The organism is Microbulbifer mixtoriginis (SeqCode) (assembly GCF_052466765.1).
Map to the genome: position 1 here is coordinate 2,118,015 of NZ_CP174289.1, position 57,671 is coordinate 2,175,685.

Sequence of the window (57,671 nt, forward strand, 5' to 3'; positions counted from 1 at the left end):
GGCCTCCTGGCAGCTGGAAACTTTCGACAACTTCTCCTCACCCTGCGAGCTAGGTATCTACACCCGCCCGCCTGTCTCGGTCTCCGACGCTGCAGAGCAGGTAATGGACAATATCGCCGCAGCAACTCAAGAAGTGTTGGCACTGGGTAAGATGCCAGTGGGCATCGGCGGCGAACACTCGGTGACCTGGGGCATTATCAAAGGCCTGCTGGATGCCGGTGAAACCGACTTCGGTGTGGTTCAGATCGACGCCCATGCCGACCTGCGCGACCGCTATGAAGGCCACAAGCACAGTCACGCCAGCGTGATGCGCCTGGTGGTAGAGGCCGGCGTGCCCTTGTTCCAGTTGGGGATTCGCGCCTACTGCGAAGAAGAGATGCAGGCGCGCAAGGATTACAACGTCGGCTATCTGGACGCCCATCAGCTAGTGCCCAACAACGTGCAGGAATTCCAGCTGCCGGAAAACTTCCCCAAGAAAGTTTTCTTTACTCTGGATGTAGATGGCATGGACCCTTCGGTGTTTCCCTCTACCGGCACTCCAGTACCCGGCGGTCTGGGCTGGTACCAGACCCTCAACCTGTTCGAATCCGTGGCGCGTCAACGCCAGATTATCGGTTTTGACGTACTGGAATTCGCGCCGATTGACGGCTTCCACGCCTATGATTTCGCCGCTGCCCAGCTGATGTACAAACTGATGGGGATTATTCAGCGCAACCGCTGAGGCAGCCTCGCTTTCCAGCACTTTGACAATTCTTAACCAATTAACCTGTCATTGCTGTCAGATTAAGGGTTAGTATGTCGATGTGAGTAATCACTTCGCTGGAGAGATCGTGAATAAGCTGAATATCGTTCTTGGCGCCAGTGCCTTCATTGCACTGGCGGCTTTTGCCTTTAGTCCATCTGCAGACGCCCGTGGCTACGATCGCTGGGGCGACCACCACCATCACCGAGGTGGTGGCTACTATCGCGGCCCCCATGTTTCTGTTGGGTTTATCGCACCCGTATTGCCCAGAGGCCATGTTCGTGTTGCCGTAGGCGGGCGCCCCTATTATTACCAAGGCGGACACTTCTATCGCCATGGCCCAAGGGGCTATGTCGTCGTTAGTGCACCGCTGGGCGCTTCAGTGGTAACACTGCCAAGCAGAGCCGTGCCGGTGCAAGTGGGCGGCGTAACCTACTACCAATACGCCGATGCCTATTACCAGTGGATGCCAGCTTCCCGTACTTATGTGGTTGTGGCGCCTCCCGCACCGGTGGCGGTTGTTCCAGCTCCGGTACCAGTGGTTACGGTTCCAGCACCAGTCGCTGCAACTCCGGCGCCTGCACAAGCTCCAACTGTGGCACCGGCAACAGTCCCCGCAACACCGGACCCAGGCCCAGAAGGCTTCCAGCCTGGTCAGGTGGTGGAGACGCTGCCCAAAGGCTACGCGGCTGAAGTGATCAATGGCATTCAGTACTACCGCTATGGCGGCAACTACTTTATGCCGACCCAGCGCGATGGCCAGGAAGTCTATGTGGTGGTCAAGCTGTAAGCGCCGCCGCACTTTCCAGCCCGTGAAAGCGGGCGAACTGACCCAAGGCCCGGTGAAAGCTCGCCTCCAGCGAGACACCGGGCTTTTCCAACCAATGCAGAGTCTCGATACGCAGTGCTCCCGCATCCCGATCGGCCTTCAAGTCCACCAACCCTACAAAACGATCGCCGTATAAAATCGGCAGACAGAAGTAGCCATAGCGGCGCTTGGCTGCAGGGACATAGCACTCCAACTGGTAATCAAATTCAAATAGCCGGCTCAGGCGCTTGCGCTGTAGTATCAGTGGATCGAAAGGCGATAACAGTCGCACCTTGCGCGCTGGCCGCGCCGGACTCTGCTCCAGCTGCTCTGTCAGCATCAACTCTTTGCCATGAGAAGTCAGCTCACCAGTGGCAAGCATATTTTCGATGGCCCGCTGAATCAGGGGCTTGTCTTCGCGACGTAGATAGGCGACTTCCTCAGGGCGGCCAATGCCCTGGCAGCCAAGAAAAGTGCGTACCAGGTGGCAGCCGTATTCCAGTTCGGTAGCGGCGCTGATCGGCGTATTTGTCGGCAATACCCGCCCTGGGAGATCAAAGACCTTTTGAAAACCCACTCGGTGGCTGACCATCAGCTCACCCTCGTGAAACAACTGCTCCAGCGCTTTCTTTTCATCGGACCATTCCCACCAACCGCTTTTGGTGCGTACGAAATCACTGGCCCGCAATGGTCCCTCAGCGCCTACCCGATCCAGCACATAGCGGCACAGTTTGGCATTCTTCTCATACCAGTGGCGCTGCCCAGCGCGGATACGATCCATACGCACCCGAGCATAGGGGTAGTGCTCCATCGACATATAGGCGGCGGCGTGGGACCAGTATTCGAAAATTTCGCGGCGCTGTTCTGCTTCGGCTAAGTCTGGCTCACGGTAACGGGGCAAACGGTTGTACAGCTGGTGGTGGTGTGCACGGGTAATGCGCTGAATGGCATCCAGTTGCAGCGCGCCGAGATGCGCTACTAAGGCGGGGAGCCCCTCCTTCCAGGGGCTGTAGATAAACTGACGCTCCAGCACCAGTGCGCGGACCTGTTGCTCTGACAGCATGGTGTCACCCTCCTTGTATTTGCTGAGCAGCAGTTACCAGCCAGGTTTCAGAGACTGGCACCTAGCGATCTACTCGCCCTGATAATATTCCGGTGCCAGGTTATCGAAGCGCGTATATTTACCGATAAATGCCGCGCGACAGGTGCCTATCTCACCGTTACGCTGTTTGCCAATAATCAGCTCTGCCAGCCCCTTGTCTGGGCTGTCCTCGTTGTAGTACTCATCGCGATAGATAAACAAAATCACGTCGGCATCCTGCTCGATCGCCCCGGATTCCCGCAGGTCCGAGTTCATCGGCCGCTTATTGGGGCGCTGCTCCACACCGCGGTTGAGCTGCGACAGGGCGACTACCGGGCAGTCGTACTCTTTCGCCAATGCCTTGAGAGAGCGCGAGATTTCGGAAATTTCCTGGGTGCGGCCCTCAGTAGAGCCCTTCACCTGCATCAGCTGCAGGTAGTCCACCATAATCATCGCCGGTAGGCTCTTGGCCTCGGCATCCTCGCGACTCATACGCGGATTTTCGCGCATCAACTTATTGGTGTGATCGCGCACGGTGCGCTTAGTGCGCGCGCGCACCTCACTGGGGCTGAGCGCAGGCGTATCGTCGATATACAGGGCTTTGCCCTTCATTTTTTGTACGGCGCTGGAGAGTTTGGGCCAATCCTCTTCCTGCAGCTTGCCGTTGCGGATACGACCCTGGTCGATACGACCGATTGAAGACAACATCCGCATTACCAGGCTGTCAGACGGCATTTCCATACTGAAGACCAGGGTCGGGCGCTCCTGGCTGAGCATGGCGCTCTCAATAAAATTCAGTGCCAAAGCGGTTTTGCCCATGGAAGGACGCGCGGCGAGGATTACCAGCTCGCCCGGCTGCCAGCCGGAGGTGCGCTGATCCAATTCGGTCAGGCCGGTACTGAGGCCGGTGATATCGCCTTCAGTTTTAAACAGCTCATCGATGCGCTCGACGGTTTTCTTCAGCAGGCTATCCACACCGACGAAACCGCCCTCTTTGGCGCGTCCCTCGGCAATTTCCGCCACACGGCGCTCAGCCATCTGCAGCAGATCGGCGGAGGCCAGGCCACCGGGATTGAAACTGGTGCGGCTGATTTCACCGGCGGCGGCAATCAGCTGGCGCAACATGGAGCGCTCGCGCACTATCTTGGCATAGGCGACAATATTCGCCGCGGAGGGAGTGTTCTCGGCCAGTTCCGCCAGATAGGCCGGACCGCCCACCTCGCCGAGGAGGTCGCGACTGGCGAGGCCTTCGGCGAGAGTAACGATATCCAGCGGCTGCTCACCATTGCTCAGCTCGCCCATTACCGCGAAGATCTTGCGGTGGCTGGCGGTAAAGAAGTCCTCTTCACTCAGCTGCTCGGCAACCGCATCGATGCGGCCCGGATCCAACATCAGGCCCCCCAGCACCGATTGTTCCGCCTCTACCGAATGCGGCAGCGGTGAACTCTCTTCACTGTGGATTTCTTCTTCGGGGGTAACGTATTCGTCGATCATGGGGCTTTACTGGATACCAGAAACAAAACAGGCGCTGACCCGGTAGGGTGCAGCGCCCGATTGTAGCGCGGCTGGCGCCTGTGGCACCAACTGCTTGTCGGCAAAACCTTACTCGGCTTCGATAACGACTTTAACTACAGCAGTCACGTCGGAGTGCAGCTGTACGTCTACTTCGTACTCGCCCACTTCGCGCAGAGCGCCTTCCGGCAGCTTCACTTCAGCCTTGGCTACTTCAACACCGCCAGCAGTGATTGCGTCTGCAATATCGCGAGTGCCGATAGAGCCGAACAGTTTGCCTTCGTCGCCAGCGTTGGCAGCGATGGTTACAGCCAGGTCGGCCAGCTTGGTAGCGCGGCTCTCAGCTTCTGCCATTTTGGCAGCTGCAGCGGCTTCCAGTTCAGCGCGCTTGGCTTCGAACTCAGCAACATTGGCTGCGGTAGCCGGAATTGCCTTACCAGTCGGCAGCAGGAAGTTGCGGCCGAAACCGGCTTTAACTTCAACGCGATCACCCACGTTGCCCAGTTTGCCTACTTTATCGAGCAGAATAACTTCCATCTCGGTTTCCTCAATTTCTGTATTGTGCAGAGCGCGCCTACTTTGCGGAGCGCCCGCGAATATCTATCCAGCTATCTACCAGAGCCAAACCACACAGGAATCCAGCCAGGGGCAAGCCACCAATCACCAGCATCACGTACATCGCCACCAGGGGACCAATCCCCCAACCGCGACTGGCGACCAGCCAGTGAATCAGGGCGATACCTGCAACCACCATGGGGAAGGCGATCACCGCGCCCCAGAAGGCGTAACCTGGGGTCACCAGGCTCACCACCCACAGCAGCATACTCAGTGCCGCCAGCCATACCGGCATACGCAACTGGTGAAACTCCTGGCGGAAACCGCCGGGGTTGTACAGCAGCGCCTGCCAGTAGCGCCCCAGAACCAAAGCCAGTGTGGCGCTCATCGCCGATATCAGGCTCAGATATCCAGTAATCTGCAACTCGCCTGAGAACACCTGCTTCAGTTCTTCCATCGGAACCGTATTGGGCTGCTCTGCCGCTCTTTCGAGCGCTTGCATAAAGCCCTGGAGCAAACCGCCGCTGAAGGCAGAAGTGAGCAAAATACCCACCGCCGAGGCCGCTGTTACAGTGAACAGTGGGGCGACCCATGAACGGCTACTGCGCAGTGCCACGGCGCCGCAGAACACTGCGGCAAAGTGGCCGGCGGAAATACCGGTCACCAGTGGTGGTACATGACCGCTCATGCCCATAACAACGATCGGCAACAGTGCCCAGGCCAAAACCATCAGGCCTTCACTGCTGCCGCGGCGCAAACTCACTAGAGCGAGGATTGCCGGGCTTATCAGCGGTATCCCCACCATAGTGAGGATCACCGCCCGCACGCGCCCGCGCATAATAAACTCAGCTACGGCGCGCATAGTTAGATAGCTTCTCTATTAATGAGTCTAAGCAAACTGCGGCTTAGGCTTCGTGGCTGTCCGTGTACGGCAGCAGGGCCAGGTAACGCGCGCGCTTGACCGCAGAGGCCAGCTGACGCTGATACTTGGCTTTGGTACCGGTGATACGGCTTGGAACAATCTTGCCAGTCTCAGAGATGTAGGCTTTCAGGGTATCGAGATCTTTGTAGTCGATACGCTTAACACCTTCGGCGGTGAAACGGCAGAACTTGCGACGACGGAAAAAACGTGCCATCTGATAATCCCCTTACTCTTCGCTTTCAGCGTTATCGGAAGAAGCTTCTGCGGCGTCAGAAGAGGACTGCTCTTCTTCAGCGCGCTCGCGACGCTCGGTGCGCTCTGCACGGGCAGCTTTGCGCTCACGGCTTTCTTTTTCCGCTTTCATGATCGGGCTCTCGTCGGTGATCGCCTCGTCTTCACGGATTACCAGATTACGGATAACCGCATCGTTGTAACGGAAGTTGGTGGTCAGCTCTTCCAGAGCTTCTTCGGTGCACTCAACATTCATCAGAATGTAGTGGGCTTTGTGGATCTTGTTGATCGGGTAAGCCAGACGGCGACGGCCCCAGTCTTCCAGACGGTGTACTTCACCGCCAGTGTCCTTGATGGCAGCGGTATAACGCTCCACCATGCCGGGTACCTGCTCACTCTGGTCCGGGTGAACCAGGAATACAATTTCGTAATGACGCATTTTAGCTCCTTACGGGTTAATCAGCCTTCCGGACAGTCCGGTAAGGCAAGGAGTACAACGGGCGCGGATAGACCGAGCCCATTGCGGGCGGCGTATTCTAGGCAGTTGCGGGATTGCTTGCAAGTTGATCAATTATTTGAGGGCAGTGTCCCCTCCAGCTCAGGGACAAATGAACTAATTATTCCAACTGCTCCCTCAGAGGCCACCCGCTCCATCATGGGCCTTAGTCCGGCGAAACCCTGTCTTTGTGTAGATTCAGCCACTGAACTGCGCGTTCTGGTCATGGGTTTGTGGCGGCGAGCTGGCATATAGTGCCTCCCTCTGTAGGGAGAAGTACCATGCCCCAAGAAACGCACAACCTTAGTTTTGGCGCCTTCCAGGTGCCCGTCACCACCGTTCGCAACGGCGAAGGCCCACTAGTCCTGGTGATTCCCGCCATGGGCGTTCCCGCCAATCGCTACCATCTTTTGTTGAAGGAATTACAGCGACTCGGCTACAGCACCGCCATCACCGAGCTGCCGGGAACCGGCGAAAGCCTGCCGAGACCCAACCGCAATGCCGACTACGGCTACGATGACCTGGTATTTGCCTTTATCCCGCAACTACTGGCACTGCTGGAAGAGTCCTTCCCCGCAGGCCCGGCCCTGATTCTCGGCCACAGTATCGGCGGCCAAACCAGTACTCTCGCAGCCCGTGCCGGCCTGACCGGCAATGCCAGGGTTGTCACCATCGCCTCCGGCCATGTAGACCACCGCAGCTGGAGCGGGCTGCACAGGTACGCCATTTTACTTTTTGCCTCAATAGTGAGTGTCACCTCGAGTCTGCTCGGCTATTTCCCTGGCGCACGCATGGGTTTTGGCTGGCGTGAAGCGCGCAAACTGATGAAAGACTGGGCCCGCTCTATTTTCAGTGGGCGCTTCGCTCCAGAAAAACGCTTTGGAAAACACAAGCCCAACAGCCAACCCACTCTTCATATCGCCCTGGCCGGCGATCCCTTTGCACCAGTAAAGGCTGCGCGCAAGCTCGCTGCTATCGTAGATGGCGAGACCCGTGAGATGGCCGCCACCTATCCGAAAGGCAACCCGCACCTAAGCTGGATCAAAAATCCACGCCCGATTATCGCCGAAGTGGACAGCTGGTTGACTCAACACCAAGCAGGCTCTTACTGAGGAAATACAGGTCTTGGCGCCATCCAAAGTGTGGCGCCGAGGCAGCTGAACTCTTCAGGTATTCAACCCCCAGCTTTTCTACTCCTGCTTATTTTCCAGCACAGCAATACCCCCACACACAGTAACACCTTCCCTATTCACTTCCGTTTTTGGCCAGAAGTTAGAAAAGGCTCGAAGTAATTTTCTACCCCAGTTACTCGATCAATAAGTCGTCGCATGGGGAAATTTAATGGCCATTAATTACTTCGAACAATTCAACGCTTTGCATGAAGGCAGCCAACTCTTAGTCCTTCCAAATATCTGGGATGCCGCTAGCGCACAGCTCTGCCAAGCAGCCGGCGCTCCCGCCTTAGCTACCAGTAGCGCCGCTGTGGCTTGGTCACTGGGTTATGCCGATGGCAGCAACATGCCAATATCGGAACACCTGAGCGCAGTTAAGCGCATTTTGCGGGTTTCCCGCGTCCCGATATCCATTGATATTGAGGATGGCTACAGCTCTGATCCCAGGCAAGTCGCCGAGCTAGTTAAAACTTTATGTGATCTTGGCATAGTCGGTATCAATATCGAAGATGGCAGGGAAAGCCCACAACTACTGCGTGAAAAAATTCTGGCTATTCGCTCCACGTTAAAGGCGCGACCCTTTTTTATTAATGCGCGAACCGATATTTACCTAAACAGTACGGAGAACAGCCAGGATTCACTGAAACAGGTGATGCAAAGGTTGTCCGATTACCGGGAGGCCGGTGCCAACGGAGGATTTATTCCTGGTTTAACCTCCCTGGCGGACGCACAAAAGCTAACACAAGAAATCAATATGCCACTCAATTTAATGCTGCTAGCCGGTATGGAAGAGCCCGCCCATTTCTGGAGAGCCGGAATTCGTAGGCTAAGCTGGGGACCTGCTTTATTTCAATCGAGTTATGCGCTTTATAGCAACATGGCCAATAAGTTATTCCAAGGAAAACATCCAAAACAAATCTTTGAACACAGTCTGGACTATAACTATCTAAATAACCTGGGCGCCAATATCCAATAAAAAAGATCAATAATCTCGAAAAGGAATAACTTAAACTTCTCAATACTCATTATAAATTTACAGATGCGCTTGGGGGAGCCATCCTTGCCCCCAAGCGATTTAATAGTTCAGCTATCAAAAACTATAACCAACCCCTAAACTATATTCACTTTTGTCGTAAGTATAGAATTCCCGATTCTCCTCATTTTCAATATATTGGTACTTCCCATTGATATGGAGATTAGGGGTAATACGAAGCTTTGCTCCCAACCAGGATCTCATTCGATCGGACTCCCTAAAATAGAGATCCACATCGCCTTGGCTATCGGTAATACGATTGCTTTCGTTATAGAGGCTACTGCGATACTCCACCCCTGTGGATATATTCCACCTTGGTGAAGGTATCCAAACCAGGGTGCCTCCAAGAGTATGACGAGCAGGTGAGTAGCTATAGTAATCCCCCTCTGCTTTCTCCTGCCCTTCACGATCGTTGTAATCGAATCGATAAAACAACTTCGCCTCGGTCGAAAATAGTGAGCGCTGCCAACTCAAGTCAAAGTACTGACGCCAGCCATCCAAATAAGCATATTCATCGCCACCAAAGTAGTAACCTGGGCTATAGGAAAAAACTATTCTGGAGCGACCCCAATTCCCCGAAACTTTACCCAACAGCCGTGCTTGCTGTGTGACAGGCTCCCCCCCCAAGGTCACCATTTCGACGGCAAATCCCATCTCCGCAGTCCAACCAAACAGTCGGCGATCATGGGATAATGCCGCCCTGGCACTGGCTAGATCGAGATTGTCATACTCCTTGTATTTACGCCCAAATCCGTAACCTTGCACCCGCCAGCCATTTCCATTAGTTCCCTTGAGGCGGTATTGACCCCAAGCAAACAACTCGGCGTAATTGTCATCCCCAATCGAGGCTTCTTCCAGTAGCTCATTTTGCAACGCATAGGCGTTGTCATCATTGCCCACCGTTAGGCTGACAGTGGCCAGCCAGGGTTTTTCACGCTCGCCGCGGTGATCCTCTGCCAATAAGCGCAGACGGCGCGCAGCCATGTCTCGCAGCTTTTCTGTAGCCGCCCCTGCTCGCACAATACGGTAATGTTTAAGTGCAACCAATTCTCGATCACTTCGCTCTGCGGCAATGGCCAAGTTATAACGGGCCAAGTCCTTCCAGCGGGCATTATTCAGGAGGCCGAGAAAATATATCGTGGCCTCCGAATAACGCTCTAGTTTCATCAAGGTAACGCCAATGTTATACCTGAGCTTTGCAGAGTTATTGCCAGATTCACGCTCAATTTCAAAGTACTTAAGCGCCCTACGGTATTTTCCCTGCTTGAAAGCCTCCGTAGCCTCACTGAAGAACTCTGCAGCTATTGATACTGGTGATATCAACACCAACAGCGTAATTAGCACTATTCCGATTCGCCCATTTCGCACTGTGGATTACCTCTAAACATTCCCTGTCATAAATTTTGCAATGCCAATTAATTAGGCATCTGGCCCGTCGGGTAAATTGTCCTGAGCCTGCTCAAACATTCCATCAAGCTCCATAGAAATCTGGTCGCGAATATCCGCAGGTAGACTAGAAAGAATATCCTGCATCACTTGCTCGATAACGCCTTGTATATCTGCACCGTTCATCGCACTCTTAACGGCCTCTTCGATACTTTCCCTGGCTACTTCAGCGGTGCGCAGAGCTTCCTCCCTGGCCGCTTCTGCTGAGAGACGCGCATTGGCAATCAACTCCTGGTGGCGTGTGAGGGCCTCACGCATCCTTGCTTCAATTTCCTCACTATGTTCAGCGCCCTGCCCAGTAGCCGCTACTGCTTCCATTACCGCCGCGATGGTTTCCTCAGCCACCTCCTGCATATCCGGCGGAAGCTCTATGTTGTTCACCACATCTTGCGCATCCTGCCCCTCCTCAACCACAGTGAGAGTGACATCCAGGTCTTCTGGTGCCTCCTGCGCCAATAAAGGGCCGCTATACATAACTGCTGCAGCGACACCCGCCGCCAATAATCCCTGTTTCCACATCGCTTGGTTACCTCTAGGTTGTGACAAAAATTGCTATCGAACCCTACATTGCGGCCGGCTTCACAAGTGCGTTAATCGTTGACGCAGTCGCTTGCTCACCCCACCGTATTCCACTTCGATCAATATCTCCCCCGTGCTATTTTCACCGAGGATTTTCACCGGCAACGACAAGCGATTACTTCCTGCAGCAATATCCGTTTGCCATTGCAACACCTGACTGCTCGCATAACCATCAAGTTGCATATTTTCCGGTAAGACGACCCTGATTAGTGCCCCCGGCATCCGGCGACTGCTGTGCAGTAAAAGGTGCACTGGCCGCCTGATAGTGCCTTCGACATCTTGCTGCGTATAACCAGCCCCAACATCCATCGGGGTATCTTTTAAGAATGTCAGTATCACTCCCAATGTCACGACCACGAAGAAACCCGCAGCTACAGCCAACTGTCCCACTCGCCGGTATTCGTCAAAAAATAATTTTGATAAAGAAGGCGATTGACTGCTTTCCTGCCCGGTGAAGACAGACTTTAAGATACGCTCTTCCAAGTCATCGCCAGGGTTCTCAACCGGCAGGGCGCGGAGCTGGTGACGTAACAACATCTCACTGGAAAAATCTTCAGAGTCATATTTCAGCATTGGCTTTTCCTCTGATTACTAACACGGATGACCCTCGCTAATAGTTCCCTCATTGAGCAATTTTTTTAATTTTTTATGGGCACGATGTAGGCGTGATTTCACCGTGCCCACACTTATGCCCAAAATATCTGCCACCTCTAGTAGGGAGTACCCCTCTACATCGTGCAGCAATACCGTATCGCGCCAGTTGACCTCTAGTTTCGATAGCGCCTGCAGTAAAATGCGCTGCATTTCCACCTGAGAAGAAAGTCCCTTCTCTGGCGTGCCGCTTGCCACCGTCTCCCAATCAACCTCTTCATCAATGGGGGAGCTTCGGCGTCGGCGGTAGAGATCCACATAGCGGTGATAGAGCACCTTGATTAACCAGGGACCTAAGCGCTGAATTTTTTCCAGTGCTACAGATCGCGTCAGCAGGCTTGCCAAAACATCCTGTACCAGGTCCTCAGCCTCCTCGCGATTCCCTGTCCAGCGAAAGGCCATACGATAAAGTTGGCGAATATGTGGATGTATCAACTCAGCAAAACGAGCATTACTCGATCGTCGTCGCAGTAATTTTTGGGGCCAGGCGTACAAACCGCTACTCCCGGAGATCAAAGGAAAGTTACCCGCAAATTTTTCACCCGCGGTATGAAATAGAAAACTGCACAGTAAAATTGCTGTGTGACAGTGGAAAAAATCTAGCAGTGAATAGTGGAAATAGAGGGGAAAAAGAGGTTTGCGTGTGAAGCGCTACGCCGAGATGCTGCAAGTCCCGGTATCAGTAATCACCAGGACTTACAGATCAAAAAAAAGGAATAAATCAGGCGCTGCGCTGGCGCACCGCTTCAAATAGACAAACACCGGTGGCAACAGACACATTCAGGCTGCTGACTTCACCGGCCATAGGAATTTTAATTAAATGATCACAGTACTCCCGGGTTAATCGGCGCAGGCCACTGCCTTCGGCACCCATCACTAAAGCCATAGGACCCGTCAACTGAGACTGGTAGACATCCTGAGTAGCCTCTCCTGCCGCACCAAAAATCCACACTCCAGCCTGCTGTAACTGCTGTAGGGTACGCGCGAGGTTGGTCACCGTAACAAAGGGTAAAACCTCAGCCGCACCACAGGCCACCTTGCGGGCTGTCGGGGTCAAACCTGCGGATTTATCCTTGGGCGCAATCACCGCGTGCACACCGGCAGCCTCCGCTGAGCGCAAGCAGGCACCCAAATTATGGGGATCGGTCACGCCATCCAGGACCAAGAGAAATGGCGCCTCACCTTTCTGGTCCAGCTTTTCGAGCATGCCAAACAGAAATTTCTCATCCAGAACCTGGGTTTTACTCGCACAAAGAGCGATTACCCCCTGGTGATTAGCGCCCTCTTCCACCTTATCATCCAAAGTGCGACGGTCAACAAAACGCAGTGCGATATCATTTTTTTCCGCCTGCTGAATAATTTTTTGTAAGCGCTGGTCTTTGCGCCCACGCAATAGCATCAACTCCTGTACATTTTGTGGGGAACCCTTTAACAAAGCCTGCACCGCGTGCAGGCCATATACCAATTCTTGGCTCAACTTATGCCTCGATCACTTTTTCTTTTTACTGGTAGAAGAAGCTTTCTTCTTCTTTTTAACTTTGCCGCTACGCGTTTTGGCCTTTTCTGCTTTCTGTGCAGCCTTGCGCGCAGCTACCGCTGGGCGTTTGCCGCCTTTGCGCGTGGGAGTGCGCTTGCTTCCGCGACGCTTTGCCGGCGCCTCAGTTTTTTGCTTGTCGGTATCCTCGCTTGATTTTTTCTTGCTCGTACTGGGCTTATCCTCCGTCAGCTCTCCCACAGGGACCGCCTCTTTGGAGCCGACCTTACGTTTGCGAATAGGCGCTACTTCCGCTGAGGTTTCTGCGCGCTTTCCCCAGGGGCTGGCATGTAATTTACGGCTGCTGTCTTTTTTCTGCTTGCTGCGCCGCTCCCGCTCCAATTGATGCTCTACAGCCATTTCCATCGCGCGGGCACTGACCTTAGTCGTTTCTTTCTTAGCACGGGAGGCCTTTTGACGCGGCACCAATTCCTCGAGAATAAAGTCTACTTTGCGCTCTTCAAGATCGACCCGCGCCACCTGAACGCTAACTGAGTCACCTAGATGGTAGCGTTTGCCACTGCGTTCGCCGATTAAACGCTGGTGCGCCTGCTCAAAGCGGTAATAATCTTTTGGCAGCGCGGTCACGTGGATCAACCCCTCAACAAAAAGATCATTGAGCTCGACAAATAAGCCGAACCCCGTTACCGCACTAATTACGCCGGAATAAACTTCACCCACATGATCCTGCAAATATTCGCACTTGAGCCAGCTAACTACATCGCGGGTAGCATCATCTGCACGGCGTTCAGTCATGGAACACTGTTCGCCGAGCTGTAACATCGCCGGCATATCGTAGGGCAGTATCTGCTGTCGATCGATGGGCCTGGCACCCGGCACGCTGTATACCTTCTGCACCACTGCCGCTTCATTGGCACTACCATTGCGAATTAGCCAGCGCAGAGCACGGTGCAACAGCAAATCGGGATAGCGGCGAATGGGTGAGGTGAAATGGGCATAGGCGCGATAATCCAAGCCAAAGTGGCCGCGATTTTCCGGTTGATAGACCGCCTGATTCATGGAACGCAGTAACATCACTTGAATTATATGGGCATCCGCACGGCCCTCGACCTGCTCCAGTAACGCCTGAAAATCCGCAGGCTGTGGCTCCGAGCCACCGGGCAGTCGCAATCCCAGCTCACCGAGGTACTCGCGCAAGTTGCTGAGTTTTTCTTCTTTCGGGGCATCGTGCACACGATAGAGAGCCGGTAATTCCGACAGCTCCATTAAATCCGCCGCACAGACATTGGCCGCCAACATGCACTCTTCGATCAGTTTGTGCGCATCGTTGCGCGTAACCGGCACTATGCGCTCAATCTTGCGTTCGCTGTCAAACAGAATACGGGTTTCGGTGGTTTCAAAATCTATCGCCCCACGCCGATCGCGGGCACTGCGCAACGCCAGGTACAAATCGTGCAAATTATCCAGATGTGGAACCAGTGCGGCAAACTGCTTACGCAGACCACTATCGCGATTGTCCCGCTCTTCTAATACCTGCCCTACCTGGGTATAAGTCAGACGCGAATGACTGCGCATCAAACCTTCAAAGAAACGGTAATCGGTAATTTCACCGCTGCGATCAATGTGCATCTCGCACACCATACACAAGCGGTCTACCTCCGGATTTAATGAGCAGAGCCCATTAGACAATTTCTCCGGCAGCATAGGCACGACAAAGTCGGGAAAATAAACCGAGTTGCCACGGCTGTGAGCCTCCTCATCGAGCACCGAGCCGGGGCGCACATAGTGAGACACATCGGCAATGGCTACCAGCAGCTTCCAACTGTTGTCAGGCAAAAGCTCACAGTAAACTGCATCATCAAAATCGCGGGCATCCTCACCATCAATAGTGACCAGGGGTAATTGGCGCAAGTCAACCCGCGCTTTTTTATCCTCTTCCCGCACTTCATCGGCAATGGCATCCACTTCCGCCTGTAAGGCCGCGGGCCAGATATGGGGGATGCCATAGTTGCGAATCGCGACATCGATTTCCATGCCCGGTGCCAAATGGTCGCCGAGCACTTCCAGCACTTCCCCCTGGGGTACGCGGTCACGCCCAGGTTGTGTGACAATTTTTACCACGACATATTGGCCGTGTTCGGCACCGGCAGCATCTTCTGCCGCTACCATCACATCGAGGTTCACGCGGGGGTTATCGGGCCGCACAAAGCAGATGCCATTTTCCCGGTAAAGGCGCCCAGCCAGCTGTTCGGTATTGTGCTTGATTACCCGAACCACGGCACCTTCACGCTTGCCGCGAAAGCCGCCGGGAGTCTCCCGCACCAGTACCTCATCGCCATCAAAGACTTTGCGCATTTGTCGATGGGACAAAAATAAATCGCCGTCACCATCCGTTGGCACAACGAAACCAAAACCGTCGCGGTGGCCAATCACGCGGCCACGAACCAGGCTCATTTTGTCCAGTACACCAAAATCACCGGAGCGATTGCTGGCAATCTGGCCATCTCGGGACATGGCGATTAGGCGCCGGCGCACCCCTTCACGCCGGTCCTCATCTTCTAATTCAAGAAGGTCGGCAACAAACTCCCAGGGCACCGGTTCCGCCTGCTGCTCCAAAAGTTGCAGCAAATATTCTCGGCTGGGGATAGGCTTTTCATATTTTTCCGCCTCTCGCTGGGCATGAGGGTCAGCGTTGAGGGGGCCTGAAGTATTTTTGTGTGTCAAAACAGCATCCGTTGTTGAGATAACCGCCCATTGAGGCGGCTTCCGGAGGTTATCCGGTCAAAGGCAGGCGGCGGAGGTAGAGAGTTTTTGTTCAATGTTTCGCCGCTGTTGAACGCATTATAAGCGATTTCAGCACATTTCCAGACCTTTGGGTAAAATGTTGAAATAAGCGCTAAGAAACCGTTGACACTCCCCCTGCAGATCTCTATAGTTCGCGTCCTCAACGGAGCACACGTTGATTTGCCCAGGTGGCGGAATTGGTAGACGCGCTAGCTTCAGGTGCTAGTGACCTAACGGTCGTGGAGGTTCAAGTCCTCTCCTGGGCACCAATTCCAAAAAGGCTGACTCGAAAGAGTCGGCCTTTTTTCGTTGTGGCCTATGTAAATCTTACCCACGAAAAGTCCCTGAGATATTTCCAATACAAACGCCCATAAAAAAACCGGCCACTGGGGCCGGTTCGGTATTTTAAAGTCTTCTAGGGACCATCAGCCCCCTGAATTAATGGAGGCCAAGGTCTCCTGCTCGCGGTAGTCGACAGTAACATCCTGGCTCTCTTCCAGCCTGGCATCGAATTCCGGATCTTCCTCATCGGTTCCGGAAAGTCCTGCTGCAGGTAACAACTCACCGGATCTCAAACGCATTTCCGGGGAATTCACCGCATCCACTCCACTACTGTAAGGTTTCACCGCACTGAAAATCGCTGGGTCAACCTGGGTGAAGTCCTCAACACCATTTTGGATTGCGGAACGCAATCCCTGGGATGCCTGGGCACCAGCGATAGACTGTAGTTCGTCACCCTTACTAGTGAAGTTCGGTACCTGCCCAATAAATTCCGGCTCGTAGTAGGAGACAGAAACAATGGCCACATTGGTAAGCGCATCCATACGCAACGGCACCAACTCGCTACCGATAATACTCCAGAGCTGAGTATCGGTACCCAGAGTGATATTGCCCGCTGTGATATGGGTATCGCCGTAGGTTTCAGCGGTGAGCATACCAAAGCCCTCACTCGCCAACTGAACGTTACCGCGACCCGCATTGATTTCATCAATCAGTAGGTTGTCTTTCGCCAGCACCGTAATATCAACATCCGGCCCGGATGTAGAGATAGCGAGGACATCCACATCGGACTCAATGTTGACATCGCCGCTGACCACCAAATCTGCACGCTTAGCTTTGAGGCTACCGCCAATAGTACCCGTGGCACTGCTAAGTACATTAATATCCCCTGATCCGTCGTAACCGAGACGCATACCACTGCCTACAAATCGCAAACCTACGCCGCTTTTGTTGAAGCTGCCGGAATTAACACCGCCATTTTCAAAATCAAAAGCAAAGTCTGTTTCTAAAGTGAGATTACTGGAAGTGTTATCAAGGAACTCAAAGTCAGAGAAGCTAAAGTTGCCTACTTTGTTGCCAGAGGATTTCACCTGCCAGGTATCACCAGCAAGGTTGTACTGGAAGGAATCACTTCCGCTGCCACCAGAGAGTGCTACTGTGTCAGAGCTATTCTCATTGACTTCCACGTAGTCATCCCCCTCTCCCAGGGAAATACTATCGATGGTGGTTGCAGAGAGTATGACCGTGTCATTACCTGCACCGGTATCTATTGAAGCAAGCTCACCGCCATTTAAATTAAAAGTATCCTGGCCACTACCCGCATTTATCGCTTCAATACCGCTAAACACAAGCTTTTTGTTATTGCCGCTTACGGTACTCTGCGCATCGTTGATATCCCAAACCGCATCAATATTGGCCCCCTGGATAGTATCGTTTGCACTACCCGCACTCAGGCTCTCCAGATCCGCAAAAGTGACCCCAGCAACTTCCATGCTGTTGAGGCTATCGAAGACATAGTTACTGCCGATGTCCTGGCCAATATATGTACCCACTCCCTGGACCATCTCAAGATTATCAAACAGAACAGTAAGGCCATTCACCCTGGCTTGAGCCGCTCCGTTTTCTAGGGAGCTGCCATTACTGGAAGATGTCCAGCTAGCGCCACTGCCGGCTGCATTAACTGTGTCCTCACCCTCACCAGTATCCACACTTTCAAGCCCGGTAAAAAGAATGCCCGCAGATGTGATATCCCCATTCGAGGCAAGTGTGAATGTATCATCGCCCGAGGTCCCCACGAGCTTATCAGCCCCACCCTCACTGTTCACTTTAGTGATGCCTGTAAATGCAATACCAGCTGTATCAATACCGGACTGGGTCAAGGTTAAGACATCACTGGCCTCGGTACCGTAAAGCTGGGCATTTTTCGTTTCTACTGCATCTATACCGCTGAACTCAACCCCATTGGCTTCGAGGGCATTCGCCGTGCCGGTTAGCTGCCAGCTGCCCGCATCACTCTCAATCTTATCTTCACCGCCGCTACCCGCAGCAACGCTGGCTACAGAGGAGAACTCTATTCCTCGGGCTTTTAGCGACGTGCCGATTTCGGCTAACTCAAAGGTATCGACCTGATCATTGGTTGCAGCATCCAATGCCACATCATCGGCAGTAACCTTCTCCACGCCCTCAAAATCTACCCCGGCAACAGCGAGACTACCGCTACCAGATCCCAGCACCCAGGCTTCCCCATCTATTCCACTAGTGGCCGTAATAGTGTCTGAGCCACCGCCAGCATTTACAGTGTTCACTTCAGTGAAGGTCATATCGTCAACTTGGACCGAAGTAGCGCCATTACTCGCGGCCAAGATGAATGTATCTACAAAATCCCCACCTTCCAAATTGCCAGAACCACCTCTGAACAACTCCCCACCAGTTATCACTGTATTGCCATGCTGCACTCTATTTGCAGTATCAGTAAGCACCCAGCCGTGGTTAGCACCGCCGCTGACACGGTCGGCGCTGCCGCTGGCGGCGATGCTGCTGAGGTTGGCAAAGACCATGCCGTCGACAGTGACCGTATCGGCGTCGGCATTGAAGGCGTAGTTGTCGCTCTCGCTGCTGCTCAGGCTGCCGTTGCCACCGCTCAGGGATTCGGCGCCGGTAATGGTGATGCCGTTATGCATCACTTGGTCCTCGACGTCGGTCAGGCTCCAGCCGTGGTTGGCACCGCCGCTGACACGGTCGACGCTGCCGCTGGCGGCGATGCTGCTGAGGTTGGCAAAGACCATGCCGTCGACGGTGACCGTATCGGCGTCGGCATTGAAGGCGTAGTTGTCGCTCTCGCTGCTGCTCAGGCTGCCGTTGCCACCGCTCAGGGATTCGGCGCCGGTAATGGTGATGCCGTTATGCATCACTTGGTCCTCGACGTCGGTCAGGCTCCAGCCGTGGTTGGCACCGCCGCTGACACGGTCGGCGCTGCCGCTGGCGGCGATGCTGCTGAGGTTGGCAAAGACCATGCCGTCGACGGTGACCGTATCGGCGTCGGCATTGAAGGCGTAGTTGTCGCTCTCGCTGCTGCTCAGGCTGCCGTTGCCACCACTCAGGGATTCGGCGCCGGTAATGGTGATGCCGTTATGCATCACTTGGTCCTCGACGCCGGTCAGGCTCCAGCCGTGGTTGGCACCGCCGCTGACACGGTCGGCGCTGCCGCTGGCGGCGATGCTGCTGAGGTTGGCAAAGACCATGCCGTCGACAGTGACCGTATCGGCGTCGGCATTGAAGGCGTAGTTGTCGCTCTCGCTGCTGCTCAGGCTGCCGTTGCCACCGCTCAGGGATTCGGCGCCGGTAATGGTGATGCCGTTATGCATCACTTGGTCCTCGACGTCGGTCAGGCTCCAGCCGTGGTTGGCACCGCCGCTGACACGGTCGGCGCTGCCGCTGGCGGCGATGCTGCTGAGGTTGGCAAAGACCATGCCGTCGACGGTGACCGTATCGGCGTCGGCATTGAAGGCGTAGTTGTCGCTCTCGCTGCTGCTCAGGCTGCCGTTGCCACCGCTCAGGGATTCGGCGCCGGTAATGGTGATGCCGTTATGCATCACTTGGTCCTCGACGTCGGTCAGGCTCCAGCCGTGGTTGGCACCGCCGCTGACACGGTCGGCGCTGCCGCTGGCGGCGATGCTGCTGAGGTTGGCAAAGACCATGCCGTCGACGGTGACCGTATCGGCGTCGGCATTGAAGGCGTAGTTGTCGCTCTCGCTGCTGCTTAGGCTGCCGTTGCCACCACTCAGGGATTCGGCGCCGGTAATGGTGATGCCGTTATGCAACACTTGGTCCTCGACGCCGGTCAGGCTCCAGCCGTGGTTGGCACCGCCGCTGACACGGTCGGCGCTGCCGCTGGCGGCGATGCTGCTGAGGTTGGCAAAGACCATGCCGTCGACGGTGACCGTATCGGCGTCGGCATTGAAGGCGTAGTTGTCGCTCTCGCTGCTGCTTAGGCTGCCGTTGCCACCACTCAGGGATTCGGCGCCGGTAATGGTGATGCCGTTATGCATCACTTGGTCCTCGACGTCGGTCAGGCTCCAGCCGTGGTTGGCACCGCCGCTGACACGGTCGGCGCTGCTGCTGGCGGCGATGCTGCTGAGGTTGGCAAAGACCATGCCGTCGACGGTGACCGTATCGGCGTCGGCATTGAAGGCGTAGTTGTCGCTCTCGCTGCTGCTCAGGCTGCCGTTGCCACCACTCAGGGATTCGGCGCCGGTAATGGTGATGCCGTTATGCATCACTTGGTCCTCGACGCCGGTCAGGCTCCAGCCGTGGTTGGCACCGCCGCTGACACGGTCGGCGCTGCCGCTGGCGGCGATGCTGCTGAGGTTGGCAAAGACCATGCCGTCGACAGTGACCGTATCGGCGTCGGCATTGAAGGCGTAGTTGTCGCTCTCGCTGCTGCTTAGGCTGCCGTTGCCACCACTCAGGGATTCGGCGCCGGTAATGGTGATGCCGTTATGCAACACTTGGTCCTCGACGCCGGTCAGGCTCCAGCCGTGGTTGGCACCGCCGCTGACACGGTCGGCGCTGCCGCTGGCGGCGATGCTGCTGAGGTTGGCAAAGACCATGCCGTCGACGGTGACCGTATCGGCGTCGGCATTGAAGGCGTAGTTGTCGCTCTCGCTGCTGCTTAGGCTGCCGTTGCCACCACTCAGGGATTCGGCGCCGGTAATGGTGATGCCGTTATGCATCACTTGGTCCTCGACGTCGGTCAGGCTCCAGCCGTGGTTGGCACCGCCGCTGACACGGTCGGCGCTGCCGCTGGCGGCGATGCTGCTGAGGTTGGCAAAGACCATGCCGTCGACGGTGACCGTATCGGCGTCGGCATTGAAGGCGTAGTTGTCGCTCTCGCTGCTGCTCAGGCTACCGTTGCCACCACTCAGGGATTCGGCGCCGGTAATGGTGATGCCGTTATGCATCACTTGGTCCTCGACGCCGGTCAGGCTCCAGCCGTGGTTGGCACCGCCGCTGACACGGTCGGCGCTGCCGCTGGCGGCGATGCTGCTGAGGTTGGCAAAGACCATGCCGTCGACAGTGACCGTATCGGCGTCGGCATTGAAGGCGTAGTTGTCGCTCTCGCTGCTGCTCAGGCTGCCGTTGCCACCGCTCAGGGATTCGGCGCCGGTAATGGTGATGCCGTTATGCAACACTTGGTCCTCGACGCCGGTCAGGCTCCAGCCCTGGTTGGCACCGCCGCTGACACGGTCGGCGCTGCCGCTGGCGGCGATGCTGCTGAGGTTGGCAAAGACCATGCCGTCGACGGTGACCGTATCGGCGTCGGCATTGAAGGCGTAGTTGTCGCTCTCGCTGCTGCTTAGACTGCCGTTGCCACCGCTCAGGGATTCGGCGCCGGTAATGGTGATGCCGTTATGCATCACTTGGTCCTCGACGTCGGTCAGGCTCCAGCCGTGGTTGGCACCGCCGCTGACACGGTCGGCGCTGCCGCTGGCGGCGATGCTGCTGAGGTTGGCAAAGACCATGCCGTCGACGGTGACCGTATCGGCGTCGGCATTGAAGGCGTAGTTGTCGCTCTCGCTGCTGCTTAGGCTGCCGTTGCCACCGCTCAGGGATTCGGCGCCGGTAATGGTGATGCCGTTATGCATCACTTGGTCCTCGACGTCGGTCAGGCTCCAGCCGTGGTTGGCACCGCCGCTGACACGGTCGGCGCTGCCGCTGGCGGCGATGCTGCTGAGGTTGGCAAAGACCATGCCGTCGACGGTGACCGTATCGGCGTCGGCATTGAAGGCGTAGTTGTCGCTCTCGCTGCTGCTCAGGCTGCCGTTGCCACCGCTCAGGGATTCGGCGCCGGTAATGGTGATGCCGTTATGCATCACTTGGTCCTCGACGTCGGTCAGGCTCCAGCCGTGGTTGGCACCGCCGCTGACACGGTCGGCGCTGCCGCTGGCGGCGATGCTGCTGAGGTTGGCAAAGACCATGCCGTCGACAGTGACCGTATCGGCGTCGGCATTGAAGGCGTAGTTGTCGCTCTCGCTGCTGCTCAGGCTGCCGTTGCCACCGCTCAGGGATTCGGCGCCGGTAATGGTGATGCCGTTATGCATCACTTGGTCCTCGACGTCGGTCAGGCTCCAGCCGTGGTTGGCACCGCCGCTGACACGGTCGGCGCTGCCACTGGCGGCGATGCTGCTGAGGTTGGCAAAGACCATGCCGTCGACGGTGACCGTATCGGCGTCGGCATTGAAGGCGTAGTTGTCGCTCTCGCTGCTGCTCAGGCTGCCGTTGCCACCGCTCAGGGATTCGGCGCCGGTAATGGTGATGCCGTTATGCATCACTTGGTCCTCGACGTCGGTCAGGCTCCAGCCGTGGTTGGCACCGCCGCTGACACGGTCGGCGCTGCCGCTGGCGGCGATGCTGCTGAGGTTGGCAAAGACCATGCCGTCGACAGTGACCGTATCGGCGTCGGCATTGAAGGCGTAGTTGTCGCTCTCGCTGCTGCTCAGGCTGCCGTTGCCACCGCTCAGGGATTCGGCGCCGGTAATGGTGATGCCGTTATGCATCACTTGGTCCTCGACGTCGGTCAGGCTCCAGCCGTGGTTGGCACCGCCGCTGACACGGTCGACGCTGCCGCTGGCGGCGATGCTGCTGAGGTTGGCAAAGACCATGCCGTCGACGGTGACCGTATCGGCGTCGGCATTGAAGGCGTAGTTGTCGCTCTCGCTGCTGCTCAGGCTGCCGTTGCCACCGCTCAGGGATTCGGCGCCGGTAATGGTGATGCCGTTATGCATCACTTGGTCCTCGACGTCGGTCAGGCTCCAGCCGTGGTTGGCACCGCCGCTGACACGGTCGGCGCTGCCGCTGGCGGCGATGCTGCTGAGGTTGGCAAAGACCATGCCGTCGACGGTGACCGTATCGGCGTCGGCATTGAAGGCGTAGTTGTCGCTCTCGCTGCTGCTCAGGCTGCCGTTGCCACCACTCAGGGATTCGGCGCCGGTAATGGTGATGCCGTTATGCATCACTTGGTCCTCGACGCCGGTCAGGCTCCAGCCGTGGTTGGCACCGCCGCTGACACGGTCGGCGCTGCCGCTGGCGGCGATGCTGCTGAGGTTGGCAAAGACCATGCCGTCGACAGTGACCGTATCGGCGTCGGCATTGAAGGCGTAGTTGTCGCTCTCGCTGCTGCTCAGGCTGCCGTTGCCACCGCTCAGGGATTCGGCGCCGGTAATGGTGATGCCGTTATGCATCACTTGGTCCTCGACGTCGGTCAGGCTCCAGCCGTGGTTGGCACCGCCGCTGACACGGTCGGCGCTGCCGCTGGCGGCGATGCTGCTGAGGTTGGCAAAGACCATGCCGTCGACGGTGACCGTATCGGCGTCGGCATTGAAGGCGTAGTTGTCGCTCTCGCTGCTGCTTAGGCTGCCGTTGCCACCACTCAGGGATTCGGCGCCGGTAATGGTGATGCCGTTATGCAACACTTGGTCCTCGACGCCGGTCAGGCTCCAGCCGTGGTTGGCACCGCCGCTGACACGGTCGGCGCTGCCGCTGGCGGCGATGCTGCTGAGGTTGGCAAAGACCATGCCGTCGACGGTGACCGTATCGGCGTCGGCATTGAAGGCGTAGTTGTCGCTCTCGCTGCTGCTTAGGCTGCCGTTGCCACCACTCAGGGATTCGGCGCCGGTAATGGTGATGCCGTTATGCATCACTTGGTCCTCGACGTCGGTCAGGCTCCAGCCGTGGTTGGCACCGCCGCTGACACGGTCGGCGCTGCCGCTGGCGGCGATGCTGCTGAGGTTGGCAAAGACCATGCCGTCGACAGTGACCGTATCGGCGTCGGCATTGAAGGCGTAGTTGTCGCTCTCGCTGCTGCTTAGGCTGCCGTTGCCACCACTCAGGGATTCGGCGCCGGTAATGGTGATGCCGTTATGCAACACTTGGTCCTCGACGCCGGTCAGGCTCCAGCCGTGGTTGGCACCGCCGCTGACACGGTCGGCGCTGCCGCTGGCGGCGATGCTGCTGAGGTTGGCAAAGACCATGCCGTCGACGGTGACCGTATCGGCGTCGGCATTGAAGGCGTAGTTGTCGCTCTCGCTGCTGCTTAGGCTGCCGTTGCCACCACTCAGGGATTCGGCGCCGGTAATGGTGATGCCGTTATGCATCACTTGGTCCTCGACGTCGGTCAGGCTCCAGCCGTGGTTGGCACCGCCGCTGACACGGTCGGCGCTGCCGCTGGCGGCGATGCTGCTGAGGTTGGCAAAGACCATGCCGTCGACGGTGACCGTATCGGCGTCGGCATTGAAGGCGTAGTTGTCGCTCTCGCTGCTGCTCAGGCTACCGTTGCCACCACTCAGGGATTCGGCGCCGGTAATGGTGATGCCGTTATGCATCACTTGGTCCTCGACGCCGGTCAGGCTCCAGCCGTGGTTGGCACCGCCGCTGACACGGTCGGCGCTGCCGCTGGCGGCGATGCTGCTGAGGTTGGCAAAGACCATGCCGTCGACAGTGACCGTATCGGCGTCGGCATTGAAGGCGTAGTTGTCGCTCTCGCTGCTGCTCAGGCTGCCGTTGCCACCGCTCAGGGATTCGGCGCCGGTAATGGTGATGCCGTTATGCAACACTTGGTCCTCGACGCCGGTCAGGCTCCAGCCCTGGTTGGCACCGCCGCTGACACGGTCGGCGCTGCCGCTGGCGGCGATGCTGCTGAGGTTGGCAAAGACCATGCCGTCGACGGTGACCGTATCGGCGTCGGCATTGAAGGCGTAGTTGTCGCTCTCGCTGCTGCTCAGGCTGCCGTTGCCACCGCTCAGGGATTCCACATTCTTGATAGTCAGGCCAGCGTGTACAACTTGGTTATCTGACTGTGTTAATTGCCAATTACTTGCAACACCACTAGTGACTGTATCATCAGCTACTTCACTTGCTGTCAAGTGAGATAGATTATGGAATGACATCTGTCTCACCGAGACAACAGTCTGACCGGACTCTGTGCCAATGGTATAGGCAGCGCCTGCAGACTCACCAATTAAGCCCCCGCCATTTTTCGCAATGAGGTTTGTTACGTCATAGAAACTAACACCATAATTCTTGGCCGATTTATCGCCAAGGACATACCAGTTCTCCCCCGAGTACCCCGTTACAGTGGTCGCAAATCCGTTGGTATCAACATGCTCAACCCCAGTGAACTTGTATTCATTACCACTGCCATGATCGCTATCCTGATCAGATATTACATAACCATCATAGATATAAAAATTGCCAGATTGATCACTGCTAATGGTGACTTTTTTAGAGGCAACATCACCTAAATTAATAAAAGTAATACCATTGATTTTGTCTCCATCAAGAACAGCATCATCAACCGTCAGGGTATCTTCACCCGCAAGACCATCAACACTGGACAGCCCAGAAAAATCGATTCCTGATGCCGTCAGGATGGGGTTATCTGAGTCACTATTTAGGGAAAAAAGATCGATATTATTGGTACCAAATAGCTTATCGACTTCGACCTCTTTTATTTTTTTGAAGACAAGTACATCGTTGAATAAGCTAACCTCGCCAGAATTTTCTGTCAGCGCTAAACCTGCCGTATAAGCTTTCGCATCTACAGAATTATCCCCAGTTCCTGCATCGACACTGGATAGATTTCTAAACTCCAAACCACTTATTAAAACATTTCCAGAGCTATCGACAGTAAACTCATCATCATTTGAACCCAAGCTAAGAAGTTCAGCAAAACTTCCTGAGAAGGACTCTACATTGGAGAATTGAATCCCGTCATGACTCACTAAGCCAGCGTTAATCTCGTACCCAATACCATTCCTACTTTCTACCGAATCAACTCCATCTCCAGCATCCAGACTTTTTATTCCAGAGATCGTCATTCCATAGATCGAGACAGCCCCACCGGTAGCTCCTACCCCAGGATCTTCCATTGTGAAATGATCAGCAGAGTTAGTACCAAACAGGCTCTCCGTCTCAACCTGCTCGAACCCTGAAAAATCGATAGCTGAAGCTGTGAATTCTTGAGATCTTCCAGCAAGGTATATATCTATCCCAAGAGCTATAACCTTATCACTCTCACCTTTGTCGCCAGTCGCGGCATCCGCTGCTACGACATCAACATTGGTGAAGGTAATACCTTCTACTGCTACCTGATTCGCAGCGGAGCCTACCGTAAATTCATCGGCCGCATCGGTGCCGGTCAAGGTAATGGCACTGTCGGAGTTCACCGTATTAAAACCGGAGAACAGCATCTTGCTGCTATCAAAGTCACCAGCGGTACTGGAGTTGTTCAGGCTGACATCGGCGGCAACTTTTAAGGTATTGCTGCCCCCACCGTTTACTTCTTCCAGACTGGTGAAATTAATACTGGCGATATCGAGGGCATTATCTCCAGCCACAATCGCAACATCACCGCTGGCGGAGACGTCCAAAATTTGGGTTTGCGCTTGGCCAATGCCGCTAAAGACAAAATTGGTGTCCGGCGTTGTCAACAGCTTCACTTCTTTGACGTTGCCAGTCAGCGCGAGGCCGGCGCTATACAAGGTTGCGTCGACAATATCGTCCAGGCCGGTGAGACCATCTGCATGCGCGCTGACACCACTGAGTGCGGCGAAGTTAACCCCGTTTACTTTGACACTACCATCACTCTGGACAGAGTAGGTTTCCTGTTGGGTGGTACCCACCAGTTGGCTACTACCTGTCGCAGTGACGTTTTCCAGGTTGACGAAGTCGATCGCGCTGTGACTAAAGCCACCGCTGTTATCGCTCAGGGTAAAGTCGGTGTCGGCCAGGCCGGTTAATGTGTCACTGTCATCGCCACCATCGACCTTGTTGACGCCATAAAAGTCGATATTTTGGCTCTGTACAACAACATCATCATTGAGTTTCACCACGGTGAAACTATCCGCTTCACTGGTGCCGGTAATCTCGCCGGTGTCGGTAACCTTTTCGATACCTTCAACGATAATCGTGCTGGTCGTGCCGTTAGTGACGGCAGCGCTAAACGATTGGCTGCCCAACAGGCTGATGCCGGATACACCGCTGGCCTCTACGGTATCGCTGCCGCCGGCGGCAACGATTTTCTCCATCGTGGCAAAGGTCATCCTGTCGACAGTGACATCGCCATTGCTGGCGAGGGTATAGCTATCCCCACTATCGCCATTAACAGCATCTACATGTCCGTTAAGCGTCTTCTTACCGCCACTGAGACTTTCTATTCCGGTAATAGTGATGCCGCTATGGGTTACCTGGTTATCGGTTGCAGTCAGGCTCCAGTCGCTGCTGCTCAAATTGCTGACCAGGCTATCTGCCGGGTCGGTATCTGATCCGTTGTCGGTAATACGGTCGATACCGGTAAAGGTCATTTCATTGACCGCTACCTCAATACCGCTGTTATCCTCCAGGGTAAATTCTTCTTTGCGACCGGCAACACCCACTAAGTTGGCATTTTGTGCGGCGAGAATGTCGGCGTTGGAGAAGGTAATACCGCTGCTAATTACCTGTTTATTTGTCGCGGTCAACTGCCAGTCGGCACCATCCACTCCGGTCACGCTACCGCCACCGGCGCCAAGGTCTAATTCACTAATCCCGATGAAGCCCATGGCATTAGCGGTAATCTCATTCGCAGCGAGAATAGTGATGCTGTCGCTTTTTGTCGCGGAGCCAAATAAGCGTTTATCAGTGACATTCCCGGTTTCAATTTCTTTGAAGAGCATGCCGTTGGTGGACAACTCTTTATCATTGCCGGTCAGATACACATCAATAGCCGTTGCGTTAACGATATCACTCTCACCTTTGTCACCAGTCGCGGCATCCGCTGCTACGACATCAACATTGGTGAAGGTAATACCTTCTACTGCTACCTGATTCGCAGCGGAGCCTACCGTAAATTCATCGGCCGCATCGGTGCCGGTCAAGGTAATGGCACTGTCGGAGTTCACCGTATTAAAACCGGAGAACAGCATCTTGCTGCTATCAAAGTCACCAGCGGTACTGGAGTTGTTCAGGCTGACATCGGCGGCAACTTTTAAGGTATTGCTGCCCCCACCGTTTACTTCTTCCAGACTGGTGAAATTAATACTGGCGATATCGAGGGCATTATCTCCAGCCACAATCGCAACATCACCGCTGGCGGAGACGTCCAAAATTTGGGTTTGCGCTTGGCCAATGCCGCTAAAGACAAAATTGGTGTCCGGCGTTGTCAACAGCTTCACTTCTTTGACGTTGCCAGTCAGCGCGAGGCCGGCGCTATACAAGGTTGCGTCGACAATATCGTCCAGGCCGGTGAGACCATCTGCATGCGCGCTGACACCACTGAGTGCGGCGAAGTTAACCCCGTTTACTTTGACACTACCATCACTCTGGACAGAGTAGGTTTCCTGTTGGGTGGTACCCACCAGTTGGCTACTACCTGTCGCAGTGACGTTTTCCAGGTTGACGAAGTCGATCGCGCTGTGACTAAAGCCACCGCTGTTATCGCTCAGGGTAAAGTCGGTGTCGGCCAGGCCGGTTAATGTGTCACTGTCATCGCCACCATCGACCTTGTTGACGCCATAAAAGTCGATATTTTGGCTCTGTACAACAACATCATCATTGAGTTTCACCACGGTGAAACTATCCGCTTCACTGGTGCCGGTAATCTCGCCGGTGTCGGTAACCTTTTCGATACCTTCAACGATAATCGTGCTGGTCGTGCCGTTAGTGACGGCAGCGCTAAACGATTGGCTGCCCAACAGGCTGATGCCGGATACACCGCTGGCCTCTACGGTATCGCTGCCGCCGGCGGCAACGATTTTCTCCATCGTGGCAAAGGTCATCCTGTCGACAGTGACATCGCCATTGCTGGCGAGGGTATAGCTATCCCCACTATCGCCATTAACAGCATCTACATGTCCGTTAAGCGTCTTCTTACCGCCACTGAGACTTTCTATTCCGGTAATAGTGATGCCGCTATGGGTTACCTGGTTATCGGTTGCAGTCAGGCTCCAGTCGCTGCTGCTCAAATTGCTGACCAGGCTATCTGCCGGGTCGGTATCTGATCCGTTGTCGGTAATACGGTCGATACCGGTAAAGGTCATTTCATTGACCGCTACCTCAATACCGCTGTTATCCTCCAGGGTAAATTCTTCTTTGCGACCGGCAACACCCACTAAGTTGGCATTTTGTGCGGCGAGAATGTCGGCGTTGGAGAAGGTAATACCGCTGCTAATTACCTGTTTATTTGTCGCGGTCAACTGCCAGTCGGCACCATCCACTCCGGTCACGCTACCGCCACCGGCGCCAAGGTCTAATTCACTAATCCCGATGAAGCCCATGGCATTAGCGGTAATCTCATTCGCAGCGAGAATAGTGATGCTGTCGCTTTTTGTCGCGGAGCCAAATAAGCGTTTATCAGTGACATTCCCGGTTTCAATTTCTTTGAAGAGCATGCCGTTGGTGGACAACTCTTTATCATTGCCGGTCAGATACACATCAATAGCCGTTGCGTTAACGATATCACTCTCACCTTTGTCACCAGTCGCGGCATCCGCTGCTACGACATCAACATTGGTGAAGGTAATACCTTCTACTGCTACCTGATTCGCAGCGGAGCCTACCGTAAATTCATCGGCCGCATCGGTGCCGGTCAAGGTAATGGCACTGTCGGAGTTCACCGTATTAAAACCGGAGAACAGCATCTTGCTGCTATCAAAGTCACCAGCGGTACTGGAGTTGTTCAGGCTGACATCGGCGGCAACTTTTAAGGTATTGCTGCCCCCACCGTTTACTTCTTCCAGACTGGTGAAATTAATACTGGCGATATCGAGGGCATTATCTCCAGCCACAATCGCAACATCACCGCTGGCGGAGACGTCCAAAATTTGGGTTTGCGCTTGGCCAATGCCGCTAAAGACAAAATTGGTGTCCGGCGTTGTCAACAGCTTCACTTCTTTGACGTTGCCAGTCAGCGCGAGGCCGGCGCTATACAGGGTTGCGTCGACAATATCGTCCAGGCCGGTGAGACCATCTGCATGCGCGCTGACACCACTGAGTGCGGCGAAGTTAACCCCGTTTACTTTGACACTACCATCACTCTGGACAGAGTAGGTTTCCTGTTGGGTGGTACCCACCAGTTGGCTACTACCTGTCGCAGTGACGTTTTCCAGGTTGACGAAGTCGATCGCGCTGTGACTAAAGCCACCGCTGTTATCGCTCAGGGTAAAGTCGGTGTCGGCCAGGCCGGTTAATGTGTCACTGTCATCGCCACCATCGACCTTGCTGACGCCATAAAAGTCGATATTTTGGCTCTGTACAACAACATCATCATTGAGTTTCACCACGGTGAAACTATCCGCTTCACTGGTGCCGGTAATCTCGCCGGTGTCGGTAACCTTTTCGATACCTTCAACGATAATCGTGCTGGTCGTGCCGTTAGTGACGGCAGCGCTAAACGATTGGCTGCCCAACAGGCTGATGCCGGATACACCGCTGGCCTCTACGGTATCGCTGCCGCCGGCGGCAACGATTTTCTCCATCGTGGCAAAGGTCATCCTGTCGACAGTGACATCGCCATTGCTGGCGAGGGTATAGCTATCCCCACTATCGCCATTAACAGCATCTACATGTCCGTTAAGCGTCTTCTTACCGCCACTGAGACTTTCTATTCCGGTAATAGTGATGCCGCTATGGGTTACCTGGTTATCGGTTGCAGTCAGGCTCCAGTCGCTGCTGCTCAAATTGCTGACCAGGCTATCTGCCGGGTCGGTATCTGATCCGTTGTCGGTAATACGGTCGATACCGGTAAAGGTCATTTCATTGACCGCTACCTCAATACCGCTGTTATCCTCCAGGGTAAATTCTTCTTTGCGACCGGCAACACCCACTAAGTTGGCATTTTGTGCGGCGAGAATGTCGGCGTTGGAGAAGGTAATACCGCTGCTAATTACCTGTTTATTTGTCGCGGTCAACTGCCAGTCGGCACCATCCACTCCGGTCACGCTACCGCCACCGGCGCCAAGGTCTAATTCACTAATCCCGATGAAGCCCATGGCATTAGCGGTAATCTCATTCGCAGCGAGAATAGTGATGCTGTCGCTTTTTGTCGCGGAGCCAAATAAGCGTTTATCAGTGACATTCCCGGTTTCAATTTCTTTGAAGAGCATGCCGTTGGTGGACAACTCTTTATCATTGCCGGTCAGATACACATCAATAGCCGTTGCGTTAACGATATCACTCTCACCTTTGTCACCAGTCGCGGCATCCGCTGCTACGACATCAACATTGGTGAAGGTAATACCTTCTACTGCTACCTGATTCGCAGCGGAGCCTACCGTAAATTCATCGGCCGCATCGGTGCCGGTCAAGGTAATGGCACTGTCGGAGTTCACCGTATTAAAACCGGAGAACAGCATCTTGCTGCTATCAAAGTCACCAGCGGTACTGGAGTTGTTCAGGCTGACATCGGCGGCAACTTTTAAGGTATTGCTGCCCCCACCGTTTACTTCTTCCAGACTGGTGAAATTAATACTGGCGATATCGAGGGCATTATCTCCAGCCACAATCGCAACATCACCGCTGGCGGAGACGTCCAAAATTTGGGTTTGCGCTTGGCCAATGCCGCTAAAGACAAAATTGGTGTCCGGCGTTGTCAACAGCTTCACTTCTTTGACGTTGCCAGTCAGCGCGAGGCCGGCGCTATACAGGGTTGCGTCGACAATATCGTCCAGGCCGGTGAGACCATCTGCATGCGCGCTGACACCACTGAGTGCGGCGAAGTTAACCCCGTTTACTTTGACACTACCATCACTCTGGACAGAGTAGGTTTCCTGTTGGGTGGTACCCACCAGTTGGCTACTACCTGTCGCAGTGACGTTTTCCAGGTTGACGAAGTCGATCGCGCTGTGACTAAAGCCACCGCTGTTATCGCTCAGGGTAAAGTCGGTGTCGGCCAGGCCGGTTAATGTGTCACTGTCATCGCCACCATCGACCTTGCTGACGCCATAAAAGTCGATATTTTGGCTCTGTACAACAACATCATCATTGAGTTTCACCACGGTGAAACTATCCGCTTCACTGGTGCCGGTAATCTCGCCGGTGTCGGTAACCTTTTCGATACCTTCAACGATAATCGTGCTGGTCGTGCCGTTAGTGACGGCAGCGCTAAACGATTGGCTGCCCAACAGGCTGATGCCGGATACACCGCTGGCCTCTACGGTATCGCTGCCGCCGGCGGCAACGATTTTCTCCATCGTGGCAAAGGTCATCCTGTCGACAGTGACATCGCCATTGCTGGCGAGGGTATAGCTATCCCCACTATCGCCATTAACAGCATCTACATGTCCGTTAAGCGTCTTCTTACCGCCACTGAGACTTTCTATTCCGGTAATAGTGATGCCGCTATGGGTTACCTGGTTATCGGTTGCAGTCAGGCTCCAGTCGCTGCTGCTCAAATTGCTGACCAGGCTATCTGCCGGGTCGGTATCTGATCCGTTGTCGGTAATACGGTCGATACCGGTAAAGGTCATTTCATTGACCGCTACCTCAATACCGCTGTTATCCTCCAGGGTAAATTCTTCTTTGCGACCGGCAACACCCACTAAGTTGGCATTTTGTGCGGCGAGAATGTCGGCGTTGGAGAAGGTAATACCGCTGCTAATTACCTGTTTATTTGTCGCGGTCAACTGCCAGTCGGCACCATCCACTCCGGTCACGCTACCGCCACCGGCGCCAAGGTCTAATTCACTAATCCCGATGAAGCCCATGGCATTAGCGGTAATCTCATTCGCAGCGAGAATAGTGATGCTGTCGCTTTTTGTCGCGGAGCCAAATAAGCGTTTATCAGTGACATTCCCGGTTTCAATTTCTTTGAAGAGCATGCCGTTGGTGGACAACTCTTTATCATTGCCGGTCAGATACACATCAATAGCCGTTGCGTTAACGATATCACTCTCACCTTTGTCACCAGTCGCGGCATCCGCTGCTACGACATCAACATTGGTGAAGGTAATACCTTCTACTGCTACCTGATTCGCAGCGGAGCCTACCGTAAATTCATCGGCCGCATCGGTGCCGGTCAAGGTAATGGCACTGTCGGAGTTCACCGTATTAAAACCGGAGAACAGCATCTTGCTGCTATCAAAGTCACCAGCGGTACTGGAGTTGTTCAGGCTGACATCGGCGGCAACTTTTAAGGTATTGCTGCCCCCACCGTTTACTTCTTCCAGACTGGTGAAATTAATACTGGCGATATCGAGGGCATTATCTCCAGCCACAATCGCAACATCACCGCTGGCGGAGACGTCCAAAATTTGGGTTTGCGCTTGGCCAATGCCGCTAAAGACAAAATTGGTGTCCGGCGTTGTCAACAGCTTCACTTCTTTGACGTTGCCAGTCAGCGCGAGGCCGGCGCTATACAAGGTTGCGTCGACAATATCGTCCAGGCCGGTGAGACCATCTGCATGCGCGCTGACACCACTGAGTGCGGCGAAGTTAACCCCGTTTACTTTGACACTACCATCACTCTGGACAGAGTAGGTTTCCTGTTGGGTGGTACCCACCAGTTGGCTACTACCTGTACCTGTCGCAGTGACGTTTTCCAGGTTGACGAAGTCGATCGCGCTGTGACTAAAGCCACCGCTGTTATCGCTCAGGGTAAAGTCGGTGTCGGCCAGGCCGGTTAATGTGTCACTGTCATCGCCACCATCGACCTTGTTGACGCCATAAAAGTCGATATTTTGGCTCTGTACAACAACATCATCATTGAGTTTCACCACGGTGAAACTATCCGCTTCACTGGTGCCGGTAATCTCGCCGGTGTCGGTAACCTTTTCGATACCTTCAACGATAATCGTGCTGGTCGTGCCGTTAGTGACGGCAGCGCTAAACGATTGGCTGCCCAACAGGCTGATGCCGGATACACCGCTGGCCTCTACGGTATCGCTGCCGCCGGCGGCAACGATTTTCTCCATCGTGGCAAAGGTCATCCTGTCGACAGTGACATCGCCATTGCTGGCGAGGGTATAGCTATCCCCACTATCGCCATTAACAGCATCTACATGTCCGTTAAGCGTCTTCTTACCGCCACTGAGACTTTCTATTCCGGTAATAGTGATGCCGCTATGGGTTACCTGGTTATCGGTTGCAGTCAGGCTCCAGTCGCTGCTGCTCAAATTGCTGACCAGGCTATCTGCCGGGTCGGTATCTGATCCGTTGTCGGTAATACGGTCGATACCGGTAAAGGTCATTTCATTGACCGCTACCTCAATACCGCTGTTATCCTCCAGGGTAAATTCTTCTTTGCGACCGGCAACACCCACTAAGTTGGCATTTTGTGCGGCGAGAATGTCGGCGTTGGAGAAGGTAATACCGCTGCTAATTACCTGTTTATTTGTCGCGGTCAACTGCCAGTCGGCACCATCCACTCCGGTCACGCTACCGCCACCGGCGCCAAGGTCTAATTCACTAATCCCGATGAAGCCCATGGCATTAGCGGTAATCTCATTCGCAGCGAGAATAGTGATGCTGTCGCTTTTTGTCGCGGAGCCAAATAAGCGTTTATCAGTGACATTCCCGGTTTCAATTTCTTTGAAGAGCATGCCGTTGGTGGACAACTCTTTATCATTGCCGGTCAGATACACATCAATAGCCGTTGCGTTAACGATATCACTCTCACCTTTGTCACCAGTCGCGGCATCCGCTGCTACGACATCAACATTGGTGAAGGTAATACCTTCTACTGCTACCTGATTCGCAGCGGAGCCTACCGTAAATTCATCGGCCGCATCGGTGCCGGTCAAGGTAATGGCACTGTCGGAGTTCACCGTATTAAAACCGGAGAACAGCATCTTGCTGCTATCAAAGTCACCAGCGGTACTGGAGTTGTTCAGGCTGACATCGGCGGCAACTTTTAAGGTATTGCTGCCCCCACCGTTTACTTCTTCCAGACTGGTGAAATTAATACTGGCGATATCGAGGGCATTATCTCCAGCCACAATCGCAACATCACCGCTGGCGGAGACGTCCAAAATTTGGGTTTGCGCTTGGCCAATGCCGCTAAAGACAAAATTGGTGTCCGGCGTTGTCAACAGCTTCACTTCTTTGACGTTGCCAGTCAGCGCGAGGCCGGCGCTATACAGGGTTGCGTCGACAATATCGTCCAGGCCGGTGAGACCATCTGCATGCGCGCTGACACCACTGAGTGCGGCGAAGTTAACCCCGTTTACTTTGACACTACCATCACTCTGGACAGAGTAGGTTTCCTGTTGGGTGGTACCCACCAGTTGGCTACTACCTGTCGCAGTGACGTTTTCCAGGTTGACGAAGTCGATCGCGCTGTGACTAAAGCCACCGCTGTTATCGCTCAGGGTAAAGTCGGTGTCGGCCAGGCCGGTTAATGTGTCACTGTCATCGCCACCATCGACCTTGCTGACGCCATAAAAGTCGATATTTTGGCTCTGTACAACAACATCATCATTGAGTTTCACCACGGTGAAACTATCCGCTTCACTGGTGCCGGTAATCTCGCCGGTGTCGGTAACCTTTTCGATACCTTCAACGATAATCGTGCTGGTCGTGCCGTTAGTGACGGCAGCGCTAAACGATTGGCTGCCCAACAGGCTGATGCCGGATACACCGCTGGCCTCTACGGTATCGCTGCCGCCGGCGGCAACGATTTTCTCCATCGTGGCAAAGGTCATCCTGTCGACAGTGACATCGCCATTGCTGGCGAGGGTATAGCTATCCCCACTATCGCCATTAACAGCATCTACATGTCCGTTAAGCGTCTTCTTACCGCCACTGAGACTTTCTATTCCGGTAATAGTGATGCCGCTATGGGTTACCTGGTTATCGGTTGCAGTCAGGCTCCAGTCGCTGCTGCTCAAATTGCTGACCAGGCTATCTGCCGGGTCGGTATCTGATCCGTTGTCGGTAATACGGTCGATACCGGTAAAGGTCATTTCATTGACCGCTACCTCAATACCGCTGTTATCCTCCAGGGTAAATTCTTCTTTGCGACCGGCAACACCCACTAAGTTGGCATTTTGTGCGGCGAGAATGTCGGCGTTGGAGAAGGTAATACCGCTGCTAATTACCTGTTTATTTGTCGCGGTCAACTGCCAGTCGGCACCATCCACTCCGGTCACGCTACCGCCACCGGCGCCAAGGTCTAATTCACTAATCCCGATGAAGCCCATGGCATTAGCGGTAATCTCATTCGCAGCGAGAATAGTGATGCTGTCGCTTTTTGTCGCGGAGCCAAATAAGCGTTTATCAGTGACATTCCCGGTTTCAATTTCTTTGAAGAGCATGCCGTTGGTGGACAACTCTTTATCATTGCCGGTCAGATACACATCAATAGCCGTTGCGTTAACGATATCACTCTCACCTTTGTCACCAGTCGCGGCATCCGCTGCTACGACATCAACATTGGTGAAGGTAATACCTTCTACTGCTACCTGATTCGCAGCGGAGCCTACCGTAAATTCATCGGCCGCATCGGTGCCGGTCAAGGTAATGGCACTGTCGGAGTTCACCGTATTAAAACCGGAGAACAGCATCTTGCTGCTATCAAAGTCACCAGCGGTACTGGAGTTGTTCAGGCTGACATCGGCGGCAACTTTTAAGGTATTGCTGCCCCCACCGTTTACTTCTTCCAGACTGGTGAAATTAATACTGGCGATATCGAGGGCATTATCTCCAGCCACAATCGCAACATCACCGCTGGCGGAGACGTCCAAAATTTGGGTTTGCGCTTGGCCAATGCCGCTAAAGACAAAATTGGTGTCCGGCGTTGTCAACAGCTTCACTTCTTTGACGTTGCCAGTCAGCGCGAGGCCGGCGCTATACAAGGTTGCGTCGACAATATCGTCCAGGCCGGTGAGACCATCTGCATGCGCGCTGACACCACTGAGTGCGGCGAAGTTAACCCCGTTTACTTTGACACTACCATCACTCTGGACAGAGTAGGTTTCCTGTTGGGTGGTACCCACCAGTTGGCTACTACCTGTCGCAGTGACGTTTTCCAGGTTGACGAAGTCGATCGCGCTGTGACTAAAGCCACCGCTGTTATCGCTCAGGGTAAAGTCGGTGTCGGCCAGGCCGGTTAATGTGTCACTGTCATCGCCACCATCGACCTTGTTGACGCCATAAAAGTCGATATTTTGGCTCTGTACAACAACATCATCATTGAGTTTCACCACGGTGAAACTATCCGCTTCACTGGTGCCGGTAATCTCGCCGGTGTCGGTAACCTTTTCGATACCTTCAACGATAATCGTGCTGGTCGTGCCGTTAGTGACGGCAGCGCTAAACGATTGGCTGCCCAACAGGCTGATGCCGGATACACCGCTGGCCTCTACGGTATCGCTGCCGCCGGCGGCAACGATTTTCTCCATCGTGGCAAAGGTCATCCTGTCGACAGTGACATCGCCATTGCTGGCGAGGGTATAGCTATCCCCACTATCGCCATTAACAGCATCTACATGTCCGTTAAGCGTCTTCTTACCGCCACTGAGACTTTCTATTCCGGTAATAGTGATGCCGCTATGGGTTACCTGGTTATCGGTTGCAGTCAGGCTCCAGTCGCTGCTGCTCAAATTGCTGACCAGGCTATCTGCCGGGTCGGTATCTGATCCGTTGTCGGTAATACGGTCGATACCGGTAAAAGTGATACCATCAACTACAACATCCGCATCAGCTTCGATAGTAAAACTTTCTGCTATATTCGCCTGTCCAGTAAGGCTACTATTACTACCGGCATCTACAACCTCAACCTCATTAAACGTAAAACTTAGGTTATCCCCTAGACCATCAGTTCCCAGTGAAAAAGATTTGCTGCCTTTTAGTGCAATGTCATAACTCGCAGCCGAAAAAGTAAACTTATCTGTCCCGGTAGAGCCTAAAACTGAGAAAATAACATCGTCAGAGGGAGCTGTGCCTGTATATTGTATATCACCTAATTTATTATCCGAACCATTATTCGCCTGACCAACTTGTAAGCTAAAGCTTTCTGAATTTATTACTCCAGGTGATTCTTCAATACCGCTAAAAGCTATGAAGCCATCATTAACAAATGATTTATCTGTTGAAATAAATATTTTCTGAGCAGAAATAGAGCCTAAGAAACCACTATCTTCATCAATTAGGTTTTTAAAATCCCCCTTTACCCTCGCATCAAATGTGGCCACATTGATATTGCCGTAGTTTGCAAAATCACCATAGCCATCGGAATTAATGCTAGAGATAATATTCAAAGTTCCGTATGCCGATGATATATTAACTCCACTCTGAACTTTTATCTCTCCAAGAGAATTAAGTGTCAGTGTATGTATTGGACCATCACTTACATCTGCCCATGTTATATCTTCTTCAACACGGATGCCTTTCGTAATATTGTCAGAGGCATCAACCTTTAACTCAAAATTATTTGTTAGTAGTGCAGTTTGAATTGTTGCAGCAGAGATACAGTTGCCCTGATTACAGCCAGTGTTCGAGCTACTTATCTTCATCCAATTAGGATCAAGCAACCACAGACCGGTATTTCCATTTTCATGGCTTAGGGTAGACACAAATAAACTATTTTCTCCAAGATTTAGAAAAGTCTTACCCGAGGTCTCTACGAAGCCCCCATCACCACCTTGCTCACCAGATTCGGCTAGAATGGTCCCGGCGAAATTCGTAGTATGATCAGCCCAAACAATAACCTCACCACCATCGCTTTCTCCTAAACCACTCGCATCAATAAGAGCATCTTCAGTGACTGTGGTTTTTTTAGCATTACGAATCTGGTCATTCTTTCCTTGATAATCACCACCGATTAATACTTCACCGCCATCAGCCGTACCACGTGCATCTATGGTGCCGCTGACCAGTACTTCATCGCCGAGAACCATGGCCTGACCGCCCCGGCCGGCGCTACCACGAACATCAATTTCACCTCTGTGTTCTGCAGTATCACCCTCGAGCACCACCTTACCGCCCGTGGAACCAGCGGCTTGTAACTCGCCACTATTGATGACACTGGAACCCGAACCAAATAAACGAATTTTGCCTCCGCTGGTGTCGATTCCCTGGGCCTTAATCGTGCCTTCGTTATTTACTGCAGCAGTAAATAAGTCGCCGGATACGCTCGCTTCCAGGAGAACCTGGGCACCATTGATATTACCTTCATTTAAAACGGCGCTATCAACACCGAGGTCGTTTTCCATCACCTCTTTAGTGACTTGTACACCGATCATGCCGTCGGCATCGAAGGTAAGGATCGCTTCATCTGCAGCGGCCAAACTGACTAGCTCTGCGCTAATCAGGCCTGAAGAGGCGTTGGTGACCTGTTTACCTACCAATACAGCACTGGCTGCATTGATAACACCTTTATTGACCACAAAGCCTGCGGAGCCATCTTCCCCCTTAAAAGTGAAGTCGCCATTCATAAAATCCTCGGGGCTCATATCGAGTCCAGAAGCGGTTATAGCGCCGACATTGATAGTGGCACTTTCGGTAAAAAGTACCCCGCGTGGGTTTACTAGAATAACGTGGCCATTGGCTTCAATAGCGCCATGAATCGTACTCGCACTTTGATCCAAAATTCGGTTGAGTACGACTGAGGAGGTATTTGGCTGGAGAAACTTTACAAGTTCTTCAGCACTCAGACTAAAAGAATCCCAATCTATAGAAAGCAGATCGGTATTTTGATCGATTGTTGTGGTCGTGCCATTCACATCGATTGTGCCACTACCGCCGGTTACCACACCGCCTTCCGGGCCAGCATTTGCCAGAGGGCTTAGTAAGCCTGCAAACATGCCAGCATACGCTAAGCGGGATACCTTGATTGCAGAAGTCAGTTTTTTCAGTTCAAGAGTATTTTTTTGGGCTTTCATACCGGTACCTTGCATAGAGCGGTCAGGTCAGCTTCAGCTATCGATGAATTCTGAATTATTAGTTATAAAAAATAGAAAAGTCTGCATAGACCATTGGTTGATCTATATCTTCCCCAGTACCTTCGATGGAAGAGTCTTTTTCAATAGGCCAGCCGACTGATACTTTGCTGGAGAAGAATTCATTCCAGCTGAACTTAAACAGAAGGCCGCCACCAGCAAGCCTTGCCCAGTCATCTTCTTTTCCATCTTTATAATTGTTTACAATGCCGTAACCCACATCGGCAAACAGTGCAATTTGCACAATATCGTTCAGGCGTTGACCAAACAGGAAAGGGTTAACCACTTCTGGGAAGCTGGGATACCACTCGGCAGATAAAAGCCCAGCTCTATCGGCGGAAAAGTCTCGTACATCAAAGGCTCTAACTCCGTTAGCGCCCCCTAATGACATCTGTTCAAATGCTGGCAGGGGGTTATCGCTGTGTTGTACTCGGCTTTTAATTATTAAGCGAGATTGATCTTCCGTGAACGGCATAGGCAGGAACAGCAGTGAACTGCTATTTAAAGAAATCTTGGCAAAGTGATCTCCACGTGCCGCTTGTAGGTCTTCCTCCAGCTCTCTCTGATGTTCACCATATTGAACACTGGTGCTTAATATATTGAGCATGGGAATAGAACCACTGGAGAGGTGATCCATATAAAAACCTAATTCACCCCCGTACACATGATCACCCGGCTCATCAAACTGGGTGATTGCGCGCAGATTTGACTTTTTCTCAGTAAGTCCAAATGAACCCGTTAAATTGAAATCCCTGGAGCGACGGAATTTATGATCTACTGTTAGCGCGTAGCTGGTATTATCCCCGTGGATATCAAGGACATTTAGAGGGTTATCTGGATCTTCAACATCACGCAATACAAAATCATTGTAATCTGCAGAAAGTTGGAGCCTGGTGCGCGGCCCAAATAATGGAAGGCTGTATCTTAACTGACCAAGGTCGGAGCCAAAGTTTGAATCAAAATCCGTAACATTAGTTGATTTCAAATAGCCTATAGTCAGGGCATCCCCAATACCCAAAGGGTTCAGCCAGTCCACAGTTGTATAAAACCTTTGATCGCCGGTATAAGCTGATCCGTGGTTATCGGCCCTGAAGGAGGTTTTCCAGCTGCTAGCATCACGAACTTTCAAATTCAGCTTGGTCTCACCCGGATTTTCTCCAGCACTAAAATAGCCGGTAACATTTAATCCAGGCAGATCATTTAGAAGGTAAAGTCCTTCTTCAATATTATCATGGTTGACCAGCTTACCTTTTTGTTCTTTAAAAGGCTTAGCCAGTTGTTCTAGAGCATATTTGTTATTGTCTTCTGCAGCGACCTGCCCCAACAACCCTTCTTGTACAGTTAGGGTTACAACACCATCTTCAACATCTTGAGCGGGTATTTGAACCTGAGCGAGAAAAAGGCCCTGACGACGATAAAAATTAGTTAGTTCGGCGGCAATTTCTTCCAGATCAGCGTAACTTAAACCGCGTTCTTTATTCTGCTTTTCTATTACACTGACAAGTTTTTTGAGTTCAGCTGGTCCCAAACCACCTGGATCAAATTGGGCTTGCATATTACCCAATAAAATTGCCAATTCCTCTAGGTTATCAACCGTATAACCACTAGCGAGGATTTTATCTTCTTTCATAAATTTAACACGAAGCTTTTCTGCCATTTCTTCAATAACTTCGCGTTCAATACCAAATTCTGGATACTCTTCCAGCCTGTGAAATTGAAATTCTTTAACCGTAATCCGTGGGCCCTGATTGCGCTGAGATATCTCTGGAATCTCAGTATTCAGATTTGGATCTTCAGCTTCATAGGTGCGCTGTAGAAAGTCTTTGGTTACGTCCGCCTCATTGACTGTTGGCGTATTTTGATCGAAAGCCTGCCTTACACGACTGCGGAAGCTGGAACCTTCGTCTTGAGCATAAACAGGCAAATTCGATAATAGAAAGCCTACGCCAATGAATAGCGCCAGCTTACTTTTTCCAAGCCCAAGCATAACTCCCCCAAATTACTCTTATTTAATTAGCCGATTTCAATCTTCACATGACTGGAGACGGCGTATTTTTATTAATTTACATCTCTAACAATGCGAAAGCCTGTTAATGCATCTGCAAGCCCTGCATGCAACCTTTTAGATGTAGCGAGACAGCGGCTCATGGGGTCTTGTCGATTACCGCCAAGCGCAAGTAACTCCCCGTCAGTACCTTTCGCCCACTCCTGAACATTGCCCACAGCATTCACTAGGCCAAACCTGTTTGTCGATCCGTCCTGAGCAGGCACTAACTCAGCCCCCTTTTCAATACCGCCATACTTTAAATGGCAGTTGCGGTCTGCAACTTCTTCCTCGCCATTAGCGCTGGCAGCTGCAAACCATTCCTGCTCTGATGGAAGGCGATAGCGGTACCCCGTCTCATCAGATAACCAGGTGATATACGCTTCTGCGTCTTGAAGAGTTAAGTTGTTGGCTGGCAGATCGCCCGCAGCGATATCAATGGCTGTACATTGTTTGGTTGCACTACAATAGTGCTCGAGATCTCGGTTACTTACTTCATACTTTCCAACTGCCAAGGGCCGACCACTCACACCTCGAACCACTACCATTGCAGGCCCCTTGGTACCATCCGCAAGACGATCGCGACAGCTGTAGCGGTCTCCCCTGCCACCGCTACCTGGGATTAGGTGACCACAAAAATCCAGCTTGAATTCTTTGAGGGGCTGATAACCGGGCAGGAGTGCCCTGAACTCATCGACTAGAGCCTCTGTCCTTAGTGGGTCTTCAGCACCCAATTTGGTGGCACAGTTATTAAGCTCTTCACCAACAACCGGACGAATCTGCCTGGCTTTAACACTATCTAGCCTTGCCAGCTGAGATAACTGCGCTCCCACAGCGGCGACATTCATATCAAAGCCACAGGTTAGTGTGGATTCCATATTGGCCAGAACAGTGTCGATTTGCCTGTTTTTAATAGAAGCTAAGCGTCGGCGTTCAGCGCGTTCTTCCGCAAGACGAATGCGCTCAGCCTCACGCTCTGCCTCTAGGCGCTCAGCCTCCAAGCGAGCTCGCAGATTCTCTCTATCCGTAGCCAGCTGGGATTTAATCGCAACAGCCTGGCTGGATACGCCATACCAGCTGGCAGCGCTTTCCAGCATGGAATCCGCTTGATCCAGATTACCCAGGTTTAACTGACCGGTAGCCGCGGCGAGAAACAGCTCCGAAATTTCACGGAGTTTATTATCGAGAAATTCTTCATCGCTGGGGTTGAGCTCAGAATACTCATGAAGTTCAAGGCGGAGGTCCTTCTCCCAGGCTGGAGTAAGGATACTCAGTGACACCAAACGATTAATCGCTTCTTTTTTATCACTGATTCGCCGCTGTAGTAACTCTTCCTGGAGCTTCTTTTCAAGCTCAATCTTTACTCTTTCTTGCTCAGCCGTATTCTGCTGTTCCAAGTGGCTATAGCCCACCCCAGCACCTACAAGCACCATGGTGAAAGCCCCACCTAATACCCACTTCCAGGTATTGCTGACAAAAAACGTCTGAACAAATTTTTCTACGGTGTCAGTACGATCTTCTCGTTTTAGCTGCAGAGCGGCTTCAAGAGCACGCCACTCCCGTCGATTTAACCCCCTAATACGTTTCGGGCGTAGCTTCTTTTCTAAGGCCTTATCAGCGGGAACCTTGTCATAAGGATGCCGTCCACAAAATAGCTCGTAGGCCACACACCCGAGGGCATAGACATCATCAGATGGAGCGGGCTCACCCCCTTTCAGCATCTCGTAACTGGCATAGGCGGGCGTCAAAGCTCCCAGACTGCCAGCATCAAAAACCGTAGTCTCGCCAGTTTTATTGGCGATCCCCCCTTCAGATACGGCTCGAGCAATACCGAAGTCAAAAACCTTCGCACCTTTCTTACTGGTAACAAAGATATTGCCAGGCTTAAAGTCGGAGTGGACGATCTTATGGGAATGAGCGTAAATGAGGGCCTGGGAAATATCAGAAAAAACAGAGCGCGCCTTTTCGGGTTCCAGTCCAACATCCGCATGCTCTCGCAGGAGTTTGTCAAGCGGTGCACCTTCGAGAAACTCCATGGTCATAAAGACCCGATCACCATCGCGGTCAAAATCGTAAACCGTTACGATGTTGGGGTGAGCCAGCGTTTGTGACTTACGCGCTTCCCGTTGTAAGGAAATAAAGGCATCAGGATGTTTCTGGAAATCATCATTTAACAGCTTGATTGCTACATAAGGCTCGCTGTCATTCGCTTCCAGCTTACGGCGATCAAGTGCCTTATAAACAGCTCCCATACCGCCAACCCCAAGGAGCTTATCTAGCTCAAATCGCCCCTTGATCACTGTTTTGGTTACAGCGCCAGATGGCAACGGCTCAAAAGAGTCAGAAGTATCAATAGGGTTTGCAGAAATTCCACCAGAAAGTTGGCCCGGCTCTTTCTTTTGGCCGGTATTCTTTCGAGGTGCAGGGCTAAAAACTGTTGCATCTGGATTAACCCCAGATGCAGCAGAGGGCAGTATTGCCTGCGCACCCCGCACCGGAGGGTGATCATTTTTCCCAGTGGAGTCCTGATTAACAACGACGGTTACGTCGCCATCATCTGTCAGTCCCTTTTTAGATTGATCCGGTCCGGGCAGATTGCCGTTCGGCCGAACAACACGTGTCTTATCGTTCAATTCCGCCTCCATGGGAAAGCTTTTCGACACATCCAAAGACCGTAACAAAATATTGCTACGGGCAGGTTGTCAAGCTAAATAAGGGGCAAAGTATATCGAACAGCCTTTTAGGCAACAATGAACAGGTAAGCAAATATATTTGACTATATACCGTTTTGAAAAAACAACTCGACAATTACAGACTCAGAAGAGAAACTGATACTGAAGACAAATAATTACACCTTCTTACAAGCTCACCTGACAAAAGAAAATCCTTAACTTAAAATATTTTATTAACGTGATTCCGTTAACAATTCTTAATATTTTTTCCTCAAATACTCATTTTTTTTGACATCAAGCATTTCTGTTCAATAGAAAATTAATTAGTGTCAGAGTCGAATAAGCGCAGACGGCATACTTCCGGCAATCAATATACTCCCCTGGATAATTAGTGCCAGAGTCGATTTTATAAGCTGAAATTTCGGTTTTTTTTTGCATTTCACTCTGTTTAAATCACCTCAGTTGTCATTGCGACACCATCTGAGTTACCGCACTAATGCGGTAGCAAGGAACTAACCACCAATATCTCAAGCCAACAAAGAGGGATTTCCCATGGCTATTTACATGAACTTCAACAGCCTCGCCACTAAGGGTAACGTTACTGCCAAGGGCTACGAAGACTGGATCGAAGTTGACAGCTTCAACTTTGGTGTTGGTCGCGGTATCACTATGGAAGCCGGCGCTACCTCCAACCGTGAAGCTTCTCGTCCGAGCCTGAGCGAAGTTACCTTCACCAAGCGTATTGACGCTGCATCTGGTGGCCTGTTTAAGGCTTCCGTAACTGGTGACGAAGGCGTACCTGTTGAGATCCACGTTGTACAAACTGGCGCTAACTCTGTAGAAAAGTACGCTGTGTATAAGCTGGAAAACGTACTGATCTCCTCTTACAGCATCGGCGCTTCTGCTGGCGGCGCACCTCAGGAATCCATCTCCCTTAGCTTTGCCAAGATTGAGGCTGACCTCAATCACGCTGACAAATCCAACAAGAACCCCAAAAACATGCGTGTTGGATACGACCTCACTACCGCTACTCCGCTGTAATAGGTCTATACCCTTTTGGGATAAGATGGCCTGCAGAATCTCTGCGGGCTGTCTACAGGTCTTTAGCTGAATACTCATTGAGTATTCAGCTAAAGATCTGCAAATCTGCTAGTTTCTCATTTCTTTCAGGCACCGTAGGGATAGTTGGGGCTGCCCATGGCTACACTCAATCAAGATAAAAGAATGATTACGGTCGATAGCCCGGTTGGCACAGATGCGCTAATTGCTACGACCCTGCAAGGCGAAGAGCATATATCTAAGCTTTTCCGCTATGAAGTGCAATTGCTTTCTGATGACCATGCTATTGAACAAAAGGATATTGTTGGCAAACCGGTAACAGTTTCCATTCACCACTCTGAAACACCTCGCCATATCAATGGTTATGTTACCCAGTTCTCTCTACATGATGTTAATGCTGAAGGTGTACGCAGTTATAGCGCCATTTTGCAACCGGGTCTGTGGTTTACCAGTTTGGCTGGTAGCAACCGAGTCTTTGAAAACAAATCTGCCAAGCAAATTCTAGAAGAGGTTCTGGGAGAATATAGCCGAGTAATAAAACTCACTCTAAAGCTAAATGCTGAGTATATTACTCGTGAATATTGTGTTCAGTTTGACGAGAGCGACTTTGATTTTATCAATCGCCTGATGGCTGAAGAAGGCATATCCTACTATTTCAAGCATTCCTCAGGACAGCACGAACTCGTTCTTTGCGATGATTCTCAAGATTTTTATGACTGCGAAAGCGCTGAAATTGAGTATGACGGAGGAGGCAGCCATCCAACCAAAAATACCGTAAGTAGCTGGAGAAGAAACTTCAACTATCACGGTGGTGGGTTTGAGCTTAAAGATTATAGCGAGTACACAGCAACTAAAGACAACAAGCAGCAGGTAAAAACAACCAGCCAGCTTAATGATGTTGCAAATTATATGCGTGGCCTCTATGGCTTAAACCATTTCCAGGTTGATGGTGAGCACAAGCACAAATTTACAGACAGCTATCACAAAGCACTTGCCGAACGGGCAATGGAAGCGCAAGAAGCACTTTTTGATGTAAGTCATGGTCGCAGTGATTGCCCTTCCTTTACTGCAGGCGGTCGTTTCAATTTCGATCACTCATTATCTTCTGAAAAGGGCAAGTATCTTATTACCTCAGTGCATACCTCTGCAGCAGATGGAAATGGTATTGATACCCACTTCCACAACACCTTTAGCTGTATACCTTCTACGGTAATGCCACGCCCGCAGCCCAATGTATGTGAGAAAAAAATCCATTCACCACAGGTAGCACGAGTTTTAGAGGTCAAGGCCACAGCTTCAGACAGCTCACAGGACCCCTATACACAGCTCAAAGTTAAATTCCCCTGGAATTCTCAACAGAACAGCTGTTGGGTGAGGGTAATGCAGTCCTTTGCCGGTAAGAACTGGGGCGCGAATTTTGTTCCAAGAGTTAACCAAGAAGTCGTTGTTACCTATATCAATGGCGATCCGGATCGGCCATTGATTACCGGGGCGGTTTATAACGGAGACAACCCTGGGCCCAACTACACAGCGACTCAAAGTGGTTGGAAAACTGAGTACGAAGGCAGCACTTTCAATGAGCTTAGGTTTGATGACAAGGGTGGCAATGAAGAAATTTATATGGAAGCTGGCAAGGATCATAACTTTGTGATCCATAACGATCAAATTGGAAAAATTGAAAACCAGCAAACATTAGAAATCAAACAGGATCGTAGTATTACCGTCACGGATGGTAGCGAAGTTGTCACCATTGCCAAAGGTGACCAAAAACTCAATGTCAATAAGGGCAACCAGGTTGTCACTATCGGTTCAGGCAACCATACCCTTAAAGTGAGTAAAGGCACCCAAACAACCGATGCCATGGGTGCTATCAAGATATCCTCCAAGGCTTCAATTGAGTTAAAGGTTGGTGGCAGCAGTATCAAGCTAACACCGGCAGGTATTACCATCAAAGGAACAATGCTCTCCTGCAAAGGAGATGCGACGGCTGAAGTTAAGGGCGGTGGTATGCTCACCTTAAAAGGTGGCGTTACCATGATCAATTGATGGGATTAAACAGCAGATGACCGACCTAATCAAAGTACAAGCGTTAACTGCAGCTGAGCTCCTTAAGAATTTTGAGGTTAGCGAGGAAGCGGAAGAGCATCTGGTGCCAGATACCGCACCTGAAGTTAGCATTAACCAATTGATAGAGGTTGGCCTCTACCCGGATGCAATAAAGCTACTAGCCCACGGTTTGCCAAAACGAGAAGCAGTATGGTGGGCCTGCCTTGCGGCACGCGATATTCAAAGTCCTGAGACTGACGAAGACAATGTTAGTGCACTGATCGCAGCAGAAACCTGGGCTAAAAAACCCAACGAGGAGTCGCGATTAAAGTGTAAAACACTGGGTGATAAAACCAAGCACAAGACGCCCGCAAGCTGGGCAGCAACCGCAGCCAGCTGGTGCCATGGCAGCCTCGCAGCCGAAGGCGAGCCTGTGGTTGAACCGCCAGAACACCTCTATGCGCACGCAGTGGCTGGCAGTATTACATTAGCAGCAGTCTTATCTGATCCAGTAGACCCCGCCAAACGCTTTGACCGCTATATGAAACAGGGTCTGGATCTGGCCCGTGGCGGCAATGGAAGAGTGAAGGATTAAATTATGGGCAAGCCAGCTTCACGTATCACCGATATGCATGTATGCCCCATGGTTACTGGTACCGTACCTCATGTAGGCGGCCCTATTCTCAGCCCAGGTGCTCCAACAGTAATCATCGGCGGCATGCCATCCGCCACTGTTGGCAGCACTTGTACTTGTGTTGGGCCACCGGATACTGTTGCTATGGGTAGCACTACCGTAATGCTACAAAAAAAGCCAGCTGCCCGTATGGGAGATACAACTGGGCATGGAGGAAAGATTGTTATTGGGTGCCCTACAGTATTAATTGGTGGTTAACCCTCACAGTGACCTTTGCTTAACTTAAATAAGAGCAAAAAAAGAATTTAAGGGACAATAAATTTATTTAATAACCCTCATAAGACAAACTCTGTTTGTCATGACGTGCCAATTAGCAGTATAAATTAAACAAATTAGAAAAGACCATAAAAGCCAAAAATATAATACAAACCAATTGAGTATGAGGTCTTTTATGTCTAACTTGTTCCGAAAATATCTCGATTGGTTTTTCGTATTTCTAATCTTTTACTTCGAAAAGAACTTCTTAGTCAACTACCAATACATACATTCATGCCCAAAAATGAAAATCTATTGGCTGCCAACAAATTTTCCTATTGAAGGGAATAAGAGCCAAAACTTTATGACAATCAACAACCATGAAAGGAGAGTTTTATGGGACTCTGTATTGATTCAACCAATGTAGCATTTATTAATCAAGTTAGAAACGCTTTAACTGTTCTTCTTGGGCAAGCCAATGCCCTAGCATATTCTGCAGAAAAATATCACTTCGGTGCTCGTACGGTTACTCGAATTACACGGGGTGTTGGTATGACCAATGCACTCTTACAGCTACCTCAAAGTGCAACCCTTGTTTCTCGGATTATTGCCAGCCCACATGATACAAGAATAACTGAAAGTGCCGGATTAGCGGCAGTTCCAGATAAGTGGTTAAAAGATAGGGTATGGAGTAACTTTAAGTATTACGTCCCACTAGTTAAACACGATCAAGGTTTCATGGGAAAAGTAATGAGCACAGGAGCCAGTGCATGTGTCCACTGGAATAACACAGTTCAGACTACCACAAATCTCAATCAAAATGGCACTGTAACTGATGGCGGTGCTTGCCCTATTTTTATCACCTTGGCACATGAGCTCGGCCACGCTGATCGAATAAATCGTGGAGTTTATTTAAGTGGCGCAACTGAAATTACTTGCTTAGTAGATGAGCGTCAAAACATGCTACATAATGTTCAAGTAACCCAACCATCACGATTCTTTAGGGCTCGCGTAAATACTGGCGGGGCAAGCATTAGAATTCCAGATCTCAATAGAACCGTCAACAACCCAAATAATGTTATTACTACGAGAACCCAAGGCTGGATTTGGGTAACAACTGAAAGAATTCTACTTGAAGAGCTAGCTAATGTAGGGGGCCTAAGCGATGACAACAATGTTCTACCTAATGACCCACTGACAATTTCAGAAAATACTATTCGTGTTGAACATGGTATAGCTAGACGAAGAAAATATGGCAGCATTGGACAGGTGAATTAAGCTATCGCACAAAGTAAAAAACCTTAGGCACTCCTTTAAACATAGAAAAATGTACTAAATCCCCCAGCAAGAAAATTATTTGAATAACCCATATAGCTTATGAAGCTTCATTTGTATATTTTCCAGGAATTATATCCAAACACAACACCAAAACAGATAAAAACCAATATAAATTAAATGAATTCACTTAGCGTTTTTTAATTAATGTATTGGATACATCATGAATAGCCCAGGAGTTTAGCACTACTGGGCTAATTTCCAGATTAGTCTACTTTATAGGCGAAATCACCCTCTTCAGTCGCAGACACTTTAATTGCCTTAACCTCTTCACCTTTCGCCATTTTATCTAAGCACTCACTGGCTAATTCTGGTAGTAAAGTTTTATTTAGAATTACCTCAATGTTGCGGGCACCAGTATCTGCTTCATGGCAACGCGCCACAATATTAACAAGTACATCCTCATCATATGAAAAAGAAGCGCCATAGTGCTCACGAACACGCTTCTCAATCTTACGCATATTGATTTTACAAATTTCAACCAGATTCTCATCATCCAACGGATAGTAGGCAACCACATTAGCACGGCCAAGAAACGCTGGTTTGAACTTCTGTAGTAATTGGGGACGTATATTATCTAGCAGTACATCTGGTTCTGGCTTTTCCTCTACCTGGCTGAATATAGCCCTAATAGCATCCTCACCAGCATTAGAGGTCATAATGATAACGGTATTCTTAAAGTCGATATCACGCCCTTCACCATCTTTGATGGTACCTTTATCGAACAGGTTGTAGAAAATATCCTGTACGCCGGGATGGGCCTTCTCCATCTCATCCAGTAGGATTACGGAGTAAGGTTTACGCCTAGCAGCTTCGGTAAGAACTCCTCCTTCCCCATACCCTACATATCCGGGAGGAGACCCTAGCAGCATAGATACTTTGTGTTCCTCTTTAAATTCAGCCATGTTTATCGTAGTGATATTTTGCTCACCACCAAATAACTCATCGGCTAAAGCCAATGCAGTCTCAGTTTTACCTACGCCACTAGTGCCGCAAAACATAAATACACCAACTGGCTTGCGTGGATCAGTCAATCCTGCCCGTGAAGTACGAATTGCCTGAGCAACAGCCTCGATTGCATGGGGTTGACCAATCACGCGCTTGTTCAGTCGCCCAGCCAGAGTTTTAACAGCTACGATTTCATTACTGACCATTTTTCCAACGGGAATACCCGTCCAGTTGGCAACCACCGCAGCGATAGCCTGCTCATCAACAGATGGCTGCATCAAAGGTGTTTCACCTTGTATTACTTCAAGTTCTGCAGACAAGCTTTTCAATTGTTGTTGATAATCAGATAAAAGCGCTGAATCGGGCTCCAGATTCTCACTCTTTCCTTTCATAAATTCGGAGTCAATTTGATCTCGAATTTTTTGTATCTGTTCAATCAGCTCATTTTCTTGAACAAGCTGTTGTTTTAACGAAGCTAATCGCTGCTCTTCACTCAGCTTGAATTCTTTTAATTCTGTCAGCTTTTCTTCATGCTCACCCATAGCTGCATTTTCACGCTCCAACTTGGCAAGCGTTGTGTTAGTTCGCTCAATATTAATTTGAGCATCTTCAATAGCGCCAGGAGTAGCTGATTGGCTCAGGGCCACGCGGGCACAGGCAGTATCCAACAAGCTTACAGATTTATCAGGTAGTTGGCGCCCAGGAATATAACGATGAGATAACTTAACCGAAGCGATAACTGCCTCGTCAAGGATGCGTACTTTATGGTGTGCTTCAAGAGTAGTGGCAATTCCACGCATCATATCAATGGCATTTACTTCACTGGGCTCTTCAACTTTTACAACCTGAAAACGCCGAGTCAGAGCAGGGTCCCGCTCAAAGTATTTCTTATATTCAGCCCAGGTCGTGGCTGCCAAAGTTCTCAGCTCACCTCGCGCTAAAGCGGGTTTAAGTAAATTGGCCGCATCCCCCTGCCCTTCCTTACCTCCTGCACCAATCATGGTGTGAGCTTCATCAATAAACAAAATAATAGGCGTTGGGGAGGATTTGACCTCTTGAATCACAGATTTAAGACGATTCTCAAACTCGCCCTTTACGCTAGCACCGGCCTGAAGTAAGCCCAGGTCCAGCGTCCGAACTGCTATACCACGTAGAGGCTCAGGTACATCTCCACTGGCAATTCGTAAAGCAAAGCCTTCAACTACGGCTGTCTTACCAACACCAGCCTCACCAGTGAGAATCGGGTTGTTTTGTCGACGACGAGTGAGGATATCAATACACTGCCGAATCTCTTCATCTCTGCCTAGAACTGGGTCAATCTCCCCCTTCTTCGCTCTTTCAGTCAGGTTGACGGTATACTTATCGAGAGCTGGCGCTTTACTAGCGGCGGCGGCTACGGCAGCAGCGCCATCATCAGTTGCGCTGGCAGCACCAATATGACTCGACTCACCACTTTGTCCAAACATCGCCCGGGCAGTTTCACGAATAGACTCAGGCGCTATATTTTTAAGCTCTGGACAAGATTCTTGAATTTGTCGACGTGAAGTCTCTTCCAACAGCAGAGCTGCGAGGAAGTGTCCAGAACTGATTGCACGGTGCCCATAGTCGATAGACGCCAGCATCCAAGCATTCTTTGCCGCTTCGACAATTGTCGGAGATAGTGCAGGAGGTCGGCTACTTCCCGAGCGGAATCCAGCTATAGAGGAGGCAAGCTGTTTAGCAAAATTTGCCGGATTACAGTCATGTTTTTCCAGTAGGTGATAAAGGTCTGTATCTGATTGATCTAATAATTTAAGCAGCCAGTGCTCAAGTTCAACATTGTATTGATTTTGAGATAAACAAAGGCCGGCTGCGCCTTCAAGAGAATCACGCATATGCGGTGTCATGGTATCAACAAGCCGCTTCAAATCGATATTTATCACAGTAAAAAGATCCTTTTAAAAATTATTGTTAATGAACAATTATGCTGCTGGCAAGGCTTCATCAGGCGACATATTTTCAGCACTTAAGGTAATCTGTATGAGTTCTGCTGATTCCTGTTCACTGGCCATATGTGTATTCCACCCTAAAAGAGGTTCATGATCAGATTTTTTGTTTAACTGAACAGGCGAAACTTGTTGCGCAGGTAAAGATACTGATAGCTCGAAGTCCAACTCAATCCCTGCACTTAGTTTGATAAAGGCTTTAAGGGATTCCAGTTTCTGAGTTCCCGGGGCAATAGTCATAAATTGTTCATAAGCCATTGGTTCGATGACTATTCGAAATTTATTTTGAGCTTGGAAACAGTGCGTACCCAGAATTGTGTTTACCCCTAGACAGTTATTTACTCCACCGGGAGCTTCATCACAAGGCAGGCGACAGAGAATGTCTTTCGGTAATTCATCCCACTGCCCCTGAAATTGCTCTATAGCGACATCCAAACCAAAGAAATGCTTAATCATGCTGGTCAGCGCAGCTGCAGAGCAACGTCCCTGCCCCAAATGGCCTGCCATACCCAAAAGAGCTTCATCGGGAATTGGCAATCGATAGCGCATCTCGCTAGTACCCAGGCCCGCCAAAGAGGCAATCGCCTGTGTAAAAATATCTGGAACCCTTTCATTGCGTAAACGCTGGCGTTCATAGTTCACAGGCAATTGGTATTTATGCCATGCTTTATAAAGTAGCGAAGTATGACGGTGATTAAACATATCGAGAAAATCCCGCAGAGCGGTATTATTTTCTCTGAGCTCTTTTTGAACTATTTCCGTCAGGTAGTAGGGCATTACACCCTGACTCCCTATAAGACCAGTAAAGCCAACCTCCATATGCCATTGACTAACTTCTTTGTCTTGTATTTCTACATTATTACTGATCTTTTTTTCCAGACGTAAAACGTCTGAGCCAATAAAAGATAAACCGGTCTGGGCGCTGAAGCGAACCATTTCCTTCGCTGGTGGAGCCGCACTGGCAATAGGTTCATCGCAAAATCCGCCATCCGCCAAAGACACAGCACGCTCCAGGATACGCACCGCCTGATAGAATTCGAAATGATAGGGCTCTCGACGCAGCCGCTCTATTACAGTAAAGCTTTTTCGCCGGCGCGAGGTGGCCATCTTTTAAGTTCTCCATCTCTGCCACTCATGGTAGCAATCAATTTAGTAAATGAATTAATAGAACAATATAAGCCAAGAAAACGTTCAATGATGCTGGCAAATAATAAAGGGCTAGTGCCAGTGAGCATCATCGAGTCGAGTTCAATTTCTACCTCAGTTCCCCGACAAAGAACGACACTTTGATCAATCTGGATAGGAGCAGTAATGGGTTTTGTATTCAGCTTTAATAAAGATTCAATCAAATTACGAGTACTGGCTGAATCCCTAAAATCATACAGTCTGAAAATTTCTTTGAGGGCATCACATCCCTGACTTCCAGATAAGGAGAGATGATTCAAGTTCAGGTGTGATATCAGCTTCCAGTAGCCTCGCTCTCTTCTCGGAGGCCTCAATGTCGCTGTTGGTGCCACAACACAGCTAATTCGTTTCGCTGGGACATCACCATCAACTACTTCAAGATAAGGTTGAGAGTTGCCACTGGGTAACTTCTTAGGCAGATTCCGATTACAGCAAGTTAATTTAATATCGAGTGTTTGATCATTAATCCTGTGCGGATTGAAATCTAAATCAACGAGACTCAAATCAACTTCGGAAGCCTGCTCATTGCGATGCTCCCCTTCTATAACTTCACGACGCCGACTGAACCAAAATGCTGACTGTTCCGCGTGGTGTTGGCTATGCTTAATCCCGTAGAAAGGCCTATATTTAGTGGTTTCGCCATCACCGTCTGTGGCTGCCACCTCATCAATGGAATATATTTCCAGTCCATCGCTACGACGAGCATCTGCTATAACATGATATTCATACTGGGTATAGGTGAGAGGTATAGGATCTGCACTCTGCTTGAATAAATTAATAACTGGCGTACAGCCGAGTGCAAACATACTTGGAACCAATTGTTTTTCCAGTTCCTCATGCGTCTCTGAAAGATAAAAATACAGGTTCAATGTATCTGCATAACTATCATTCAAAGCACCCTGTAAATTTTCAATATCCAAGAAGAGAAATTTTTCTGGGAAAGCAAAATATTCGGTAAGCAACCTGTAACCGATGAATGCTGTATCTGGATAGGGTAATAAACCTTCTTCTACATTCATCCCGACCTGGCAAATATCCTCTGGGGATAGAAAAGTCGGTTTTGGATCACTCTCTCCATTTGCCACAACCAGCTTTACACATTTGGTTAAAAGCAGATCATAGAGGCTATACACATGTGTCGCTTGACCACGCAAGAAGAATCTTATTTTTTCGGGATTCATCTCCGCAAAGCTCAGATCAGGACTCAAAGCTTTAAGGGAGAGCTTAAGAACGGCGTTTGCTCCCTGAATCTCATTACAACCAGGAGCAATAAACGGGCGTGGCATTAAGCTTGCGCTGACCGGTTGAAACGGATTAATTTCCACCGGATAACAAGTTGTAAACCTGCAGGTTTGTCCTTGAAAGCTATCACTTTCCAATAACGTTTTTGCATCAACCTGCGTTATTGCATCAAGGTCTGAATCCGGTTCAAATTGAACGATCGCACATGATGGAATGGGTCGTAAATAATGTGGATACAATGTTTCCAGCATTGCATCTGTAAGTTCAGGGAAATCATCACTAAGTTTTTGTTGAACCCTGGCATTCATATATGCAAAACCAGACAACAAACGCCCCACAAGCGGATCATCTACGGTATCTGCATCTAACTGCAGACGTGATGCAGCTGCAGGGTGCATACGGGCAAACTCAGCGGATGTTTGCTGAATAAATGCGAGCTCACGCTCATAGAGATCTATTAATTTTTCACTCATTACATAATCTCAGACACGTCTACCATTTGTGTTACCGGGTTTAAGGCAGAGTCAAATACGATAACCTCAGATGCAGGATTAACATGCAATACTGCTTCTACACGAAAACGTATGCTGGGATCTTCCACATCTACCTTATCTTGAGTGGTAACTTTTACAGAGCGAATTCTTGGTTCAAAATGTAAAATTGTCTTCTCAATATCCCGGCAGAATTGTTTTCGACTGTCTAATGAGGATAAATTGACAGTAGACAGATCTGGCAGACCATAATTGATATTTGACTCGTCCAAGTGCCGCAGTTCAGATGGTGGTGAAATACAGCGATAACGTGTATTAAATAAATATTCGAGATCGCGCCTAACCCCCTCACGTAGCTGGCGTAAAATCTGATGGGATTGGTGAACATTTACTTTACTAGATGATTCAAGTAGTCGATCTAGCACTGGAGCTAACAGTCTTTTTTCTCTTGCCATAATTCTATGAAGCCCCAACACCTATCGTTGCCAGAGCCGTAGTGAGCTTGAGCTCGGATACCAAGTGATCCACGGTATAATGGCTTTTAAGATGAATTACGCTTTGATAACTACCTACTTTGCCAGGCTCATCCGCCACACGAACTCGAGCTTCACGCAGGGGGTAACGTGCCAACATTTCCCAGGATAAATCATCTCGCCCAGTAGTATACTGGTCCAACCAATGCTGAAGCTGGCGCTCACAATCAGCAGCATTCATATAGGCACCCACCTTATCCCTAATCATCACCTTGATATAGTGAGCAAAGCGTGAGGCGCAAAGAATTTGTTGCAGCATAGAACTAATACGCGCATTCGCCGTAGCCGCTTTCGATGTATATTGCTTAGCTTTCTGAAGAGAGGGCACACTATTAAAAGCACTATATGGCGTGTCATAACAGTGGCTTAAGCATGCAAAACCCAGTTCTGATAGGTCCCTTTCTACAAAATCTGTAACCAGAATCGAAGTGGTCATCTTAACCATACCAGGGCGGCTGTCCGGCTTATAGGCCAGGGTGGGCAACTGAGTCACCAATCCACCGCCAAGATGATCCCGTGCAACACCGCGAATATGGGAAAACCAACCAACTTCACTGAATTCGCGTAACAGTACTGCCCCCATAGCAAAGCAGGAATTCCCCCAAAGATATCGCCGGTTGTGAGATCCGCTAACCTGCTCCTCAAATCTCAACCCACGATATTCTGAAAATTCTAGGCTATAGGGCTCGCGCATAAGCACTTGAGGTAAAGTAATGGCTATAAAGCGACTATCTTCTAAATCTCTCAAGCTATTCCAGCGTATATATTCTTTTTGACGAAAAACCTCAGAAAAGCGAATTGGCTTGGCCAAATCATCAAAATGATCAACACCAAAAAGTTGAGGTGTTGCAGCACAGATAAATGGCGCGAAAGCGGCGGCGGCCGTATGGGCTATGCCCTGCAGGGTAAAAATATCATCGTAAGGGTGATCTGCCATCGGCCGATGCGAGATATAATAATCTCCCATTAACAAACCAAAGGGCTCTCCACCTGGAGTACCAAATTCTTCGTTATAAACTAAATGAAAAAGTCCAGACTGATCGAAATCTGGGGCCCTCTCCATATCTTTGCTCAAGTCTTTCCAGTTGGCATCTAGCAGTTTTATCTTAATATTGTCTGAATGTGGTGTATCAAATACCAGCATTGATAGACCACGCCAACTTGCCTCTAGACGCTGAAAACGAGGGTTATGAAGAATCCGATTAACTTGATCGCATATAAGCTCATCAAGCTCAACAATAATACGACTCAAATATTGGCGAACAGAAAAATTCTCCTTTTTTGGACAAGGACATATTTCTGTTAACCAGTATTCAAAAGAGAATAGTTCGTCTGGTTCGCGTAAAAAACGCTTTAATTCACCCTGATCTCCACTCGCTATATTTTCCGGCAAAATATCTAAATAATCTTCTCTAAATTCTTTTTTTGTTGCGCAGGGCACCGGAAAACTCCCATTAGCATTTCTTACAGTTTCAAGTAATTTAAAGCTTTGATGAAGACTTTGCAAAAAATTGCCCGCCCCTTATTCCGAGGCGGGCACAGGTTTTTAT

The 57,671-nt window shown here is 51.1% G+C and carries 30 protein-coding genes and 1 tRNA gene (2 of these 31 cut by a window edge); 10 read left to right on the plus strand and 21 right to left on the minus strand.

What is annotated here, in order from left to right:
- Nucleotides 1-721, plus strand: the 3' portion of a protein-coding gene (gene speB, locus ACJJIV_RS09430; RefSeq protein WP_444891520.1) for an agmatinase. It extends 152 nt beyond the left edge of the window; only the last 721 of its 873 coding nucleotides appear in the window; its start codon lies beyond the left edge, outside the window; it ends in the stop codon at nt 719-721.
- 109 nt (nt 722-830) lie between these two features.
- Nucleotides 831-1,532 carry a DUF6515 family protein gene (locus tag ACJJIV_RS09435; RefSeq protein ID WP_444891521.1) on the plus strand — a complete coding sequence of 234 codons (702 nt, stop codon included), beginning with the start codon at nt 831-833 and terminating at the stop codon, nt 1,530-1,532.
- Here ACJJIV_RS09435 and ACJJIV_RS09440 read toward each other — a convergent pair.
- The 6 genes from ACJJIV_RS09440 to rpsF form a co-directional block, all read right to left on the minus strand.
- Complete coding sequence (locus ACJJIV_RS09440) at nt 1,522-2,613, minus strand: winged helix-turn-helix domain-containing protein (RefSeq protein WP_444891522.1); 1,092 nt, start codon at nt 2,611-2,613, stop codon at nt 1,522-1,524. The genes ACJJIV_RS09435 and ACJJIV_RS09440 overlap by 11 nt on opposite strands.
- Nucleotides 2,614-2,682: 69 nt before the next feature.
- Nucleotides 2,683-4,125: a replicative DNA helicase gene (dnaB, locus tag ACJJIV_RS09445; RefSeq protein ID WP_444891523.1), complete on the minus strand. Its 1,443-nt coding sequence runs from the start codon at nt 4,123-4,125 to the stop codon at nt 2,683-2,685.
- A gap of 108 nt (nt 4,126-4,233) precedes the next feature.
- Nucleotides 4,234-4,680 carry a 50S ribosomal protein L9 gene (rplI, locus tag ACJJIV_RS09450; RefSeq protein ID WP_444883547.1) on the minus strand — a complete coding sequence of 149 codons (447 nt, stop codon included), beginning with the start codon at nt 4,678-4,680 and terminating at the stop codon, nt 4,234-4,236.
- Nucleotides 4,681-4,717: 37 nt separating this feature from the next.
- Entirely contained in the window at nt 4,718-5,560 is an 843-nt protein-coding gene (locus tag ACJJIV_RS09455; protein WP_444891524.1) for a hypothetical protein, read from the minus strand.
- 43 nt (nt 5,561-5,603) lie between these two features.
- Complete coding sequence (gene rpsR, locus ACJJIV_RS09460; RefSeq protein WP_108731487.1) at nt 5,604-5,834, minus strand: 30S ribosomal protein S18; 231 nt, start codon at nt 5,832-5,834, stop codon at nt 5,604-5,606.
- Between the two features lie 12 nt (nt 5,835-5,846).
- The gene (gene rpsF, locus ACJJIV_RS09465) at nt 5,847-6,290 is read right to left on the minus strand and encodes a 30S ribosomal protein S6 (RefSeq protein WP_252084250.1); all 444 of its coding nucleotides are present in this window, start codon (nt 6,288-6,290) and stop codon (nt 5,847-5,849) included.
- A gap of 338 nt (nt 6,291-6,628) precedes the next feature.
- Between rpsF and ACJJIV_RS09470 the strand changes: the two genes are divergently transcribed.
- Together ACJJIV_RS09470 and ACJJIV_RS09475 are read left to right on the plus strand one after the other, a co-directional pair.
- Nucleotides 6,629-7,459 (plus strand): alpha/beta fold hydrolase, encoded by an 831-nt coding sequence (locus tag ACJJIV_RS09470; RefSeq protein WP_444891525.1) that lies wholly within the window; start codon nt 6,629-6,631, stop codon nt 7,457-7,459.
- 229 nt (nt 7,460-7,688) lie between these two features.
- On the plus strand, nt 7,689-8,495 hold the full coding sequence (locus ACJJIV_RS09475) for an isocitrate lyase/PEP mutase family protein (protein ID WP_444891526.1): 807 nt from the start codon (nt 7,689-7,691) through the stop codon (nt 8,493-8,495).
- Between the two features lie 114 nt (nt 8,496-8,609).
- On the opposite strand, the gene ACJJIV_RS09480 is transcribed toward ACJJIV_RS09475, so the two are convergent.
- The 6 genes from ACJJIV_RS09480 to rnr all read right to left on the minus strand — a co-directional run bounded on the left by ACJJIV_RS09480 (nt 8,610) and on the right by rnr (nt 15,447).
- Nucleotides 8,610-9,920 carry a tetratricopeptide repeat protein gene (locus tag ACJJIV_RS09480; RefSeq protein ID WP_444891527.1) on the minus strand — a complete coding sequence of 437 codons (1,311 nt, stop codon included), beginning with the start codon at nt 9,918-9,920 and terminating at the stop codon, nt 8,610-8,612.
- A 51-nt stretch (nt 9,921-9,971) separates the two neighbouring features.
- Nucleotides 9,972-10,517: a hypothetical protein gene (locus ACJJIV_RS09485; RefSeq protein WP_444891528.1), complete on the minus strand. Its 546-nt coding sequence runs from the start codon at nt 10,515-10,517 to the stop codon at nt 9,972-9,974.
- Between the two features lie 60 nt (nt 10,518-10,577).
- On the minus strand, nt 10,578-11,150 hold the full coding sequence (locus tag ACJJIV_RS09490; RefSeq protein WP_444891529.1) for a hypothetical protein: 573 nt from the start codon (nt 11,148-11,150) through the stop codon (nt 10,578-10,580).
- A gap of 18 nt (nt 11,151-11,168) precedes the next feature.
- A complete protein-coding gene (locus ACJJIV_RS09495) occupies nt 11,169-11,723 on the minus strand; it encodes an RNA polymerase sigma factor (RefSeq protein ID WP_444891530.1) in 555 nt (184 codons plus the stop codon).
- A 226-nt stretch (nt 11,724-11,949) separates the two neighbouring features.
- Nucleotides 11,950-12,705: a 23S rRNA (guanosine(2251)-2'-O)-methyltransferase RlmB gene (gene rlmB, locus ACJJIV_RS09500; RefSeq protein WP_444891531.1), complete on the minus strand. Its 756-nt coding sequence runs from the start codon at nt 12,703-12,705 to the stop codon at nt 11,950-11,952.
- A 12-nt stretch (nt 12,706-12,717) separates the two neighbouring features.
- On the minus strand, nt 12,718-15,447 hold the full coding sequence (gene rnr, locus ACJJIV_RS09505; RefSeq protein WP_444891532.1) for a ribonuclease R: 2,730 nt from the start codon (nt 15,445-15,447) through the stop codon (nt 12,718-12,720).
- Nucleotides 15,448-15,689: 242 nt separating this feature from the next.
- Here rnr and ACJJIV_RS09510 point away from each other — a divergent pair.
- A tRNA-Leu gene (locus ACJJIV_RS09510) sits at nt 15,690-15,776 on the plus strand.
- A gap of 156 nt (nt 15,777-15,932) precedes the next feature.
- Here ACJJIV_RS09510 and ACJJIV_RS09515 read toward each other — a convergent pair.
- The 3 genes from ACJJIV_RS09515 to ACJJIV_RS09525 all read right to left on the minus strand — a co-directional run bounded on the left by ACJJIV_RS09515 (nt 15,933) and on the right by ACJJIV_RS09525 (nt 44,369).
- Nucleotides 15,933-39,635, minus strand: coding sequence for a filamentous hemagglutinin N-terminal domain-containing protein (locus ACJJIV_RS09515; protein WP_444891533.1), 23,703 nt, complete (start codon nt 39,633-39,635; stop codon nt 15,933-15,935).
- A 58-nt stretch (nt 39,636-39,693) separates the two neighbouring features.
- Complete coding sequence (locus ACJJIV_RS09520; protein ID WP_444891534.1) at nt 39,694-41,679, minus strand: ShlB/FhaC/HecB family hemolysin secretion/activation protein; 1,986 nt, start codon at nt 41,677-41,679, stop codon at nt 39,694-39,696.
- A 71-nt stretch (nt 41,680-41,750) separates the two neighbouring features.
- Nucleotides 41,751-44,369 (minus strand): bifunctional serine/threonine-protein kinase/formylglycine-generating enzyme family protein, encoded by a 2,619-nt coding sequence (locus ACJJIV_RS09525; protein ID WP_444891535.1) that lies wholly within the window; start codon nt 44,367-44,369, stop codon nt 41,751-41,753.
- 591 nt (nt 44,370-44,960) lie between these two features.
- On the opposite strand from ACJJIV_RS09525, the gene ACJJIV_RS09530 reads away from it, so the two are divergent.
- From ACJJIV_RS09530 to ACJJIV_RS09550, 5 genes are all read left to right on the plus strand, one after another.
- Entirely contained in the window at nt 44,961-45,449 is a 489-nt protein-coding gene (locus tag ACJJIV_RS09530; RefSeq protein ID WP_252084237.1) for an Hcp family type VI secretion system effector, read from the plus strand.
- A gap of 156 nt (nt 45,450-45,605) precedes the next feature.
- Nucleotides 45,606-47,513 (plus strand): type VI secretion system Vgr family protein, encoded by a 1,908-nt coding sequence (locus ACJJIV_RS09535; protein ID WP_444891536.1) that lies wholly within the window; start codon nt 45,606-45,608, stop codon nt 47,511-47,513.
- Between the two features lie 16 nt (nt 47,514-47,529).
- On the plus strand, nt 47,530-48,108 hold the full coding sequence (locus ACJJIV_RS09540; protein WP_444891537.1) for a DUF6931 family protein: 579 nt from the start codon (nt 47,530-47,532) through the stop codon (nt 48,106-48,108).
- Between the two features lie 3 nt (nt 48,109-48,111).
- Nucleotides 48,112-48,405: a PAAR domain-containing contractile injection system baseplate protein gene (locus tag ACJJIV_RS09545; RefSeq protein WP_152450772.1), complete on the plus strand. Its 294-nt coding sequence runs from the start codon at nt 48,112-48,114 to the stop codon at nt 48,403-48,405.
- A 393-nt stretch (nt 48,406-48,798) separates the two neighbouring features.
- The gene (locus ACJJIV_RS09550; RefSeq protein ID WP_252084234.1) at nt 48,799-49,680 is read left to right on the plus strand and encodes a M91 family zinc metallopeptidase; all 882 of its coding nucleotides are present in this window, start codon (nt 48,799-48,801) and stop codon (nt 49,678-49,680) included.
- A gap of 263 nt (nt 49,681-49,943) precedes the next feature.
- Here the strand turns inward: ACJJIV_RS09550 and tssH are convergent, their stop codons facing one another.
- The 6 genes from tssH to tssC (ACJJIV_RS09580) all read right to left on the minus strand — a co-directional run.
- Entirely contained in the window at nt 49,944-52,607 is a 2,664-nt protein-coding gene (gene tssH, locus ACJJIV_RS09555; RefSeq protein ID WP_444891538.1) for a type VI secretion system ATPase TssH, read from the minus strand.
- 39 nt (nt 52,608-52,646) lie between these two features.
- Nucleotides 52,647-53,777: a type VI secretion system baseplate subunit TssG gene (tssG, locus tag ACJJIV_RS09560; protein WP_444891539.1), complete on the minus strand. Its 1,131-nt coding sequence runs from the start codon at nt 53,775-53,777 to the stop codon at nt 52,647-52,649.
- On the minus strand, nt 53,741-55,570 hold the full coding sequence (gene tssF, locus ACJJIV_RS09565) for a type VI secretion system baseplate subunit TssF (RefSeq protein ID WP_444891540.1): 1,830 nt from the start codon (nt 55,568-55,570) through the stop codon (nt 53,741-53,743). The genes tssG and tssF overlap by 37 nt, the downstream gene beginning before the upstream one ends.
- A complete protein-coding gene (gene tssE, locus ACJJIV_RS09570; protein ID WP_252084230.1) occupies nt 55,570-56,043 on the minus strand; it encodes a type VI secretion system baseplate subunit TssE in 474 nt (157 codons plus the stop codon). Before tssE ends, tssF begins: the two co-directional genes overlap by 1 nt.
- 4 nt (nt 56,044-56,047) lie before the next feature.
- Complete coding sequence (gene tssC, locus ACJJIV_RS09575) at nt 56,048-57,562, minus strand: type VI secretion system contractile sheath large subunit (protein WP_444891541.1); 1,515 nt, start codon at nt 57,560-57,562, stop codon at nt 56,048-56,050.
- Nucleotides 57,563-57,667: 105 nt separating this feature from the next.
- On the minus strand, nt 57,668-57,671 hold the 3' portion of the coding sequence (gene tssC, locus ACJJIV_RS09580; protein WP_252084228.1) for a type VI secretion system contractile sheath large subunit. Its footprint extends 1,484 nt past the window's final position; the window shows 4 of its 1,488 coding nt (coding positions 1,485-1,488); the start codon falls outside the window, past its right edge — the gene reads right to left on this strand; its stop codon occupies nt 57,668-57,670.

Excerpts from the sequence above, each read along its gene's own strand:
- tssE (WP_252084230.1), bottom strand. The coding sequence starts at position 56,043 with ATGGCAAGAGAAAAAAGACTGTTAGCTCCAGTGCTAGATCGACTACTT.
- ACJJIV_RS09485 (WP_444891528.1), bottom strand. The coding sequence starts at position 10,517 with ATGTGGAAACAGGGATTATTGGCGGCGGGTGTCGCTGCAGCAGTTATG.
- rplI (WP_444883547.1), bottom strand. The coding sequence starts at position 4,680 with ATGGAAGTTATTCTGCTCGATAAAGTAGGCAAACTGGGCAACGTGGGT.
- ACJJIV_RS09475 (WP_444891526.1), top strand. The coding sequence starts at position 7,689 with ATGGCCATTAATTACTTCGAACAATTCAACGCTTTGCATGAAGGCAGC.
- tssF (WP_444891540.1), bottom strand. The coding sequence starts at position 55,570 with ATGAGTGAAAAATTAATAGATCTCTATGAGCGTGAGCTCGCATTTATT.
- ACJJIV_RS09455 (WP_444891524.1), bottom strand. The coding sequence starts at position 5,560 with ATGCGCGCCGTAGCTGAGTTTATTATGCGCGGGCGCGTGCGGGCGGTG.
- ACJJIV_RS09545 (WP_152450772.1), top strand. The coding sequence starts at position 48,112 with ATGGGCAAGCCAGCTTCACGTATCACCGATATGCATGTATGCCCCATG.
- ACJJIV_RS09540 (WP_444891537.1), top strand. The coding sequence starts at position 47,530 with ATGACCGACCTAATCAAAGTACAAGCGTTAACTGCAGCTGAGCTCCTT.
- rpsR (WP_108731487.1), bottom strand. The coding sequence starts at position 5,834 with ATGGCACGTTTTTTCCGTCGTCGCAAGTTCTGCCGTTTCACCGCCGAA.
- ACJJIV_RS09470 (WP_444891525.1), top strand. The coding sequence starts at position 6,629 with ATGCCCCAAGAAACGCACAACCTTAGTTTTGGCGCCTTCCAGGTGCCC.
- ACJJIV_RS09515 (WP_444891533.1), bottom strand. The coding sequence starts at position 39,635 with ATGAAAGCCCAAAAAAATACTCTTGAACTGAAAAAACTGACTTCTGCA.
- ACJJIV_RS09535 (WP_444891536.1), top strand. The coding sequence starts at position 45,606 with ATGGCTACACTCAATCAAGATAAAAGAATGATTACGGTCGATAGCCCG.
- ACJJIV_RS09530 (WP_252084237.1), top strand. The coding sequence starts at position 44,961 with ATGGCTATTTACATGAACTTCAACAGCCTCGCCACTAAGGGTAACGTT.
- ACJJIV_RS09520 (WP_444891534.1), bottom strand. The coding sequence starts at position 41,679 with ATGCTTGGGCTTGGAAAAAGTAAGCTGGCGCTATTCATTGGCGTAGGC.
- rpsF (WP_252084250.1), bottom strand. The coding sequence starts at position 6,290 with ATGCGTCATTACGAAATTGTATTCCTGGTTCACCCGGACCAGAGTGAG.
- ACJJIV_RS09550 (WP_252084234.1), top strand. The coding sequence starts at position 48,799 with ATGGGACTCTGTATTGATTCAACCAATGTAGCATTTATTAATCAAGTT.
- tssG (WP_444891539.1), bottom strand. The coding sequence starts at position 53,777 with ATGGCCACCTCGCGCCGGCGAAAAAGCTTTACTGTAATAGAGCGGCTG.
- dnaB (WP_444891523.1), bottom strand. The coding sequence starts at position 4,125 with ATGATCGACGAATACGTTACCCCCGAAGAAGAAATCCACAGTGAAGAG.
- ACJJIV_RS09490 (WP_444891529.1), bottom strand. The coding sequence starts at position 11,150 with ATGCTGAAATATGACTCTGAAGATTTTTCCAGTGAGATGTTGTTACGT.
- ACJJIV_RS09440 (WP_444891522.1), bottom strand. The coding sequence starts at position 2,613 with ATGCTGTCAGAGCAACAGGTCCGCGCACTGGTGCTGGAGCGTCAGTTT.